Source organism: Syntrophales bacterium, from assembly GCA_023229765.1.
In the GTDB taxonomy this organism is placed as follows: Bacteria; Desulfobacterota; Syntrophia; order Syntrophales; family UBA5619; genus DYTH01.
The window spans coordinates 1-52,529 of record JALNYO010000025.1 but is presented as its reverse complement, the minus strand read 5'-3'; the positions used below and the strand labels follow the sequence as shown (position 1 = coordinate 52,529).

Genomic DNA, 52,529 nt, shown 5'->3' with positions numbered 1-52,529 from the left:
CAAGTGAAGTGATTTATCTGCGAGTGGATAGTGACAAGCCTTTTGCGGGACTCACGAACTTCAAAGGCGCGCAACCGACCCAAGCGGAAGCAATGATCGCCAAAAACTATTTGGATTTGAAAGAACTCAAAGTGCTCAACAATCTCGTTTCGGCCTATTTTGATATCGCGGAAGTAAACGCCATCGAACACAAGCCCATGCGCATGGCGGATTATGTCCGTGAACTCGATGCCATTCTGTCATCAGCCGGACGTAAATTGCTCAACAATGCCGGAAGCGTGAGCCATGAGCAAGCCGAAAAGAAGGCAACGGTTGAATACAGGAAATTCAAAGCAAAGACGCTCAGTGAAGTGGAGAAGTCCTATTTGGAAAGTTTGAAGCAGATTGAGAAACAGATGAAGAAGAAACAGAAATAATATGCCCAAACATCAAAGCAAAATTGAAAAACTGATTGCCGAACTCTGTCCGGAGGGAGTGGAGTTTAAGGAGTTGGGGCAGTGTATAGCAAAAAATATTGGTGGAGGCACCCCATCAAAAGCCGTTCAAAGTTATTGGAATGGTGATATCCCATGGGCTTCTGTTGGAGATCTTTCTATCGAGGGCATTACAATTAATTCAACGCGGAACTTCATAACTGACGAAGACCACATCAAGAACCGCGAACTGCTCATTGACATTAATAAAGCAATTGATGCAAGCGTTGAACTGCGCAACAAAAAAGACCTCATCAACCAGTTTATCGCTTCGCTTGATATCCATTCGGTCGTGGATGAAGACTGGCAGAAGTATGTGGAAAAGAAAAAAATAGAGGAACTAGACGAGATTATTAAGCAAGAAAATCTTGATCACGACGAAACCTATAAATTTGTGCGCAACGCTTTTCGTAACGGCAGTATTGCAACCACGGGCACTGCTTTAGCCAAGGTTCTGCCGCCTGTATCACGCTTTTCTCCCGGAGGAGAGCGTTTTGGACAAATTGATACGCTTTTTTGAGCGATTTTTTGATATTTCCAGTGGGGTGTTGTAGTAAAAACAGATAACCAGGCGCTGCACCGGACGGCAATTCCGCTACGTTTCATTGCCGCCCCTGAGCTTGGACGTTAGCCAGTAAGGAATCAAACAATGTCACCATGGTTCAGCTTCTCAATTTCTTGTTTTGCATTGCTTGTCTCAGGCGTTACGGCATGGCTTACGTTTTTTCGTAAGGGCAAGCTTGTGATGACCCAGCCAACGGTAATATTTTTCGGGCCTGATGGCTCTAAATTCGAAGGCAGCAAAAACAAGCCTTTGCGGGTTGGTACTTCACAAGTCACCGTTTTCGCCTAATTCCTTGCGGCGTTCACACCCTGTTCGCTATGAGAAGAACCGTACAAACCGAACTGAACCGTGAAGTCGGTCGCTTCGACCACCGGTCGGATATTTCGGCGCACCTTTTCCATCCTCACAATGCCGTACCGGGCCATCGTCTTGAGAGTACGGGATAGGTTACTGCTGCTTCGTCCCGTCGCAGCTTCCAGTTCTTTGAGCGATTCGGGCTTACGATCCAGGATAGTCCTGAGCAGCAACTGGTTTTCGTTGCTGAGTATCTGCGCCATGGATCGCACCGATTCAAACCACACCTTGGGTTCGTCGGGCAGTGGACGGTATTCGCCACGGGCAATAGCCATGGTGCGCTTTTTGTAGTTCTGGTAGGACATGATGCCAATATGGAGTACTTTTCGATTCATGTTGCTCCTTTCATTTCTCCCCCATGATTTTCTCGACCCCAAGCCAGAAATCCTCTAGCAATTGGCCGGCCGATTCATATTCATAGGGTATACTTTCTCCCGGTTGTGACCATGATCCCAGGTGATTTTCCGGGCGGCGTAACCTTTCTTTGCCGGTCGGATGGCGTGGGCATTGTCAAATCCCAGTATCCTTCGGTTGTACCGGTCATGAAGACTCAGGGAATACCGGACGCCGTGTGGAATGTGCGTTTCTGGTTCCACCCGCCACGCCTCAAACTTGGTCCAATAGCCGTTTTCCATGGGAAAGACTTCACCGTTCAGATTCAGCAGAGTGGCAAGGGTCTCATCTTCCTTGGAGCGGTGTCTATCTTTCATGGTTTTTTAGATTATCATCAGATGATAGTTATTGCAAGGAGTTTTTTATCAAGACTGCGCCATGAATGACGGGGTTTTACGGCGCTTTGGATAAAAAAGGCGTTCAGCCGAAAATCACGGTGAAAATCAGGATGTTGTGGCCCCAGGGGATTTGAGAAATCAAAGCCGAGATATCTGACTTCACTCCCGCCAAAGGGTCGCTATCTAATTTGGCAACAGCCTGTTGCCAAATTGACTCGTCACAGTAAAACCGGAAGAAGGCCCGGCAAATAGCGCAAGTTTTTTGCTGAAAACCCCGCAATTCCCGGAAATTCCTTTTTTAGATCGCGGCTGAACGCATCAATGAAGCCGCTGCCCCAGCGGGCATTGTTTTCGCGTTCGACTATTTGCGCGCCAAGATCATAATAAAGCGAAATCAGCTCGCTGTTGGCCGCCAGCGCACCCGCCGCCTGCCGCATTCACGATCCAGACAGGAGGGTCCGGAAGCCTTCCAGCCGGTCGCCGTTTCTGACTCGGCAAACAAGTGGGCGGAAGGCCGCGCAACGGGTCGGTGAGGGTCACCAGCCTTTTGTGGATCAGACCCTGGTCGTCGGTCAATTGTTTCTTCTAATTTCTTGAATCTTAATGGCTCCCGCCGGTTTAAAACTTTGGTCAGGATTGATGCACTCGTCAAAAGTTGCTATCTGCCATTGCGCGGAAAGTAGCGATGCGGCAATCTTTTGGATAACCAACCACTTTCGAGATTGCCGCGCTTCGCTCGCAATGACAAAATGGCTGTTTTTCGATTTTTTACGAAGTTATCAGACTTGCGTATGATATATTTCTTAATGTTTTTGTTCAATCTGCAAGATTGAACCAGCCACAGAAATAACGCTTGCTAACTGGTGACGAATATGTCAACATACACACAATGAAAAACACTCGACCCGTTTCGTGGATTAAGGCAGCAAGGAAAGACTTCGATGAATTTCCTGAGAATGTACAACGTGACATGCTCGCTGCTCTCACTATTGCTGCCGAGGGGGAAAAATCCGACAACGTCAAACCTTTCAAGGGCGTTGCCGGCGGCGTGTTTCAAATCGCACTTCGGCATCGTGGGGATGCCTTTCGTGTCATTTACGCCGTGAAAATCGGCCATGATATTTGGGTGATTCACGCCTTTCAAAAGAAATCGAAGACAGGGATCAAGACACCTCAAATGGAGATCGACATCATCCGCCAACGCTTAAAGCAACTGCAGGAGGCCCTGAAATGAGCGACAAATTAGAACTACTTCGCGGCAGCGGCAATGTATTTTCCGACTTTGGCCGTACAGATGCAGGATTAGAGCAGGCTCGCGCCATTCTTGCGGCGGAGGTCATCCGCATGCTTGACACACGTGGCCTTTCAACACGCGATGCCGAAAAACTGACGGGCGTAGCCCATTCGGAGTTTTCGCGCATTCGCAATGCAAAACTTGACCGCTTTACCCTTGACAGGATGATAGCTATTCTCGGCAAGCTCGATGAGAATGTTGAGGTGAGTATAACTTTCCATCCTCGTCGTTGCGAAACCTGCGATAGGCCGAACATTTGAAAACATTTTATTACTTCCGATTAATCAAGACCTAACTGGTCAATTTTGGGTTATCACTACCCCCTTTTTCTGGTCAGTTTTCGGTTATCATAACCAAGGGATGGCCTGATAATGAGAAGGAAGGTTTTTTATGCTCTGATTTCGTTTGTTATGATTCCTTTCTCCACAGGTTTTGCGAAAGAGAAGCTTGACAATCAATATCCATACATTCAGTTCCTCGGCGCCGCTCAATCCATTGGTGGCTCTGCGATCCTCATAGATACAGGAAAAACCATATTTCTGATCGACTATGGCCTCTACTACGACAAAGAAGATCAGCAAAATAACCAGGCGGTTTTGGATAATCCTGAAAAACTCAACTTTGTACTGCTAACTCACGCCCATATCGATCACTCAGGTAGGCTACCATTGCTGTATAAAAATGGTTTCAAAGGCCCGGTCGTCGGTATCGACGCCACTAAAGATATTGCCGGCCGTATGTTGGATATGAGCCTTGGCATCGCTGAAAGTCAAAACACCAAACTATTCGACCGCATCAACCTGAACCAGATGATGGATCGTTTTGAGACGGCTGACTACGGTCAGATTGTGTCGCTCTCGTCAGATGTTGAAGTTCGTTTTAACGACGCTGGCCACATCCTCGGATCTGCGATCATTGAGATCTGGATCAAGAGAGGCAATCAGAAGCTAAAAATAGTGGCGGGTGGGGACATAGGCGGGCGTAATGTCCCGATCCTTCGGGATCACGCACAGATCAACGATGCAAACTATGTCATTGTTGAATCAACTTACGGCGACAGTGCGAAGGGCCAAATTAACTACAGGCCCTTCGAGAACGACGTTAAGAAGGCCTTGGTTCACGGCGGCTCTGTTCTTATTCCCGCATTTGTTTTGGAAAAGACACAGAAGGTCGTTGCAATACTTTGCAACATGAAGATAAGGGGTGTCATCCCGTCTGGGACCCCTATCTATTCAGACAGTAGAACGGCCAACGACATCACGAGTATCTACAAGAGATATTCTAAATACTACGACAGCGACGCCAGAAACCTCGTTGCGAAGGGACAGCATCCGCTCAGTTGCGAGGGCCTGCTGGAAGTGTCCGGTAAAGATGCCTTAGCCGCTCATGGTTATCATAAGCCATCGATATACTTAAGCTCAAGCGGCATGCTCGGACACGCCAACAGCCCCAAACACTTGAAGGCAATGATTTCCGACCCATCGAACCTCTTGGCTATTATTGGCTGGCAGGCTCCAGGAACCCCTGGAAGGAAGCTCCAAGAGGGAGCCAAGGCAATCGAAATCACCATCGAAGACTGGATTAATGGAAATTTTGTTACTGAAACATTTACCATGCCAGTACTTATGAAGATCAAGAAATATGACGTCTTCTCTTCTCACGCTGACGGTTGCGAGATTATGAAATGGCTGGCAGGCTTTAAAACCGTTGGCAAGGTTTTTGTAATCCATGGAGAGCGAGACACCACCTTGAGTCTGGCTGATAGAATAACGAAATATCTGAGAGTTCCGGCAATGGCGCCGGCAAAAGATTATATGGAGACATTGAGTTTCGATGCAGGCAAGGTTACAACCAAGAAACAAAAAGATATGTGCAAGGGAATGGGGCGAGATGGATTACAGGCAGGATACCTTGATTAATAGAAGAGGGGCTATGCGAAAGACTTTACTGATTATTTTTTTGATTTTCATGACGAGCGGTTACGCGTTCGCCGAAAACACCGTCAACTGGAAGGATGCGGCTAATCACTACGGCAAATACAAGACTGTTACGGGTGTGATCGTTGCCGGTAAGTGCCTCCCAAAGGTTTGTTTTCTTAATTTTGATAGGAATTACAAGACGACTTTCTCCTTGGTAATATTTCCGTCAGATTTACCGAGGTTTCCGCCCAACCCTGATCAATACTACCGCAACAAGAAGGTTCAGGTAACAGGGATAATCAAGGAATACAAAGGTAAACCAGAGATAATCCTCAAGGACCAGGAACAGATTAAAGTTATCGAATAATGTTTGTTACAACCTTTCATATCGACGAAAAAACGGATTCTACTTATTGAATAAAAACAAAGTTATAGGTGATTTATGTGAAGGCCCCTCTCCGTTATATTCCCCGTCGGTTTCTCACCGGCGGTTTTTTGGTAGGGGTGGTTCGCGAACCACCCCTATTGTTTTTGATTCTGATGTCCGACCGGTATGGTCTTTCTTACAAACCCCCATGCTTAGGGCAAGCACAACGAAGCATGAAAATTCTTGACAATCGAAAATCTGTACCGCATAATCGAACCGCTCGTTAGGGGTGTCCTTTAGGGGACTGAGATGCCGAATTTTTAGCGACCCTTTACCGACCTGATCAGGGTAATGCCTGCGTAGGGAAATGAGCCGATTGTGCAACATGCATGAAGGCCGCTTCCCCCCGCGAGGCGGCCTTTTTGCGTTTTGAACGGAGGGAAATGAAATGACACAGCTCGATGCGGCCAAAGAGGGTAAAATCACAGAGGAAATGGAACAGGCGGCTAAACACGATTGTGTGGCGCCGGAGGAGCTCTGCGGGAGGGTGGCGGCGGGCTCCGTCGTGATCCCGAAAAACCGTTTGCGTGCCTTCGAGGCGAGGGCGATCGGCCGGGGGCTCTCGACCAAAATCAACGCCAACATCGGAACCTCGGCAAGCCATGCCAATCTCCCGGAGGAGATCGAAAAATTGCGCACGGCCATTGAGGCCGGGGCGGACGCCGTGATGGATCTCTCGACCGGAGGCGATATCGATGCGATCCTTGCCGGGATGATCGAACACTCCTCCGTAATGATCGGAACGGTGCCCATCTATCGCTCCATCAGCCGCCTGTTCGCCGGCGGTCTAACCTGCGGGGATCTCACCGAGGATGCCCTTTTTGCGGATATCGAACACGAGGCGCAAATGGGCGTAGATTTTATGACCCTCCACTGCGGCATCACAACCCGTACCCTGGACGTCCTGAAAAAGGAAGACCGGATCATGGGGATGGTTTCGCGCGGCGGGAGTTTGATGGCGGAATGGATGGGCCTGCACGGGCAGGAAAATCCGCTCTACGAACATTTCGACCGCCTGCTCACGATCGCCCGTCAGTACGATGTGACCCTGTCGCTGGGCGACGGATTGCGGCCGGGAACCATCTGCGACGCAGAAGACCGCGCGCAGCTTGCCGAGTTGATCGTGCTGGGAGAACTCGTGGACCGATCTCGGAAAGCTGGGGTTCAGGTCATGGTGGAGGGACCGGGTCATGTCCCGCTGAATCGGATCGCTGCGGATATGAAACTCCAGAAGCGCCTCTGCAACGACGCCCCCTATTACGTTCTGGGACCTCTGCCGACGGACATCGCCCCTGGCTACGACCACATCGTCGGCGCGATTGGCGGGGCGATCGCAGCCGGCGCCGGCGCCGATTTCCTCTGCTATGTCACCCCGGCCGAGCATCTGGGACTGCCCACCGTCGAGGACGTGCGCGAAGGGGTGATCGCGTCGCGCATCGCAGCGCACATCGGGGATTTGGAGAAGGGGGTTGCCGGGGCATGGCAGAGAAACGAAAGCATGTCCCGGGCCAGGAGAGGCTTCGACTGGGAAACGATGTTCCAGCTTTCCATCGATCCGGTGAAGGCAAGACGGGTCCGCTGCATGACCGAAGACAAGGACCGGGATGTCTGCACCATGTGCGGCGAGCTGTGTGCAATTAAAACGTACAGCCGCTTCATAGACGGCAACGCCGCATGAATATCCATTCGCGGAGGAATCGGAGGCGATTGAATGAGTGAGGAGGTCAAAAATTTCAATTCTTTGAATGGAACAGACACCCGTAAAGCGGCCTATGCTGTGGTGTTGGTGGCCCTGGGGGTAGCACTGGCGCCCTATACGTCATTTCCTGTAGGCATCGCCAAGGTCAATCCGACCCAGCACTTTGTCAATGTGGTTGCAGCGTTGTTGCTGGGACCTTGGTGGGCAGTGGCGATCGCGACCATCATCGCCGCGCTGCGCAACGCGACGGGGCTGGGAACCTTGCTGGCCTTTCCCGGTGGCATGATCGGCGCCCTTCTGGCGGGTCTCTTCTATCGTTATACCCGCAACATTTACGCAGGCGCCGCCGGCGAAATCGTCGGCACCGGTTTAATCGCGCCTCTGGTCAGCGCGCTGCTTGTGGCCCCCGTGTTGATGGGGAAAGTCATTCCCCTGTTGGCCTTGATCCCCTCATTTTTGGCAAGCACGCTTGCGGGCGCCGTTTTGGGGGTGCTGGCCATAAAGCTGCTGGAACGGGCCGACATCGTCCATCTCAAGATTTAACCGATGACGTCGTCTTTATGGGTGGTGGAAACCGACCAACTTGGGTACGCCTATCGGCAAGAGGATGCGAACCTTGCCCTGGACGGCGTGGACTTGCGCATTGCGCAGGGGGAGTATCTGCTCGTTTGCGGCGCCAGCGGCTCCGGAAAATCGACGCTTTGCCGCACCTTTAACGGCCTGATCCCCCACTTTTACGGCGGACGTCTGTATGGGGAGGTCCGCATCGCCGGCAAACCCACCTCCGGGCAATCCGTCACGGACCTTTTCGAGCGGGTAGGAATGGTATTTCAGAACCCTGAAATCCAGTTGTTCAATTCCAGCGTCGCTCGGGAAATCGCCTTTGGCCTGGAAAGCCTGGGACTTCCCCGAGCCGACATTCGGGAGCGGATTTTTGCAACCGCGCAAATGCTTGATATTTCGGACCTGCTGGAGCGCAACCCCCAGGAATTGTCGGGCGGAGAGCAACAATTGTCGGCCATTGCCGCCGTGTTGGCGATCGCTCCCCAACTGCTGGTACTGGATGAACCCTATGCCAATCTTGATTCTGTAAGCGTTCGGCGGGTACGGGCGGCGCTGCAGGCGATTCAACAAAAGGGCGTGGGGGTGGTGATCAGCGAGCATCGGCTGCCCTATACCGTGCCGGACGTTCGGCGAATGGTGGCGCTTCACCGGGGACGTATCGTGCTGGACGGAGCGCCTGAGCGGCAGCTTGCCCAAAACCTGGAGCCTTTCGGACTGGAATCGCCGCTGCCGGTCCGCGTCGGCCGGCGATTGGGACTGCCCCGATTGCCTCTCAGTGTTGAGGCGCTCCAATCGCTGGAGTTGGCTTCCCCGCTGCCTGCCGACTTGAAGATCGTTTCGCCGGCCCTCCCGTCGCCTGCGGCGGAACTTGTACTGGAAGTCGAGCGCGTTTCCTTTGACTTAAACGGCGCATCCATTCTGCGCGACGTCAGTTTCACGCTGCGCAGAGGCGAATCTCTGGCGATTGTGGGGGCCAACGGCGCCGGAAAAACCGTATTGCTCAAACATCTCAATGGCCTGTATCGTCCAACCCGGGGGCGGGTCCGCTTGCTGGGGAAAGAGACCGGCCAGGTCAAAGTCTCCCAACTGGCCCGACAGGTGGGCATCGCTTTTCAAAATCCGAACAGCCAGTTTTTCAAGCTGACGGTATGGGATGAACTTCTCGTGGGCCCCAAGGCTTTGGGGCTCTATGATGAGGCTTGGCTCCGGGAGCTTGTAAGGCTGTTCCGCCTTGAGCCGTTGCTGAAGCGCGCCCCGTATCGGTTAAGCGACGGCGAAAAAAAACGGGTGGCGTTTGCCGCGGCATTGGCCCACCGCCCGGCGATCCTGGCGCTGGACGAACCGACCGCCGGCCAGGACTGGTATTTTCGGAGTATCCTGGGGACCCTGTTGGCCGAATTGCGTGCGCAGGGACAGGCCATCCTGCTGGTCACGCATGACCTCGCCTTTGCCGAACAGCACGCCCACCGCTGGATCCTGCTGGCCCATGGGCAGGTAGTTGCCGACGGCGCCCCCTGGAAGGTGATGTCAGACAAGGCCGTCATGGAGCGCGCCCATCTCGAACCGACCGACTCTTTCCGACTGTTTTCGACAGATAACCGCAACCTTGCGGGAACAGTGCAGTCAGGAGGAGAAAATCATGCTTGATCCGCGCACCAAGCTGTTATTGGCCATGGGGTATGCCGCCCTCACCGTGGCGTCAACCAGTCTGATCTGGTCGCTCGCCGCAGGGGGAATTCTGTTGCTCTTCATCATTGTCATCGGTAAAACAAGATTCTATCTGCATTGGCTGCGGATGGCGCTGCCCATGTCGCTGTTCTTTGGCGCGGTCGTCTGGTGGACGGCGGATGCGCGGATTGCTGCGCAGGCGGCGCTAAAACTGCTGACGCTCGCTACGGTTTTTTTTGTCTTCTTCAGCATCACGCTTCCCGACGATTTGGGAAACTCGCTGGTTAAAGCCGGAATGCCGTATGTCGTCGCCTTTGTTCTGAGCACCTCCTTGCAGTTCGTGCCGATCATGAGCAGAAGGATAAGAAACGTCATAGACGCCCAGCGGGCCAGGGGAATCCCGCTGGAACCGGGATGGTCGGCCCTGCGGCATTACCCGGCGTTTTTAGGACCGATCCTGATTCAAGCGTTTCAGATGGCCGAGGCATTGGCCGAAGCGATGGAGGCGAGAGGATTTGGCCGCTCGGGGCGGACCTTCCTCAAAGAGTACCGGATGGGTATTCGGGATGGGCTGGCATTGGCCGGCGGCCTGTTTGTTTTGATCGCCTGCCTTCTGGGGCGGTATGGATGGAGATAGAGGATATTCAGTCCCGATTTCTGCGTAAGCGCCGAAACATCATCTGTTTTTTGATACCTTTCAAGGCTGGAGGCGACATACATGAGAGAGATGCAGGAAATTCACATTGCAGACTATCTCTGCCGAAAAACCCTGATCCTGGGGGACGTCAATACCGGCAAGACCACGCTGTCGCAGGAGGTATTGGAAGGATTGTGCCGCCGGAATCTCGGAGCGCGGATCGCGATCGTGGATATGGCGCCGGAGGTCCCGGAAAAACTGGCAACAGAGAAGGGGCTGGTTGGCGTCGGGGGAAAATTGACGCCGCCGGAGGGGTGCGACATTCTCTATCTGGGCGGCCGATTTGAGCCGCCTCGCCTGAGTTCGAAAACGGAAGCGGAGGCCAGCGAAAAGGCCCGGGAAAATCAGCGACTCGTCGAAGGGCTCTTCCGTAAAAGCAATTTGCATTCGCGGGACATCCTGTTTGTCAATGATTTCAGCATCTACCTACAGGCCGGAACGACGGAAAAACTGACTCATTGGCTGGAGCGAAGCGCAACGGTCATTGCAAACGGCTACTGGGGCAAAAGGCTGGGCGGGGGAACGCTGACCGAACGGGAAAGAGCCGAAACGGAAAAGCTCAAGGGCTATTTTGAACATAACGGGCGAGTGCTGATTTTAGAGGCCCCTCAACGTTGACGGAAGCGGGCGTCAAAATGGCAGACTTCGACCGGTCACGATCTTCTGTCCGCACGCCTGGGCGGCTCCCGATCTTCATCTCAATGTGGTGGAGAGATGGCTCTGCCATCAGCTTCCCGATGACACGTATTGATTAATAATATCAAGGAAAACGGCGCCGTACTGCTCCTGTTTCGCCGTGCCCACCCCGGAAACGTTGGAGAACTGCGCCAGGGTTTTGGGTTTTCGCTGCGCCATCTCTTTGAGGCTCTTGTCGCTGAAAATCATATAAGCGGGAATCCCCTTGCCCCGCGCCAGTTCCGCGCGACGGGTGCGCAACAACTCGAATAGCTCTTCATCAACATTTTCCCATTGTTCGGCGCGCCTTGATTTTCGCTTCGCCTCAATCTCCTTCTTTTTCTCGGCGACCAGCGGTTTCGCCAGTAGCGGCATGGCCTTCCCCCTCAGCAGTTCCCAGCCCGCTTCGGTGATCGCAATCGTCATGAACTCGCCTTCGCGCCGCAGAAACCCCTGACCAATCAATTGCTCCAGCATGTAACGGATATAATTCTTTGTTTCACCCTGCATCAGGGCGAAGGTGGAAAGCTTGTCGTGCTCCCATTTTTCGATGGCGGCAGTTACGTTTCCTTTAAGAATTTCGACGATATGGGCCGCGCCAAACCTTTCTTTGACCCGCGCTACGCAGGAAAGGATTTTCTGCCCGACGATCAGCGGCTCTTCGACCGTCTCCACCTCGCTTAGACAATAATCGCAGGCGCCGCAGTTTGGCTGCCCATATTCCTGGGCAAAATAATTGGACAGGTAGCGATGCCGGCATTCGGGACGTACGCAAAATCCATACATTGCACTTAATTTCGCAAGCATGACCTCCTTGTCCGGCGAGTCGCGGAGCATGTACTCCCAGATGCGGTAATCGCTTCCCGCATAGAACAGGGTGCAGTCGGCGGGCAGGCCATCGCGGCCCGCGCGGCCGGTCTCCTGCTGATAATGTTCGATGGATTTGGGCATCGCGGCATGGATTACATAGCGGATATTGGAGCGATCAACCCCCATCCCGAACGCGATCGTCGCCACGATGAGATTGATCCGCTCCGACGAGAATTCTTCCTGATTATTTCTACGCTCTTTGTCCGACAAACCTGCGTGATAGGGACAGTTTCTATATCCATGTTCATTGAGCTTTTTAGAAATTTCATCCACATCCGTTCGCTTCAGGCAGTAGATGATTCCCGGTTCTCCCGGATGCTTCCGGATCGCCTCGGCGATTTGCCCGAACAGGTTTCCGGAACGGGGGAAAACGCGATAGGTCAAATTGGGGCGATCGACGCTTCCCATATAGATTTCAGGGGTATGCAATTGCAATTGCGCGACGATATCCCTTTTGACCTCGGCTGTTGCCGTCGCGGTGAAGGCATGAACCCCCACCTGGGGGAATTGCTTCTTTATGATCTTCAGGTGACGGTAGTCTTCGCGAAAATCGTGTCCCCAGTGGCTGATGCAGTGCGCCTCGTCAACGACAAAAAATGAGATTTTCACCCCCTTGAGGAGAGCGATGGTATGTTCCATCAGCAGTCGTTCCGGGGAAAGGTAGAGGAGCCGCACGCGGCCGGCGCTAATTTTCCCGAGCACCGCAGCCTGCTGCGCCCCGGTCAGGGAGGAGTTCAGGCATTCCGCGGGGATTCTAAGTTCCTTCAGATAATCGACCTGATCCTTCATCAGCGAAATGAGCGGGGAGATAACAACGGCCATTCCTTCGGCAATCAGCGCGGGCAATTGAAAGCAGACCGATTTCCCGCCGCCGGTTGGCAGAATCGTCACGGTATCCCGGTTTTCCAGGATTGAGAGAATCACCTCTTCCTGAAAGAGACGAAAACTTTGATACCCCCAATATTTGTTCAGGGTTTGAAGGATCCTGTTTTTCATGTTTCCCGTAATATCTTGTGGTCAATATCGCCTGCAATATCTCGTTGACAGGCAAGTCCGTCCTGCCTATACTCCCTCGCCTGAAACGCTGTGTCTTGTCAAATAAAATAGCAGACACTCTGGCGTTTGGCGCATTTTTTCAGGGGGAGCCCGACAAGGTTGCAATGGAGCGGGATATTATAAATCGGGGAGACCGAAGCCCATGAGGGTTTTTGACAGCCACCTTCACCTTTTCAACACAAAAATAATTGACAATGTCTCGCGCCGCAAGGAGTTGGTCGGCCTGTTGAATCTGCAGACCGCAGGCGCGTATGCCCGCCTGGATATCGCGTCGCTGGCCGCTTCCATGAAGGACGCCGGCGTTGCCGCCGGGCTGATTCTGCCCACGGCTGCGGCCGCGGATGTGGAACGGATCAACACGATTTTCATCGAAAAGGCAAGGACGACGGATTTTTTGCACACAGCCGGCACCCTGCACCCCGCTTATCCCAATAATCAGAAGGAAATTGACAGGCTCTGCCAGAAGGGAATCCGGGGAATCAAACTGTGCTCTTTTTCCCAGGGTTTTGTGCTCGACGGCCCGCCGGCTTTGGCCCTGTTCGACCTGATCGACCTCCATAACCGCAGCGACGCAAAGCCCCTGTTCGTCGTGCTGGACACATTTTATCACGCCCATAGCTACTTTGGCACGGATCAGACCTGCACGACAAGGCCTGTCCAGATCGCGGCGCTGGCCCGGCGTTACCCGCACACGGTCTTCATCGGCGCCCACATGGGTGGCTTGAGCGCCCCCTTCGCGCAGTTATGGGCAGAGCTGCTCCCCAGTAACAATCTGCTGCTCGATACGTCCAATGCGGCCCATACCCTGACACAGGAGCAGTTTGTCGCCCTGCTCAAGCGCTTCGGCCCCGGACGCATCGTTTTTGGCACGGACTGGCCCTGGTTTGTGCACGAGGCCGAAATCGCCCGGATAAATGAATTGACAGGGGCGGCCGGGTTTAGCGCCAAGCAGAAAGCCGCTGTCTTTTACGACAACATGGCCGAACTGCTTTCGATATAGATCGGCCAGAGGCGGCCATTACCCGTCTAAGGGCAGAGAGACCCGGACCAGGTCGTCGGCAGAACGGCTGCGGGTCATTCCGAGCTTTTCGCACAGATAAGTCATCCGGCCATTCGTCGGCTCCAGAAATCCATAGAATTCCTTCAGCCCCTTCTCCTCGGCGATGCCGATGAGCACATCGAGGAGCTTGGATGCAAGGCCCCGTTTCTGAAAATCGTCGTGCACAATAATCGCAAATTCTCCCGCATTGCCGCCATTTACGTCAACGGTCAGGCTGCCGATGCCGACAAGCCGCCTTTTTTTGTCGGCGCGCAGCTCAGCGACGATCGTCATGTCCCGACCGTAGTCTATATGACAGGAGCGGACCAGCATCGCATGGCTGATGTTTTTGATGTTCTGATAATAGCGGGAGCGAATGGTTTCCTGCGAACAGGTAGAAAGCATCTCGAATTCAAGAGGCTCATCCTCAGGGCGGATGGGGCGGAGGATCAGCTCCGTGCCGTCCTTCAGCCGCCAAGGGGTTACATGTCTTGTCGGATAAGGGGCAATGACCAGGTGGCTATAGGGCGGAGATTTTGCCGCCAACGCCTCCCGATCCACCAGGATCCGGGCGTCCAGCACGACGGCCTTTCCCTGACAGACGGCCAGCGGGTTTATATCCATTTCCAGTATTTCGGGAAAATCGACGATCATTCTGGAAAAACCGACCAGTATCTGCTCGATCTGGCGTAAATCGGCCGGCTGCTTTCCCCGGAAGCCCTGAAGCATACGGTAAACGCCAGTCTCCTCCATCAGCAGCCGGGCGAGCGTCTGGTTCAAGGGCGGCAGGCCGACGGAAAAATCCCGCAGCATCTCCACCCCGATGCCGCCGTGTCCGAAGAGGATGACGGCGCCAAAATGACCGTCCTTTCTTGCCCCGATAATCAGTTCGTAATCTATATGTTCCAGCATTTTCTGAACGACCACCCCGCGCACCAGCGCCTCGGGGGCAAAATGGCTTACCCCGTCCATGATTCGCTGAAAGGCGCTGCGGAGTGTTGTTTCGCTGTCGATCGCCGTTGCCACCCCCCCGACGTCCTGTCTGAAGACAATATCGGGCGAGGCAACCTTTAGCACCACCGGGTATCCTATTTCACGGGCAGCGTCGATGGCCGCATCGATGGTTCCCGCTGTTCGCGTGGCAATCACAGGGATGCCGTAGTTGCGGAGAAACTTTTGTGATTCATCCTCCGTAAGAATCAACGAATCTCCCCGCCCGGAGCGCCTGATAATCGCCTTGAGATGATTTTTCGGCGGTGTCTCATCGAGAGGGAGCTCCGCCGGCGTTTCATGAAGAATCTGCAGATTGCGCTCGTACTGATTCATGTAGATATAAGCGCGAACGGCGGCCTCCGCCGACTCGTATGAGGGAATCCCCTTTTCTCGCATCAGCTCGCGCCCGCGCTGGACATCGTTTCCACCCATCCAGGCCGCAAGCAGCGGCTTGTCCGTTTTTGCGCAAAGGGAGACCAGCGCCTCCGCCAGCTCTTCCGAGTTGGTAAAATCCTGAGGCGTATATACCGTCAAGATGCCGTCCACGCCCGCATCCTTGAGGACAATCTCAACCGCCGACGCGTAGCGGGATACATCTGCATCGCGGAGCAGATGAACGGGATTTTCCCGGTTCCACCAGGAAGGAAGAACGCCGTCCAGAGCATTGATGGTTTTTGCTGACAGTTCGGCCAGTTTTCCGCCGGAGCGGAGCAATTGTTTAGCAGCGATGATCCCGATCCCCATGGCGTTCGTCAGGATTGCCAGACGCGGCCCCCGGGGGCGATTCCCGGAAGAGAGAATGCTGGCCGCGTTAAAGAGATCCTCCGCCTCGCGCACCCTGACCACGCCAATGCGGCGGAAAAGGGCATCCAGAACCTCTTCCGGACAGGCCATCATCCCGGAATGGGTGGACCCATGACAGTTTCCCTCCTTCAGACCCGGGGGTTTGAGCAGGATAATCGGCTTGACGCGGGCAAAGCAGCGGGCGGCGCTGACGAAACGCTTAACATCCCCCCGCACCTCTTCCATGTAGAGAATGATGCTCTTCGTGTTCGGGTCTTCAAAGAGAAAATCGATCACGTCCCAGAATGTCACATCTATCGCTGAACCAAGGGAAACGACCATGCTGAAGCCAATATGGGAGCTGATCCCCCAGTCGAGGAGGGTCCTGCCGAAACTCCCCGCGTCCGAGATAAACGCGATGTCGCCGCCTTCCGTTTCCCCCTTGAGGAAGGTCGCCCTGAGATTTACCGCCGGCCGGATGATCCCCAGACAATTGGGGCCGACGATCCTCATTTTGTACGCCTGGTTAATGCGGATAATCTCCTCTTCGAGACGGGCCCCCGCCTCTCCCGTTTCGCGAAAACCGGCCGAAATGATGATGATCCCTCCCACGCCGGCCCGGCCGCAGGCTTCCACCACGCCGGGAACGGTGGCGGCAGGGGTTGCGACTATCGCCAGATCAACCTCTTCCGGCACAGAGCCTATATCCGGCCAGCAGGCTTTATCAAGAACCGTTGAGCGATGCGGGTTAATCGGATAAACTGTGCGGTTAGAGGAAGCAAGAGCGTTTTCCAGAATTGCCCGCCCAAACGAACCTTCCTTGTCGGTAGCGCCGATTACGGCAATTGTCCGAGGATTGAAGATTTTCTGCAGATCTCCCATACCTTTTCTCCTTTGATTGCACTGCGGCAGGGGCGGATAAGCGACCTCGCTTTTCTGCGCTGCCCTTTTTCGGAAGAAACCGTCTGCTGATCATTAACAAATCATAAAGATTAAGATTGGCGGATAATAACGATGTTCCCTCGGAAATGCAATATATTTCCGATGAATAGACTATGTGCCTGTCCACAAATAACCTGAACATCTTGCATCTCATCTTTGGGCCATCTTTGGCTGTGGCTCAATCACAAAATCCTCAACGTAGCGCTGCTACGTCTGCGGTTTTGTTCAATCGCCGCAACCAAATCTAACCCAAATCTGAGCGCAATCTTGTCCAAGTTATTTGTGGACAGGCCCTATGGCGGCCAAACCACCTTTAACTGTCTTCGCCATTTTAAGAGATCAAGGATGAACAGGGTTAACGGACAATGCTGTAAGAAATAAAAAGCGAAAGAGGGCAACCCTCTTTCGCTTTATTATTAACTCTTCCCAATGCTTACCTGATCCGTTAATGCCCGTACAGCAAAGACGGCAGCCACAGCCCGATCGCAGGAAACATGTACAGCAAAAAGATCGCGAATACCTGAATCGCCATGAACGGCAGCATCCCGAGGAATATCTGGTTGAGCGTCACATGGGGCGGCGAAACGCCCTTCAGGTAGAATGCGGCCATCGCCACCGGCGGCGAAAGAAACGCCGTCTGGAGGTTCATTGCAACCAGCAGACCAAAGAAAAGCGGATCAACGTTAAAATGTGTCAGCAACGGGAGGAAAATCGGCAGGAAAATAATGATTATCTCGGTCCATTCCAGCGGCCAGCCCAGCAGAAAAATAACGGCCTGCGCCAACAGCATGAATTGCACGGGCGACATGTTAAGCGACTGCACCCAGGTATTGATGATTTCCTGCCCGCCAAGCAGCGCGAACGCCCCGGCAAAGATCCCCGAACCGACAAACAGCCAGCAGACCATCGCCGAGGTCTTTGCCGTGAGGAAGACCGCCTCCTTGAACATCGTAATATTGAACCGCCCGTAGGCAATCGCCATAATCAGGGCGCCGGAGGAGCCCATCGCCGCCGCCTCGGTCGGGGTCGCAAGACCGGCAATGATGGAGCCGAGAACCCCGATGATCAGAATGGACAAGGGGAAAAACGAGGTGAGCATCATCTTGAATATCTCGAGACGAACAAACGTGAAGATTGCATAGAAAACTGCAAGCGATGCCACGCAGAGTCCCAGTGTCAGCCAGTAGCCCAGCGGGGCGGGCAGACGCTCGGCGGCGGATGCAGCCGCGGGAACCGAGGCCGCATCAGGGGCAGGTGCAGCCGGCGCGGCGGCAGTCTGGGGGCTCTCCGGCGCCGCTTCCTGCGCAGCCGGTTCCGCCAGTCCTGATTCGGCGGGAGGTTCCTGCAAACCAGATTCGGCAGGGGGTTCCTGAAGGCCGCCGGCATCTTCCGGTTCCTGTAAACCGCCCTCTTCCGGTGAGGCGATATCCGTAGTAGCCACAGAGCCCATTTCCTGCAAACCGGATGTGTCCACCACTTCCGGTTTTGTAACCATAAGATAGACAGACCCCATGATCAACACTGACGCCAGCACCGGCAGAAACGCGATCAGGAGGTGGTTAAGCAGCGTTTTCAGGGGAACATCGGCGCTGCGCTTGCCCATGATCGCGCCGATTAATCCCGTCACAACGTTATTGCTCCCACCCTTGACGATCTTCTCGGCAAACAGGGGAAGGGGTACATATCTTTCCTCTTCGGAGAGCGGCGGCGCAACTTTGGGGTTAATCATCGAGTAGATGATGATGTAGGCGATATAAAGCCCGGCCAGCATCAGACCGGGGAAGAAGGCCCCGGCATAGAGCTGCATCACCGAGACGCCGGCGGTGGCGCCGTAGAGGATCAGCAGTACCGACGGCGGGATCAGAATGCCGAGTGTGCCGCCGGCAGTAACTGCGCCTGCCGCAAGTCGGGTATTGTATCCCGCTTTGAGCATCGCCGGAAAGGCGAGCAGTCCCATCAGCGTCACCACCGCGCCGATGATCCCCGAGGCGGTGGCGAAAATCGCGCAGGTAACAACAGTGGCAACGGCAAGCGATCCGGGAATGCGCGTGGTCGCCAGATGCAGGCTCTTGAAGAGATCCTGGATCAGGCTGGCCCGCTCGACCAGATAGCCCATAAAGACGAAAAGGGGTACCGAGATCAGAACGTCGTTGCTCATCACCCAGTAGGCCCGCTGCACCATCAAATCAAGAGTTTGCTGTACCGCCAAATTTTGATCTACGCTGCGGTAGGCAAACCAGGCAAACATCGTCCCGAGCCCCATCAACGTGAACGCCGTCGGAAACCCGAGCATGATCGCCACAACGATCAAGGCCAGCATCAAAAGCCCCAGATGACCGTTCGTTATCTGTCTGAAAGGCGGCATCAGAACAAAAAGGGCGATCAAAACGAGGGCAATCATCGAGATTCCAAACCATGCTCCTTTTTTCATTTGCCGCTCCCTTTCTTGCCCGTCACGAACTCATCCAACTTGGCAATATCCTCATCCTTGACGTTCATCTGCTCCTTCAGCTTTTCAACATCGACCTCCTCAACATCCTCCTGCCGCGACGGCCAGACGCCGGTCTTCAGGCAGAGGACACAGCGGACCATTTCCACAATGCCCTGCAAAAGCAGAAAGGCGCCGGCAACCGGGATGACCGTCTTGAATTGGTAAATGGGCGGGCCATCGGCGGTCATCCCCGAGTGTTCAAGGATTCGCCAGGATTCTCCGGCATAGTTGTAGCCGGCCCAACAGAGGGCGACTACCCCGGGCAGGAAAAAGACAAAGTAAAGTGTGAGGTCAAGACTGGCCTGCACGCGCGGCGGAAAGAACCCGTAGAGAACATCGCCCCGGACGTGGCCGTTCTTCGAGAGGGTGTAGGCGCCCGCCATCATGAAAAGCATCCCGTACATCTGGATCATCCCGTCAAAGGCCCAATCGTGCGGGTTGTCAAGGGCGTAGCGCGAGAACACCTCCCAGGTGATAAGCAGCGTAAGCGACACAATGAGCCAGGCGAAGATTTTCCCGACAAAGGTGCTGATCTTGTCAACGGTAAGCAAAATTTTCTGCATAGTCACACCTTTACTAAAAGCCGGCTATCCGGAGCAACCCCGGATAGCCGGCCGATGATAGTAACGCAATTCCTTACTTCTTTGCTGCGGCCTTTTTGGCCCCGAAATAGTGGTTATAAGCCATCCTCCGGTTGACGTTGGTGTCCATATCCCACTTGACCACGCGCGCGGCGAACTTCTTCTGCGACGCCTCTATATCTTTGAACATCTGATTTCCGGCTGCCTTCTTCGCCGCCGCCGCATCATAGGCCGTAAGTTCGGTATTCAGGATGGAGTCGGGGGTTTTGTAGAACTTTACCTTGTCCTTGGTCTGCAACTCAAGGTAATCCTGTGAGTAACGATCGCATGACTTCCACCACATATCTGCCGAAGCCGCCTCGACGGCGTTTTCGATGATCGCCTTCATCTTGCCGGGTAGGGCATCGAACTTGGTCTTGTTGAAGAGAATCTCGAAACTCTCCGCGTTCTGGTGGTAGCTCTGGAGCATGCAGACCTTGGAAACATCGGGGAACCCGAGAAGACGGTCGGAAGAGGCATTGTTGAACTCCGCCCCATCCAGCAGGCCGCGATCCAGGGCCGGAACAATCTCGCCGCCGGGGAGCGCATTCACCGCAGCGCCCAGACCGGTGAAAACGTCAATGGAAATGCCGACGGTGCGGAACTTCATTCCCTTGAAGTCGGAAAGCTTGGTGATCGGTTTCTTGAACCAGCCGAGCGGCTGGGTCGCCATCGGACCGTAGGGGAAGGAGACGACATTCGCGCCCAGTGAGGCGTAGAGCTTGGCCGCCAGTTCCTTGCCGCCGCCGTACTTGTTCCAGGCAAGGAGCATGTTCGCATCCATGCCGAAAGCGGGGCCTGATCCCCAGAGCGCCAGGGCGTTCTGTTTTCCGTAATGATAAACCATCACGCCATGACCGCCGTCGAGCGTCCCCTTGGAGACCGCATCCAGCAGGTTAAAGGCAGGAACAACGGAACCAGCCGGCAGCACCTCGATCTTCAGATCCCCGCCGGTCATGTCGTTCACCTTTTTGGCATAATCAAGGGCGTATTCGTGAAAGATGTCCTTGGTGGGCCATGTGCTCTGCCAACGCATGTTGATCGGCCCCTGCGCCTTGAGTATCGACGGGAAACCCAGGGTTGCCGCGCCGGCCGTAACCGCGGCCGCGGCAGTCAGGAAATTGCGGCGTGATACGCCAGTAGCCTTTGTTTCTTTGTCCAGTTCTCTCTTCTTCATAATAAACCCCTCCTTGTGTTATGGAAAAAAACCGTCCGCTTGAAGAACAATTCAAACCACACGCAACACCACCGGAAACCGTACTTACCCCGGGCACTTGATGAATTTTCCTGTCCTGAAATTATGAAATCGTTTTATACTGAACGAGAGAAAAAAGGCAACCAAACCAGCAATCGCCTGTCTTACGCCCCCAACCAACCCTTTAGAGGCAAAACTGTGTGCTTCTTTTATAAACCTTGCCAATTCTCTGTCAAGAAATATTTATGCCTGAATGATACGCAAATTTAACTGATTTTACCCGTATCAACAATGGGAAATAATCCGCAACAAATAACTTGTCAGGCGGCCAAATGCAGCTTTTAAAGGTCGAAACCCGACAGTGAGCGGTAAACCGCTAAAAGAGCAGCTTCTCCCGAAGGAGTTTCAGGTATCTCCGGCTCACCGGGACAAACCGACCGGATTTTGTCTTGATTTCCGCCGCGCCGTTTTCGCGGAGGGTGATTTCGTCCACCTGATCGATGTTGATCAGGAACTGCTTGTGGCACCGGACAAGTTCCGTTTTATCCTCAAGAACCTGGAGGGTAAGATCCGTATAGAACTCTCCCTGCGCGCAGATCACATAAACCCCTGTCTCGCCGGATCTGACCTGCTCGACATCCGCCAGTTTGATCAACTTGATCCGGGAGGAATGGAGGCAGGGAATTTTCTCGATATTCGGCAGCGCAAATACTGGTTTGATCCCGGCGCCGAAGCGTTTTTTGAGTTTTTCGACGGTTTTTGCAAGTCTCCCCTTTTCGATCGGTTTGAGCAGGTAATCGAGGGCGTTTTCTTCAAAGGCCTTAAGGGCATACGCATCATAGGCGGTTACGAAGACAACTGCCGGCATCATTGACTCATCAATCATGCCCAGCAGTTCAAACCCATCTATGACTGGCATCTGCACATCCAGGAACAAAACATCGGGTCTTTCCCGATTGATGGCCCTGATCGCTTCCGGCGCATTGGCGCACTTCCCGACATTGCTGAACTCCCCTGTTTCGCCCAGCAACGCCTCCAGCTCCTCACGGGAATAGATTTCGTCATCAACGATCAGGGCGCGCATCATGATGTTTTCGTCTCCAGCGGCAACGTAACCGTCGCCCGGGTGAATTTATCAGGTTCGCATGATATGCTAACCCCCGCATCGTCGCCAAACTGACACTTAAGCCGTTTGTCAACAATCTTTATCCCGTAGCCGTCGCCCGTTTTCTGTTCGGGAAAGATGCCGGCATTATCCTCTATTTCTATGATCGCCCGGCCGTTCCTGCGAAAGGCCCTGATTCTGGCTATTCCCTGTCCGATTGTGTTGGAAATGCCGTGTTTGAAAGCGTTTTCGACAAGGGGCTGGAGGGTGAAAGTGGGAAGAATTACCTGCAGCAGCGCAGGGTCAATGTCGATCTCCAGGGTCAGCCGGTCGTCAAAACGGGCTTTTTCGATCTGCAGATAGGAATTTACCTGGTCGAGCTCCTCCTCAAGGGTTGACAGATCGCTCCCGCGCTTCAGATTTTTCCGGAAGAAATTGGAGAGATGGATCAGCAGCTCCTTGCAGCGCGACGAATCGATCCGGAGGATGGCGATGATGGTGTTGAGCGCATTGAACAGAAAATGCGGGTTTACCTGCGCCTGCAGGAGCTTCAGTTCCGACTGCACCAGCAGGTTTTTCTGCAGCTCATAACGGGCCAGCAAAAGCTGATTCGACAGGAGGCGGGTAATCCCCTCGCCGAGCGTCTTGTTCATATTGAGAAATTTTTTGTCTTTGGGCTCAAAGAGCTGGATCGTACCGATGACGTCATTATCGATATGGAGGGGAACGACCAGGACGGAGTGCAGGGGACACTCCCCGGAAAGCGAACAGCGATACCTCTCCGTTACACCGTCTGCAAAAACGACCTTGTTTTCGTCAATCGCCGTTTTGGTAAAATGCGTGGCGATGGGGTCGCCGGGCCGGTGGTGATCGGAACCATGGCCGGTAAAGGCAATGACCTTCTCCCGGTCGGTTATGGCAACCGACCCGACGCCCGTCTCTTCGTGGATGATCCTCGCCAGCTCTACGGCCGAATCGTCGTTTATACCCCCCGCAAGAATATTCAACGTCCGTTCCGCAATTTTAAAGGCCTTTTCGTAAGAGGAGGCGACAATTCGGTCAAGCATGTTCTTCTGGTCGCGGATGATGTTTACAAACAGGGCGGCGCCGATTGCATTCGATAAGATCATCGGAAGCGCAATCACCTGCACCAGGGCGACTGCATTGGCGTAGGGACGGGAAACGAGCAGAATGATGATCATCTGCGTTATCTCCGCGCCGAACGCCGTCATAAAGGCTATCTTCGGATTCAATGTCTGGTCGGAACGGTTCTTCCGGTAGAGGTAGAGATGAACGAGCCCCCCGATTCCTCCCTCGATTGTTGTGGAAAGGCCGCAGGAGAGCGCGGTAAATCCCCCCAGAAAAAACCGGTGGAGTCCGCCCGTGAACCCGACGGCCAGTCCCAGAACGGGCCCCCCGAGAAGGCCCGCCAATACCGGACCGATCGCCCGCGTATTGGCGATGGCGTCCTGGACGGGGACCCCCAGATAGGTGCCCATAACCGACAGGGAGGAAAAAACAAAATAGAGGTAGATTCTATCGCGTCCGCGGATAGACGCGGTCGTCAGCGATTTGAAAAGCGGAGATTTGGAGTAGATGTAGGCAATAACTACAAAGACAGCCATCTCCTGCGTCAAACTGAGGAGAATTTCCATCAGTCGTGACCCGGCCATGCTGCTGTGCGGCAGCCAGGCTGATCGTAAACAAAAAACAGTCGCATCATTTCAACAACCCACATTAATTAAACTTTTTCCCGATGTGCGGGGGTAGCATTCGTTGCCGGCATTTGTCAACGGGAAAGAAAAACAGCGGACAATTATTTTTTCCGGCAGGCAATGTCTCAGTTACGGCTCCGGTAGCGGCTTGGCCTTTTCGATCAGCATGATCGGGATATCGTCTTTTATCTCATAGAGCAGCCGGCATTTTTCGCAGATGAGGCCGTCTTCCCCCGTCGCCAGCTTCAGCGGCCCCTTGCACTGGGGGCATGCCAGAATGTCCAGCAATTCCTTCCTTATTCCCATTTTTCCCTCCCAAAATTATTTGTATTAATCACTCAATAAATCCTGCCTGAACCACCCTTGCAGCATGGGAATTGCTTGTAGATGCGGAAGCTCTCTACCTCATAATTACGAATTTCTAATTACTCGATGCCGGCGCTTTTCGCCGTTGTCTGCAACGTTCCTGTTTCCCCCAGTTTCTTGCGCACAGCGTTAAAAACCTCTTCGACTGAAATCTCCGTCATGCAGCGGGGCTGCGGGCATTTCTTCCTGAAGCAGGGGCTGCAGTTGATCCCGGTACGGATAACGCGATGACCAGGGCCATAGGGACCCGTGCGGACGGGATCGGTCGGACCGAAGAGGGCAACCGTCGGCGTTCCAACCGCGGCGGCCAGGTGCATCGGCCCGGAGTCGGTTGTCACCACGATTTTTGCCCTTTTGTAGAGCGCCGCGAGCTCCCGGAGGGAGGTTTTGCCGCCGAGGTTCAGCGCCTTTGTTTTCATAAGTTTCATAATTTTTTCCAGTGGTTCCGCGTCTCCCCCGGTCAGAACGACCGTAATTCCCAGCTCCTGCCAGATCAGGTCGCCCAGGCGGGCGAACTTTTCGTCTTCCCAGAGCTTTGTTTCCCAGAAGGCAACCGGATTGACGGCGATAAAAGGCGGATGCGCCTGTTGCAAAGTAGCGCTTTTATCACGGGTTCCAACTGTTTGTGGCTTGGTGGGCATTCTGTTGACGGAGTTCCCCGGCCGGAGTGGGGAAAGTCCGAAAATTTTTTTAGAGAGCAACTCACTTACTTTCCTTTTTTCGTTTTCACCTATGGTAATCCTGAATTCCGGCGTCCCGGAAAGACAGGTTTTCTCATCCCCGCAGGCAAGGTAGCGGACAAAATCGAGATAGCGCTCGACGGCGTGTTTTTCCAGCGCTTCCGTTATCTTTTCGTTGTAGAAAAGTCTGCTTCCCTCCTGGAGGCTGTCATATCCCAGCTTTCGTTTGCCGCCGCTCAAAAAAACGATCACGGCGCTTTTGAACAGGCCGTGAAAATCTATCACCAGATCGTATTTTCGCGAGCGCAGTTCTGCAAGAAATGCACGCATTTCCCTGAACGGCTTGGCGATCATTCCCTGGCGCAATTCCTTTAGCCAGCGCTTCCGGCCCGAGACGATCACCCGGTTCAGAGCGGGGTGATCCTGGAGCAGATCGGCTGCCGCCTCCTCGACCACCCAGGTGATGTCGGCCTCCGGCCATAAGCGGCGCAACGCGGCAAGCGAGGGCAGCGTGTGGATGACGTCGCCGATCGCGCTCAACTTGACAATCAGGATGTTCACCGTTTCTCCCTGCCCTGGTCGGCGATTATCCACCTGACCGCCTCCTCAAGGGTTGTCGCTACATACACCGGATGGTACACCCCGGCTTTTTCCCGGTCGAAACCGGCGAGCGCCGCGGCGGATTCCGCGCCGTATCCTGTCTGCACCAGCACCCCCGGAACGCCGGCTCGCCCGCCCGCCTCGATATCCTTCAGCGTGTCGCCGATGATATAGGAATCATTAAGTGAAAGGGCCAGCTCCTCTGCCGCCCGCAGCAGCATCCCCGGCGCCGGCTTCCGGCAGGAGCACTCCTGCAGATAGCTTCCCATTCCGTCAGTCGGGTGGTGCGGGCAGTAGTAGAAGCGGTCGATCCAGGCCCCTTTTGCTTCCAAAAATTTCTGCATTTTCTCGTGGATCGCCGCGACCATCGCCTCATCAAAAAAACCGCGGGCAACCCCAGACTGGTTTGTGACAACAATGGCCTTCAGGCCGCTTTTGTTGATCAGGCGGATTGCCCGGGCCGCGCCAGGAATCATGCGGAGCTTCTCCGGCTGGTCCAGATAGCCGACCTCTTCGTTAATTGTCCCATCACGGTCCAGAAAAATTGCGGCCTGTTTTTTCCCGTCGTTTTGCATTATCCTGATTCCTTTGTATGAAAATCCCCCCATCCCCCCTTTGCCAAAGGGGGGCAAGGGGGGATTTTCATGTTTCGTTGTGCCCCACGGGCATGGGGGTTTAGCGGCGATTGCAGGCATTGTTGGCCAATCGCATGCTTATGCCCCACGGGCATGGGGGTTTAGCGCAAAGCGCAGCTTAATGTTCAAAAATCGCCCATACCCTGATAGGTACTCTCCTGATTCGGCACGCCGATCCCGACGCGGGGATTTTCCTGAAGGAGCTTTCGCGCCGTTTCGCAGACCTCTGCAACCGTTATCAGCTTCATGCACCTAAAATCGGTTGGGCAGACCGGCTTCAGGCAGGGGCTGCAAGGAACATCGTGGTGAATGACAACGCTCTTTTCGCCGGCCGGCGACGTCGTCGCGGGATTGGTCGAGCCGAAGATCGCCACCGTCGGGATTCCAAGCGCCCCGGCAACGTGCATCAATCCGGAATCATTTGAGATAAAGATGTCACAGCGGGCAATGAGGGCGATCGCCTCTTTGAGATTTGTCTTCCCTGAGATGTCAATCAGTTTATGGCTGGTGTGTTCCTGCACTGCCGCGGCGCTCGCCCGATCCCCCTCGCTTCCAAAGACGATGACCTGCCCCTTGTATTCTTCGATCAGGAAATTGGCGACGGAGGCGAAGCGGTCGGGAAGCCATCTTTTGGCGGGGCCATACGCGGCGCCCGGGGAAATGCCAATCAGTATGCCCCTTTCGGCGATGCCGAAGCGGGAAAAGAGTGATTCCGCAAGGGCGGCGTAATCATGCCCAGCATGGAGTCGTGGTTTCCTTGCAACCGGCGGACAGCCGAGCGCCCGCACCATCTCGAGGTAGTAGTCGCTCTGCGGCGCCCGGCGGATTGCCGCAGTCCGACGGACGGAGTGGGTAAGCAGCATCCCCCGTCCGTCGGAGTTATAACCGGCGCGTCGGGGAATGGCCGCCAGCTTCGCGATAATCGCTGCCTCGATCGCGTTTTGCAGGAGGATGGCGCAGTCGAAACCTTTTTCCTGCAATTCTTTGGCCAGACGCAACTTCCCGACTATCCCCGCATGTCGCCCCGGTTGTTCAAAGATGATAACCTCGTCGATCTGGCTTGCCAGCCGGTAAACCTCGGCCACCCAGGGCTTTGCGAGAACGGATATCCTTGCGTCCGGCCACCGGGCGCGGATGGCGGCGACGGCGGGGAGGGTCATCACCACATCCCCGATCCAGTTCGTCCCCCGGATCAGCAGTCGGTCGATCCCGCCATCCGGCAGTTTTTTATGGCCCCGGACACTCAGGGGTATATTTTTTTCAGGGGCTTCCATCTATAATTTCCGTGTTAGATAGCGGCTACGGACGCGACGGAGCGCGTCCCTCCATTTTCTTAACATCAAGCTTCGCCTGCATCCTTGCCTTTGAGACGGTGTGCCGTCATGAGCGTTTCACCTGCTTTTCAGCGGAATCTGGCAGAACTGAGTCTTCCAGCGCTGGTGAATCCAGAGCCACTGCTCGGGATATTTCCGCACCGTATCTTCAATAACCTTCGTAAAGCGCTGCGTGTTGGCGATTACATCCGCATCGCGGTCTCCTGTGTCGATAATCTCCAGTGCCGGCTCGATGACGAGACGATAACGCCCCTCCGCCAGCCTGATCAGATAAGCGGGCAGCACCGGGGCGCCACTGTGGAGAGCAAGATGCGCAAGACCGCTCGTTGTGCAGGCAGGTCTGCCGAAGTAATTGACAAACACCCCTTCGTACCAGTCTGTGTTCTGATCGAGCAGGATCCCGATCATCCCGTTTTTATGAAGCGTGCGGATCATCGACCGCATCGCATTTTCCTTGGGAAGCGGTTTGTTGCCAGAGGCGGAACGCACGCGGGAGACAAGTCTGTCGAGAAGCGGGCTGTCGAGGGGGCGGTAGATGACGACTGCCGGTTTGACAAGCAGGGCAATCGACGCGGCCTCCAGCTCCCAGTTACCGAAATGGGCGCTGAACAGAAGGACGCCCCGCCCCTTGGCGAGCGCCCGTGCGCAGTTCTCAAGCCCCTCGGTCTCGACAATTTCCCGAACATTTTCACTGGTAAGTTTCGGGATATCGAAGAACTCCGCCGCCACAATTCCCAGCGTTCGATAGACGCCGCGGGCGATTTTCAGTATCTCTCCATCTGTTTTCTCCGGAAAGGCGCAGCGGAGGCTGTGCAGGGCAATCATCCGCTGGCGGGGAACAAGGTAATAGAAAACACGGGCAAGGCCGATGAACAGCCTCCTGCGCAAAGATACTGGAATTGCCTGAAAGATAGCCAGCAGGATGCCGGCAAGTCGTTCCTTGCTCACTATGTATGCCCTATCGTATAAAAAAATCGGGGCGTATATCCCTTGAAATCACCCACCCCACTTCTTTGCCACGTCAACGTCGCTATCATTGACACAAGTCCCGGCTGAAGGCAAGGGCGGAATCGTGACGGCATGCTGGGGACTTCGCGCCACGCGGCAGGCTCTGCGGCGACCGTTCGCAAAGGTATCGACTATCCGCTTAAGGAATGCTGCCCAGCCCGGGATTACCCTTGCGTCAGCCCTTTTTTTGAGGCAAACAAGAGCAGATGGTAAATTGCAAGCCCCTCGTTTGCGATGCAACACGATGCAAAATATCCCTTGACACGCAAAAATGGCCCCCCTATACTCCCACCGCGAAAAAGGAAGTTCTTATCAATAATTATTTATCAATTAATTCAATTGGATAACCTGCGCGGCGCTGTGGACGCCGCTTGAGGGTGACAATGATGAACGCAGTGTTACTACATCTTAGCGACATTCATATCAGAAACTCTAGTGACCCCATCCTGCAAAAGGGGGAGGCGATTGCTGCCTCTGTCTATTCATTTCTACCATCCGCTTCCCACGTATTCATCGTTGTTTCGGGTGATATTGCATTTTCCGGAGAAGATCCTCAGTATGCTTTGGCCATAGACTTTTTCAAAGAAATTAAATCCAAGATTCAGACGGAGTCACCAATACCAGTGTCTTTTATTATCGTTCCCGGCAATCATGATTGTAATTTTCAACTGAATTCGGGAGTGAGGCAAATAATAGTAAAAAGTATTGAGGACGCCAGCACCCCAACGGTTGACTCTTCGATTATAGATACTTGCACATCTGTTCAGAAATCTTTTTTCGAATTTAGGAATGCTCTCGAAGAAAACGACATTACCCATGATGATCCTCTTTGGAGGTCATGCCATTTTGACATTAATGGTAAATTCATTGGTTTCGAATCATTAAATATATCATGGATGTCCAATTTATCTGAGAGTCCCGGACGCCTTTACTTCCCTATAGACTCATACTCGGAAATAGATACGACTGGTGTCGACATCCGTTTAGTAGTGTTGCATCACCCGCTGAACTGGTTTGGTCAGAGTATTTATCGCCCCTTTCGTTTTTTTATTCGAAATCGTGCTGATATTGTTATCTCCGGGCACGAACATCAGGGAAACGTCGGAATTAATAACGACACGGAAAGCGATAGAAGCGCTTTTATCGAAGGATGTGTCTTGCAAGATGAAGAAAACCCGTCGGAGTCATCTTTCAACACCGTGGTCATTGAACTTGACCGCAAGCAGTTTTCATCAACCAGATATAGATGGGATGGAACCCGATATACCCCAACGGAGGAAGGATCGTGGACCGATTATCGGGACCTTCCAACAAAGAAGATCAATCCGTTCACTATTGAAGCGTCCTTTCAAGAGGCATTGGACGATCCCGGCGCTTTTTTTCAGCACCCCGGAGGTCAAAAAATAACCCTTTCAGATATTTTTGTTTATCCTGATCTGAGAAAAATTAATAACGGGGGAATCAAGGAGAGAACATTCATAAGCTCAGAAAACCTTCTGTCTCCAGATTTTACCGTTAACGGCGTTCTAATAGAGGGGGATGAAAAGGTTGGCTGCACAAGCCTCCTATACCAACTCTATCGTCAATATCACGACCGCGGTTTTGTCCCCCTTCTGATAAACGGGAAACACCTCAAAAAGACACAAGAAACTGAAATAGACGCACTTATCAGGCGTGAAGTAGGCGTTCAATATGGTACCTGCAACATTACTGCTTTTGACCAACTTTCAAAAGATCATAAAATCCTACTTCTGGATGACTTCGATGACGGGCCATTAAAGGCTGCAGATGCACGCAGGGGGGTCCTCTGTGCGCTACGAAAACGATTTGGGCATTTTGTTGTCACAGTCAATGAAATGTTCGAGATCAGAGAAATGCTTTCCGGCGATGCTCCGCGGGAACTTATTTCACTGGAACATTATCATATGCAAGCCTTTGGTTATGCACGCAGATCGCAACTGATACAACGATGGTTCAATCTTGCGAAAGATGGCACTGTTGACGATGCGGAATTTATTTCGAGATGTGACCAAGCCGAACGACTAATGAACGCAGTAATGACAAAGACGGTGATACCGTCCATTCCACTTTATTTGCTTACTCTTTTGCAGAGCATCGAGGCGGGACGGAGTGGAGACTTCAAGGAAAGCGCGCTTGGCCACTATTACCACTACCTGCTGACCGAGGCATTTAGAAATTCCGGCGTTAAGACCGACAAATTAACGGAAGTTTTCCAATATGCTGTCCAACTCGCCGCAGAATTTCACTATCGAAAGAAAGATGAGCTTTCAGAATCCGAACTGGTCGATTTCAATAACAGATTTTCGGCCAAGTGGCATACTGTTGATTTCAGAGAGCGCATCGATATGCTCGTTCGGGCCCGAGTGCTGCGTAAGATTGGAGATTATTATGCGTTTAGATACCCTTACATTTACTACTATTTGAAGGGACTGTACCTGAGTGAAAGCTTAGCTGACGAGGAAATTCGCAAATATATCAGGCATTGCTGTGAACATCTCTATGTGCGTGATCACGCCAATACTATCCTTTTTCTTGCGCACCACACGAACGATGAATTTGTTATCAACACGCTTTCAGAAGCGATTCATAATCTTTTTAAAAATCGCGCACCGGTTACATTCAATGGTGATACAAATGGCATCACAAATTTGATTGAGGATGCTCCAAAACTTATTTATTCTGGGGTGAAACCACTACAGCATCGCAAGGAATCCGACGAATTACGGGATGAACTTGATGACGGCAACGACGGATTGGCCGAATCCGAGGAAGAGGCTGATGAGCTTAGTCTGATAGCTCAGATCATTGCTCTCTTCAAGACCACAGAGATTCTTGGACAGGTTTTAAAGAATCAATACTCAAAGATCTCGCGAACAAGAAAAGGTAGTCTCCTGGAAGAATTATTCAAGGGTCCTTTGCGAGCACTCGGAGACTTTTATGCTTTTTGCGAGAAGAATCCCGATGCAATTGTTGCCGAAATCGAGGCAGCGATCCAACGCAGAGGTAAAGAAGACAATGAGGAGGCAAGGAAGAAGATTGCTCGGAGGGTCGTCGCAGGAATCGTTCAAATCGTGTCCTTTGGGTTCGTGATGAAGGCAGCGCGGGGCGCAAATTCAGACAGCCTGTTCGAGGACATCAACGATGTCGTTAAACGAAATGACACTTTAGCGTTCAAGTTGATCGATCTCTGTATCCACCTGGATTCACCAAAGCCAATACCAAAACAAAAACTCTCCCAACTCTGCAAGGAAGCAGAGAAAGATTTGGTCGCCTCCAGGATCATAAGGCTCATGGTCCTGAACCGACTATACATGTTTAAAACCACAGAGCAGGAAATGCAATGGGTGCATGAGAAGCTAGATATCGATATAAAAAAACAACATGTAATCACATATCAAGAAAACAAACAGCGGTTGATCAAATGATCGCTTGATCATGATGCGACGACAGCAAAACAATCATGCATAGGAGAAATTAAACCCCATGGCATTGTCCCTCAACAAGCCAAAACTCGATAACCTCGCTGGCGAAATCTGGAAATCAGCCGTGCGTCTGCGCGGGAAGTTCAAGGCTTACGAATACCAGAATGTCATCCTGCCGATCATCGTCATCCGTCGTCTCGAATGTGTACTGATTGCCTGGCGTGAAAAAAGACGGGCAGAAGTTCTGGCAAAGCGCCCTAAACTGGGGGAGAAAGAACTCGCCAAGCTTGTCAAGGATCTCGAGTTGAATCCAAAGCAGTCGCCGTTTTCCAACAAGACCGACTGGACGCTCCGCAAAATCGTCGAAGAGGATCCCACACTGCTCACAGATAACTTCCGCGACTATATCAACGGATTCTCCAAGAACGTCGACGACATCATCGAGAATTTCAATTACCGCGCGACCATCAGCCAGATGGTGAAAAACAACCGCCTGGCCCCAATCCTCAACCAGTACAAGGAACTGGAACTCGGCCCCGACAATCTTTCGCCGCTGGAGATGGGCTACATTTACGAGGAATTACTCCGGCGCTTCTCTGAACAGAGCGGTGAGGAGGCCGGGGATCACTTCACCCCCCGCGAGGTGATCCGGCTGATGGTTGAGCTGCTGGACATCCCCATTCCCGACCGGCACATCTCCATCTATGATCCTGCCTGCGGGACAGGAGGCATGCTTTCCGTCGCGAAGGAACACCTGCTCGACCGCGCAGACACGCCAGAAGAAAAGGCCGCCGTCGAAAAATACGTCACTGTTCATGGGCATGAGCTCTCCCCGACGAACTACGCCATCTGCCAGGCCGACCTGCCCATCAAAAACGATCGTCAGGCCAAGATTCATCTTGGCAACTCGCTCATCCCCCACGATCCTCATAGCAAGGAACCGGGCGACCAGCTTCCCGAAAGCAAATTCCGTTTTGACTTCATGCTGTCCAATCCACCCTTCGGGGTTACCTGGGGCGGCAAGGATGGCTACGAAACGGAAGTACGGAAGCTCAGGACGAATCGCTACCGGGCAGGTTTGCCGAGGACCGACAACGGACCTTTTCTCTTCCTGCAGACCATGCTTGCCAAGATGAAGCCTGCCGGACAAGGAGAAAGCCGCATCGCCATCGTCTTCAACGGCTCGCCCCTTTCAAATGGCGACTGTGGCTCGGGAGAGAGCGAAATCCGCCGCTGGATTCTCGAAAACGACTGGCTTGACGCCATCGTCATGCTGCCCGACCAGCTTTTCTACAACACCGGCATCTTCACCTACATCTGGTTGCTGCGCAGCGAAAAGCCCGCCTCGCACCTGGGTCGTGTGATGCTCATCGACGCCCGCCGGCAATACGAAAAGGAGCCGAGGTCCTTCGGCAGCAAACGCAATCGCATCACCGATGCGAATCGCGCCTGGATCGAGGAACGTTATTGCAACGGTTGGGCCGAAGGTTACGCCGATGAGCAGGTGAAGCTGTTTCGGCGCGATGACTTCGCTTATCACAAGGTCGGCGTCGTCTTCTGGCAGTTCGACGAGCAGGACCAGCCGGCCACGATCACCGAGCCCTATGAGAAAGCCTTTACCGCAGCGAACCTCAAAAAAGAGCAGGAGTTCTACGACAGTGATCTATCCTTCTGCATCCGCCTAAAAAATGGCAAAGGGGAAGAGATCAAGAAGATAGTTATTACCCCCAGGGATAACGCCGCTAAAAAGTTCAAGGCGCTGATGGAGGACAGACCGGAGGTCCTCTCCGTCGAATGGACGCACCGCGACTATGTCAAGGACGACGAGTACATCCCCCACGGCGAGGAGATCGAGGCCTTTCTGAAACGGGAAATCGCCAAGCCGATCATCCGTTGGCAGGACAGCCCGCAGATGGGCTACGAAATCCTGCCCAACAAATACTTCTACCGTTACCAGCCCCCCACGCCCGCGAGGGAGCTGCTGGCGGAGTTCTGGCGGTTGGAGAAGGAGGCGGAGAAGATGCTGGAGGGACTTGGAAAATGAAGAAGAATAAATCGTCCCTGCACATGCCTAACCCTATCGCCGCCGACCAAGTAAGCGACCCTGTAACCGACCAAGTCAAATCCTTCCTGGGCGTCCCGTCGGCAGGTGACACAACCCTGTCCGAGGCCATGAAGAATCTGAAAATGGGACTGGTCGAGATGAAACAGCCGGAGGCGCCGCGCAGCCCCACCCAGCGCTATCGCTTGACGCTGAAAGGCCGCAACTTCTTGGAGGGGCCGGGAAATCCATGAAATGCAACCCTTCAGACTGGACAATTGACCGACTCAAGGACGTGGCCGTTATCAATGCTTTGTCTTTGCCTGCTGACACTGACCCGGATTACGAGTTCAATTACCTCGAAATCTCGAACGTGGACTATTACGGGATCGTTGACCCGAATGCCATTGAGCGCTTATGTTTTGAAAACGCCCCATCGCGAGCAAGGCGATGTATTGAGAAGAATAACACCGTGATTTCATCAGTCAGGCCTAACTTACAGGCCGTGGCATTCTGCCCCAATGGCCAGAGTAATTTCGTTTGTTCGACTGGTTTCAATGTTGTGAAATCTGACGAAAGAAAACTTATACCTAAATTTGTATATTACGCATTGATCTCGGAGTATGGTCGGCAATACTTTGAGGCAACAGCAAAGGGTGTTGGTTATCCGGCAATTGATGATAAGGACTTCAGTTCGTTCTCCATGCCACTGCCTCCCTTGTCGGAACAGAAAGGGATTGCGGTGTATCTGGATAGGAGTTGCACGGCAATCGACGCGGCCATGGCTGCCAAACGCCGCCAGATCGAAATACTGGATTCAATGGTTATTTCAACCATCCAGCATGCCGTGACACAGGGCTTGAATCCCGACGTCCAGATGATGCCGTCTGGTCTCGATTGGCTCCCGAGAATTCCCGGCCATTGGAAGGTGCAGCAGATCAAGCGACGTTGTGAACTCCTTCGCGGCAAATTTAGTCATCGTCCCAGGAACGATCCAGCGTTCTACGATGGAGACTATCCGTTCGTTCAGACGGGAGACATTACTGCTGCTGAGAAATACATCCGCAGTTACTCTCAAACCCTGAACGATCTTGGTTTTAGTATCAGCAAGATGTTTCCCCGGGGAACCCTCGTTATGTCGATTGCGGCAAATGTTGGAGACGTAGCAATCTTGGATTTTGAGGCTTGTTTTCCTGACAGCATGGTTGGTCTCGTACCCAACCACCATACCCATTTGGATTTCCTCTATTATCTGATGCGCGCTATGAAAGGCATCCTCCTTCGCTCGGCTGTCCTCACAACACAGTTGAACCTGAACTATGTTCGCATTGGTACTAACTTTGCCCCTTTCCCGCTAAAGGAAGAGCAGGTACAAATTGCCGAATATCTGGATGAAAAGATGGGCGAAATAAGGACAACGAAAGCTATTCTCAACAACTCGATCGAAACCCTCCTCGCCTACCGCAAGTCGCTAATCCACGAATGCGTCACGGGTCAACGGCGGATTACAGAGGCGGATCTGAACCAGGTGAAAGCCTATGGCTAAACAGAGGAAAGCCCCGGAACTGAAATTTCAAGAGCATATTGCGGATTTCCTTATCCGCGAGCACGGCTACTGCGTCCTCGAACAGACCGACATCACGGACGCCGAGCACTACATCGCCGAAGATCAGCTCTGGGCCTTTCTCAAGGCCACCCAAGCCGATATGATCAAGAAGCTGGCGGATGACTATGGCACGGATGCACGGGACGAGGTGTTTCGGGCGCTCCGCAGGGAACTGGAACATACGCCGCTTTGGATGATCTTTCGTCAGGGCTTAAAGGTGCGAGGGCTTGAGTTTCACCTCTACTATGCCAAACCACGCTCATTGGAAAGCGCCGCCGCGACAAAGCACGGCGAAAACCGCATCACCTTCCGCCCCCATTTCTACTTCGGGGAAACAAACCAAGAAATCGACTTTGTCCTGTTCCTCAATGGCCTGCCTATCGTGGCCATGGAGGTCAAACACGAGAAAAACCAAAATGTCCATGACGCAGTGGCGCAGTTCGCGGGCCGGGATCACGCCCGTAAGATCTTCCGTCATCCCTTTCTTTACCTCGTTGCCGACACCAGCGATGTTATGGCGGCCAGTGATCCAAGTCGCGTCGAAAACTTCCGGTGGCACAACACGGGTCTGACCAACGCGCCGCAAACGGCGGGCGAATACCCGGTGGAGTTCCTCTACCGGGAAGTCCTGTCGAAAAACCAGATCCTGGAGATGCTGTCTTTCTTCCTCATTCGCGCTCCCGAACGCGAGGCGGAGGAAGATAAACCGGCATCGTCTGCCTTCACGATCCTGCCGCGCTACCACCAGAGCCGCATGGTGCGCAAAGTGGCCGACGATGCGGCGGCTCACTTCGCTGCAACGGGCGATATCGGGCGGAAATACCTCATTGACCACTCAGCGGGCAGCGGCAAGACCCTCTCCATCTGCTGGCTTGCCGACCGCCTCCACAGCCTCTTCAAGCCCGGCACGAACGAAAAACTGGTGGACGCCGTCTTCATCCTGACCGACCGCAAGTCCCTTGATACGAACATCCGGGAAGATATCGAGAAATTTACGCACCTCAAGGCTGTGGTGGGGCTGGCCCGAAAATCGGAAGACCTGCCCCGTTTCTTGAAGGAGCGCAAACCGATCGTTGTTACGACCCAGCAAAAATTTGCCTGGGTTCTAGAGGAGATCGAGAAAAACCCCGATTTGAAGGAACTGCGCGTGGCGTTTCTGATCGATGAAGCGCACCGGTCGCAGGAAGGCAGGATGGGCGTGGCCATCCGCGTGCCTTTTCGCAAGACGGACGATCCGGATGTGGACGATGCGACCGAGGATGATCAGGATGAAGAAGAGAAAATTGCCAGGATCATCCGCGAGCATGACCGCAACCAGCTTTTCGTAGCTTTCACCGCGACGCCCGCCCCATCCACCCTTACCCTGTTCGGGTCGCCGTTCGATACATACAGCGAAGCCGAGGCCATTGCCGAGGGCTATATCGTAGACGTGGCGACAAGCATAATTTCCTACAAGACGCTCTACCATCTGCATTGCGCTATCGTGCCGCCACCGGATGAGGAAAGGCTCTACCCGATAGGCGTCGTTGCCAAGGCTCTCCAAAACGTCGCCTACCAGGATGACGGCTTGATCCAATACAAGGCCGAGATCATGCTCCGCATCTTCGAGAAGGACGTAAAGCCGCTTATCAGCGGCCGCGCCAAAGCGATGATCGTAGCGACATCGAGGATCGCGGGGCTCCGCTACTTTGATATCATCAAGGAAAAGCTCAAAGAACGAGGAGCGGACTACAAGGCGCTCTATGCCTTCTCGGATTTTGTCCATCCCGAAACCAACGCAGCCGTCAGCGAACATGCGGTCAACGGTCTGCGGGATGGCGAATTGATCGAAGATCGTTTCGAGGGAGACGATTACCGGCTGATGATCGTGGCCAACAAGTTCCAGACCGGATTCGACCAGCCCCTGCTTGCCGGCATGTTCCTCGACAAGCCTGTCGTGGACAGAAACGCCGTGCAAACGGTGTCGCGTCTGAACCGCTGCCACGAGGGGAAAAAGGATGTCGTCGTAGTGGACTTTACAAACAACGCCGCGGCGATCCTGAGGGCGTTCGCCAAGTACCGGAAAGGGACCCCCTTCGAGCCGGATGAGCCGGACCCGGCACTGTGCACAAGGCTGCACTCAGAGATTTTGGCGGCGGGAGTCTTCACCCAGCAGGATGCCACTGATTTCGTAAAACTGCTGGCTGCGGGAACGGACGCGCAGGTGCAGTATGCCGTGCATGGCTTCCGCATTCGTTTCCAAGCGAGACTCGGCTCGCTGGAGGTGCGAAAGGTCTTTGTCTATCTCCTGGCCAGGTTGGTAAAGAGCTTTCACTTTCTCACCTGTTTTTTTACCTATCCGGACGAAATCAGACAGTTCGCCGCGTTTGCGGAATATGTCGGGCCACAACTCATCAAACAGGGCAGCATCTCTGAACTGATGAAGCAGATCCGTCAGACCGAGGTCATCAAGTCTGCCGTAACATACGAGGGTGAAGTCCGAAGCGGAGGCAAGGTGAAGCTCAAACCGGGCAGGGGCGGGAAAGGTCCAGGTCCGCCGCCGAAAAAAGTTTCGGTTCAGGATATAATCGCTGACATTCGGGCCAGGTTCGACATCAGCGACGAGGAGGCCCTCTATATCAGACAGGTGACCGAAGCAAAAGTGGCAGATCCGGTCATCCGCAGTACCGTTCATGCCCATCGCGAAGATAGTGTTTATCTCGAAGGCGCATATCGTGGACAGGTCAATGGCGAGATACAGGAAACGTATGATGAACTCGGCCGCTATGAAGAGTTGAGCGACCCGAAATACACAGACCCCAGCGGCATTTTCGATATCATGGCGTTTACGGTGATTCAAAACCATCTATTCGTCGCGGCATAACGAGATGAGCAAGCGCATTAAAGATATCCCGAAACAGGACCGACCGCGCGAGAAGCTGCTTCGTAAAGGATCGGCCGCCTTGAACGATCAAGAGTTGCTGGCTGTGTTGCTCGGCAAGGGTGCGCCGGGAATGGATGTAATGGCCTTAGCCGAAAAGCTGTCCCGCGTCATCGATGAAAGAGGGTTAGGAATAAGTGCCGAGGAGCTCACCGGCTTTGAAGGCGTGGGCCCTGCCAAAGCCACGCTAATTCTTGCCGCAATCGAATTTGCCAGACGTCGCATCAAGCCGGAGGGGGTGAAGATTGAGACGCCGGCCGATCTGCTTCCTCACGTGAGGCATTACGCGGATCGCAAGCAGGAACACTTTCTCTGTGCCAGTATCAATGGGGCAAATGAAATTCTGAATATCCGGGTCGTGTCCATCGGATTGATCGACCGGGCGCCCGTCCATCCACGGGAGGTCTTTGCCGATGCCCTTGCGGATCGCGCCGCAGCTGTCATCGTTGCGCACAATCACCCAAGCGGCGGCATCGAGCCTTCACCCCACGATGTCGAAGCGACTGCCCAACTCAAGACCGCTGGTTCCGTTCTGGGCATCACGCTTTTGGATCATATCATTTTCAACAGGACCGAATATTACAGCTTTCTGGAAGCGGGAAAGCTGTAAACGGCTGATGCCTACCCGTATGCGCGCTGGGAAAAAGCGACAGCTTATCAAATTAATCCAGCCATTATGAGAGGAGACGGCAAGCATGGAAGTCAATCCAGAAAAACAAAATATTAACACACTATTTTCTACAACAAACTACCATATCGATTTCTATCAACGAGAATACAAGTGGAAAGAGGATGAGGTAGGACGACTGATTGACGACATTTTTTACCACTTTGAACAATCCTATGCTTTGCACGCTGATCTGGATCCCTCGGAAGCCAATGTGGCGAAATACTACTCTTGGTACTACTTGAACACATACATCACGAATAAAACAAACGGTCACATTTTCGTGGTCGATGGTCAGCAACGACTCACCACATTGACATTAATGTTGATCGCGCTCTATCAGATGTGCGGTCCGGCTTGTTTTAACTCGACGGACCTGCGTGACTGGTTGAAGACAAAGGTTGTCGGGGTTGGGGTTGGTGGCAAGAAGCAGTTCTGGATGGCGCACAGTAAGCGAGAGCCCATAATGCATGCCCTGTTTATGGATCTGCCTCTCACTAAGGATATGATCGAAGACGGGGTTACAGCTGAAAATATCATCAAGAACTATGACCGCATCCGGAAAGAGTTTTCAGCCCGGCTATCAACCCGACACAAGCTGGACACGTTCATCTTCTACTTCCTCTGTACTGTCGTCATTATCAATCTTGAGGTTGCACGGACCGATGTTCCTATGGTGTTCGAGGTCATAAATGACAGAGGGGTAAGGCTTCAGCCTTACGAGATCATGAAAGGAAAACTCCTCGGCGAGATTGATACGGCGGAGGTTGATCATTACACGGATATCTGGCAAGAATCATTGTCTAAGCTTGAAGCGAGGGCCGAAGACGAAGCAGACTATTTCTTCCGGACCTACTTGAGAGCGCACTTTTCCGAAGTTCGCAAACAGGGACAAAGCTTTGACGGACCATATCACAGAGCCATCTTCGAACCGATCTGTGACGATGTGCTACATTTGAAGCGCAATGCACAGGGGATCAAGGTTTTCCTCGACGGGCCATTCCGCTACTATGCATGGCTTTTCTTGAAGCTCCGTGAACTTGGTGAAAATGAACGATCGCCAATACCGGAGTGTTACTACAACTCGCAGCTTAACCGTATGGATGGCCATATCATGTTGACCATTGCGGCCTGTAACGTAAACGATCCAGACGAAGATACGAAGATAGCAGCCGTCGCAAGAGGCTTCGATCGGGCGTATGTATTGCTGCAATTGAATCGGGCATACGACAGTAACCAATTCCAGGAGTTTCTTTATACACTGAATCCCTTGCTCCATGGATGTCCGAAAGAAAAAATCGAGGAGACTATCAACGAGAAGGTTCTTGCAGAAATCAATAGTCGTCGCAACACTAATTCGAAGGATCTACTCACCTATGTTCAGTTCAAGCAGGTTGGGTATGGCGATTATAATCCCCGGTTTCTTCGATACTTCCTTGCGCGAATAGAGTTATTGATCGTTCAGGGACTTGGATGTAATCTTCAGGATACGTTGTACAATTACGTATCTGGAACCGGAAAAAGCAATGCATACCATATCGAACACATCCTTGCGCGGAACGACGAAAGCCGAGGTCTTTTTAAAAACGCTAAAGGCGATGTAGATGAAGCGCTGTTCGAAAACGAGCGAAACCGCTTTGGCGGTCTCCTGCTCCTCAAAGGACAAGATAACCAGTCTTCAGGAAAGGAATCATACGCAAATAAGTTAAAGACCTATACGGGCAGTGCCCCTTACCTGGCACAGACCTTGGTGCCGGACTTCTATAAGTCGAATTCCGCAATGCAGAATTTTATCCAGCAATCCAGTCTGGAATTTACGCCAGTTCCACAATTTACACTCGATGCATTAGAAAAACGTTCAGAACTTCTCTATGGATTGACTAAGAGAATCTGGCAGGTCTGAATTTTACCTGAGGGAGAGATAAATGGATTTTAAAAAAGGGGATCGTGTCAGATATGAAAAAGTCACAGCGTGGGGCTTGGGAGAAATAATTGAATTAACGGGCGGACCTTACTGTAAAATATTCTTTGTTAATCATGGCGAAAGGACCATCGGCAAGGATTTCATGGCGTTCCTTACCAAAATCGAAGGCAAAGATGCAGCCCACCCCCTTCTGGATAATCTTCGACTGCCCGGCCAGAGCAAAGATGTAAAATTCAGATCCATTGGGAATTTGGTGTCCTTGTTTTCGCGAATATTCCCGAAGGGTTTTTATGACAATGAATATCTGAAACACGAAAGAGCGTACAAAGTTGAAGCACACAACCTGATGACCAACTTACTGAACCAATCTGCATTCGCGGATTTAATGGAGCTTGGGGAATATGAAGAGATCTGTCTGCACGCCCTCAAGGTCGTCAATAAAACCAATTTGATATTTAAAAATGAAAAAATGACGTTGACGGATGGATTGAAGTCCGCCGAAAATAGGCAGCTTTTTTCAATCGCCTTGTTTGGGCTTCTCTATGGTTCCGAGCAATTATCAAAGAGGTTTGAATGTTTTGCGACCGCTTTGGAAAATATCAATGCTGCGAAATGGACGACTCAGACATACTTCCTGTTTCTTGCCTTCCCTGAAAAGTACATGTTCATGAAACCGTCAGTGACCCAGTATGCAGCGGACGCCTTTGCCTTTGAACTCCATTATCGTTCGGAAATCAATTGGAACAGCTACGAAAGGTTGCTTCTCTTTTCTCAATACGTGTCTGACGAATTATCAAAAATAAGCGATTATCTGAAGCCAAGGGATATGATTGATACGCAAAGCTTCATCTGGTCTTCGGTACCGGGGAAATATACCGCATAAATCTGATGACGCACAGCGAACCTTATAAAGAGGAGAGGAATCATATGTACCGAGAATCTGAAACCCTGGAGAAGAAATCCTCCTTTGCTGCCTGGAAAGAGATCATCATTTCCCTGTCCGCTTTCGCAAATAAAAAAGGCGGAAAGGTCGTCGTCGGCCTGGATGATCAGGGAAATCCGACGGGTTTGAGCATAGGCAAGGACACCTTGGAGGAAATGGCCAACAAGATCAAGATGCACACGGACCCGATCCTCTATCCCTCGATCAACGTCAAGACCTTCGGCCCCGGCGAAATCGTGGAGCTGGAGATCCCCGAGTCGGACAACAAGCCGGTTTTTGCCTTTGAGAAAGCCTATGTCCGGGTTGGAAAGGCCAACCAGAAACTGTCGGCCACAGAGATTCGCGACCTAATCAAACGTTATACGCTCCCCGATTTTGATCAACGGACGCTCTCGCAGGATTTCAAGACTCTGGATCTGGATGTGGCCGCCATCCGCCGCCTGAACGAAATGGTCTTTCATTTCGGTAAAATCCCGGAAAGACGCATCATCGAGAAGCTGATGGTTTTGAGAAAAGGAAAGCTTACCAACGCCGGCTACCTCTGTTTCACAAAGGAAAACGACCTGATTCCCAGCGCTGTGATCAAAGGCGCCCGCTTCAAGGGAAAGACGATGGTCCATTTCCTGGACATGAAGGATTTCAAGGGGAACCTGATTGCAGCGGTCGGCGAGGTCCTCGAATTTATCCAGAGGCATATCAGCATGGGCGTAGGTATCGGCGCCAAAGCCGCTCGTGACGAGAAATGGGATTATCCGCTGGAGGCGTTGCGAGAGGCCGTCGTGAATGCCATTGTCCACCGGGATTATACGGACCCCGGCAACATCCAGATCCGTATTTTCGACGACCGCCTGGAGATCTGGAGTCCGGGACTTCTGCCCAAGGAACTGAATATCAAGAACCTGCTGTCCGAAAACCGTTCCATCCCACGCAACAGGGGACTGGCGAACATATTCCATGACATCGGTTTTATCGAAGGATGGGGAACGGGATTTCAACGGATGGTGGAGGGGTGCGTCATAAACGGCAATCCCAAGCCTGAGTTGAAGGAAATAACCGGCGCTTTTGTCGTGAAGTTTACCCGGCGTCCCGCCATTGAGAGGAAAGGTGGCGGAATAAATGGCGGGATAAGTGGCGGAACAGATGGCGGGATAACGGAGGGAATAGACCGGCTTGCCGATTACATCAGGAATACTCCCGGCAAAAATGTCACAGAGATCACTGCCGCCCTGGATATCCCTCAAAGAACCATCGAACGCTTGGTAAAGAAGTTGAAAGAGCAGGGGATGATCGTTTTCATCGGACCCAGGAAGACTGGTGGATATTTTGTAAGCGGATTATTCATAAAATGATTCTCTCTGCGAATCATAGTGCCAATGAAGATCTGCCAAAACTGTTTTCAGAAATTTGACCAAGATGCGGTTCCTGAAAACGATCCCACCACGAAAAAGGAAGTTTTTATCAATTCAATCAATGGCCTTCCAATTGCTTTTCATAAAATTGATAGCCATCAACTAAATCCTGGCTTGCAGATGAAAGGATTCTGATTTTCATGATATTGATTTTTCTATTTTTTCCTTGGCATTATTCCAATCAATAAAAACATCCTCTCCACTAATAATTCCTTTTTCCCCATAATTTAAAACTTCCTTGTGCCAAGGCGCGGACAATCGACTTTCTGCTTTCTCAGATAAATCATCCCAAATAGCTTCCATAGCTTGGTTTTTCTCTTCAATCGACATTTTCTCTACAGATAAAGCAACTCCCATTTCCTTTTCTCCTTTCCACCTACAACAATAAAGAGCCCATTGCAAAACTCCCAACGCTGTCATTCCCGCGACGCTTCTGGGCGGGAAAACGAAGTTTAATGTTCATAATCCAGTTTTTAACTATTTGAAATCATGGATGCCCGACAAAAGCATTCGGGCATGACACGGAGTTTTGCAATTACCTCTAAAGTGAAGCTTTTGTCCTGGGCAGCTTGCCTGGTCGGGATGATCAGTTATTTCCCATATATCATCCCGCAAAAGATGAATTATTGCTTGTTCGAAAAATACATTCCTTCACTGACCTTTAACCATTCTTTTTTTCAGGATTCCACACGTATTTTATGGTTTTATCGTACATTATTTGTGTGTGTGTTTCAAATGATATTATGCCCTTTTTATTTTCAGGAATTATCGATAGTGGAGCCGGGAGAAAAGCAGCTCGGAAAATGGCAGGAACGGGGTAATTTCCATCGAGATCCTCAGAAGCGATACCTCTGCCAGAAAATCCGGAAAATCGGCAAGCCTGACCCCGTCCTTTTCGGTGGTGACAAGCAGGGATGCCCCACTTTGGGTGGCGAGACGCCGCAGCGCGACAATATCGGCGTCACTGTACGGGTGATGATCGGGGAAATCGCGGTACGAAACCACAGCCGCGCCCAGAGCGGCGAGCCCCTTGCGGAAGGATTCCGGAGAGCCGAGCCCCGAGAAGGCCATGATTTTTTCTCCCCGCAACGCCTCGGGAGGATCGCTGTGTCCCGTTTTGCCCGAAACGATCCCCGTCGGCCTGTGCACCCCCCGGAACGACGGCAGCTCAATATTGCAAACATTAAACTTCGTTTTTACAGGCAGAGGTTCGCCCTTTTCGGCAAGCCCGGTTCTCAGCAGCATATCCGCACGGGCGAGGGCGGAGGGACTTTCGCGCAGAGGCCCCCGGGGCAGGAGAAAACCGTTTCCAAAGGGACGGGCGCTATCAAGAAGGACAAGGTCGAGATCACGGAAGAGCTGCCGGTGCTGAAAGGCGTCGTCGAGAATCAGGATATCGGCGCCGAATTTCTCTAAGGCCGCACTGCCCGTGAGAAACCTGTTTGCTCCGGTAAGAACCGGAATCCCCGGCAGAGAGTTTGCCATCAGCACTGGCTCATCCCCGGCCTCTTTCCACCCCATCAGAACTGTTTTTCCGTCGGAGACAACATTGACCGGGCTTCCGGATTTGCCCCCATAGCCGCGGCTTAGTACGGCGGGGCGATAGCGGTGTTGTTGCAAGAGCTTGGCGATCATGATCACCGTCGGCGTCTTGCCCGTTCCGCCGACGGTAATATTGCCGACGCTAAGTACCGGGCAGGGAAGTCGTTCTTGTCGGATAATGCGCCGATCGCAGAGGATGTTTCTGAAAAGGACGGCGCCGCTGTAGGGAAGCGATAGTATCCGCAAAAGCATCCGCGGGAGAACATCTCCGGTTTTGGCTTCATCATCGTTCCATTGGCGCTGAAAACGGAGTTTAATGTTCATAATCATTTCGCTTACACTTTCTAATTGGTCTAATTGGGGTCAGAGTCACATTATATAAAAACCATTCCTACTGAGGCAATTGCAAAACTTCCTATTCTGTCATTCCCGCGACGCTTTTGGGCGGGTGTTTTGCAATTTCCTCCATTTTTATCTTGCAACAAACAGTGCCTGCAGGCGGTTGAAAATTTCGTTTAAGCGGGCCTCCAATTCCATGCTGAATTGAGCGATTTCACCGATGAGGCAGGTTTTCTCGTCCGCATCCAGGACGACGAGTTCAATGTTTGAGAATAATGAGCCTCCCGCGCTTGCAACTTTCTATCCGAAATACTCAGATGGAATCAAGTAATAAATTAAACTTTTCGGCCATTTGTAACTACAAGTACACGACACGCGGTATTGAATTGGGGGTGAAGATTGCCGTTTGAACTGTGCTCGAAACTATGCCTCAAAACAAATCCGGTCTTTTCCGTTCTTTTTCCCTGGTATATGAGCTGGTCAACCCGGTGAACGAATGCCTTTATCTCTTCCTACGGCTTATATTGCGCAAGACAGGTGCTCACCGTCATATGAACATCCTGACCCGTCGCCGTAAAGAAAGTCTCTTTCTTGAATTCCGTCCTACCTCTTTCTGCTGTATCATCAGCGCCGTCCTAACTTGTTGTCATGGGCAGGAGGATGGTGTAATTCTTCGTCACCATAACCCTGTCTTGCATTTATCCACGCACAACCAGCCCGCGCATCTGTGCAAACAGACTGGATTCCTGATCTTTATACGTTTCCATAATCGAGAGGATCTCTTTTTCAACGGCGAAAAAGGCATCCACGACCTCCGGGTCGAAATGGCTGCCCCTGCCTTCCCGGATGATCGCGAAGGATTTTTCCAGTGGAAAGGGTTCTTTGTACGGTCGCCTTGAGATCAAGGCATCAAACACGTCGGCAATGGCCGCGATACGTCCCGCCAAAGGAATGGCCGGCCCCCGGAGACCAAGGGGATAGCCGCTGCCATCCCATTTTTCATGGTGGGCAAGAGCGATAACTTCCGCCAATTTGATAAATTCCGAATCAGAGCCGCTCAGAATTTTTCCTCCAATGACAGCGTGTTGCTTCATGATTTCCCATTCTTCCGGATCGAGTTTCCCGGGTTTCAAGAGAATCTTGTCGGGAATGCCGATTTTCCCCGTATCATGCATGGGGGATGCATAGAGTATGGTATCCACGTCATCCTTGCTTAGTCCCATTTGACGGGCAACGACGGCTGCATAGTTGCTCATCCTCTTGATATGGGCGCCCGTATCCTCATCTTTATACTCGGAGGCGCGGGACAAACGATAGATGGTATCCAGAGACGCTGCCTTGATGGTTTCGAAGGCTTTCCGTAATTCTTCCGTCCTTTTCGCAACTTCCGCTTCCAGTTCTTTCTGATAATCCCGCATGTGGTCGTTATACGCCTTCACCTGCACCAGGGAATTGACCCTTGCCTGCAATTCGGTCCTGTCCACGGGTTTGCTCAAAAAATCGTCGGCCCCGGCCTCAATGGCTTTGATCCGGTTTTCAACATCTTGCAGCATGGTAACCATAACAATCGGGATGATTTTGGTTTCCTCATTTTCTTTCAGTTGTTTGGCAACGTCAAAGCCGCTTATGCCCGGCATCATCACATCAAGGAGGATGACATCGGGGGGCGTTTCCTGAACTTTCCGAAGCGCATCTTCTCCATCGGCGGCAAGAATGACCTCATAACCTAAGGGAATCAGCAATGCTTCCATCAACCGGCGATTCCGGTCTTCGTCGTCAACGACAAGGATTAATGCTTTCTTTTCCATGAATTTATCCCTCACTCAGTATATTCTTCACTTTTTCCAACAGTTCCTTGATGTTATATGGCTTCGACATGTAGTCGTCACAGCCGGCCTGAATGAATCTTTCCCGGTCGCCGCCCATGGCAAAGGAAGTCAGCGCAATAATCGGTATGTTCTGTGTTGCAGGATTTGCCTTGATGAGTTTCGTGGCTTCCATACCATCCAGGATCGGCAACTGAATGTCCATCAGAATCAGATCCAGTCTTTCCTGCCTTGCCAGCTCGACGGCCTTCCTCCCGTCGCCGGCCTCGATGGTGGTGTACCCGGATATGTTGAGGATATCACGCAACAACTTCATATTTTTCCCGTCGTCTTCCACGATGAGAATATGCTTTCCCCCATCAGCTTTCCCAGCGGGGATCCAACCGTACAACTCTTCTTCCGTTTCCCGGGCGTCAATGCCGCAGGGAAGACTTTTTAGAAAATCTATGCACCCCGGGATCATTTCCTTCGGTATAATGGAACCATGTTGAGGAAGGATCAGTTCCAGATCCAGTTTGGCAATAATTCCCATAACTTTAGACAAATGGCGGGTGCTGGCCATGTAGCCGACGTGAAAAACCCTCATCTGCTCCTCATATCCCTCTGCGGCAAAAAGAGACAATCCTGGACTGATGGCGCCAAAGAGATCCGACGAAAACAGGACCTTCTCCCGTTCATCATAGGTCACAATGGCCGCAGGAAAGTGGCAGAAGGGGGTCGTCAGAAACCGGAGTATCCGGCCGCTTTTCAACGTGAGGCTGTAGTGGTTTTTGTCCACGAGGTAGAATTCACTCTTGATGCCGTAATAATGGATGATGGTACTGGCACGAGAGTGGGTAACAATCTTCATTTGTCCATGATCGATGGCCTCCTCCAGAAGGGGCATGGCGGCGCACAGATCGGGATCCTGATGATGGAGAACCACGTAGCGAATCTGGGCGGGTTCGACGATGGAAAAGACTTTACGGGCCACCTCTGGATAATCGGCGACGCCTCCCGGGTCGAAGAGGACCGCCTCCTCCCCATCGACCAGAAGGTAGGGATTGCAATGAAATAACTCCTTTGGATCGTGAGAACCGACCCAATAAATTCCTTTGGCCACTTCCACCGCTTCGGCATCATTGTAAGAATGATTCTTGTCCATTAAATCCTCCTCTAAAAAGTACGCCATCCCCGCCCCTTCTCTTGTCATTCCCCGGCTTGACCGGGGAATCCAGAAGACCCTGAAAAGCCCTGGATTCGCGCCTACGCGGGAATGACATGGGAGACCGGCAGGAGTACGCAAAACCGGCTTCCTTTCCCCAGACCTTCGCTTTCAACCCAGATGCGCCCCCCATGCAGCTCTACAAAATCTTTTGTCAGCGGTAGGCCGAGTCCCGTCCCCGGCGTCTTGTCCGTTAGTCCCCCCAGTATCTGTATAAAGGGTTCGAATATCCGCCCCTGGTCTTCTGACTTAATCCCGATACCCGTATCGCTCACACAGATCTCCATTAAGGGCCCTTCATCCGTTCCGTCTTTACCAGCAGTTCCCTCTGCCTCCACAAGACGCGCACTCACCCCGATCTTCCCGCCGTCCGGTGTAAACTTCGCCGCGTTGGAGAGGAAGTTGAACATGATCTGCTTGAGTTTTCTCTCATCTCCATCCATCTCCAACCCTTCCAGCGAGGCAGGGATGTTTAGCTCCACAGCGATTCCATGGCTCAGAGTCTTCTCCTGGATCATGAGCAGCGAGTTTTTCAGTAACGCCGTGATATCCACCCGGGAAAGCTCCAACTGCATTTTTCCCGCCTCGACCTTGGACAGGTCGAGAATATCATTGATAAGAGACAGCAGATGTTTGCCGCTGTCGAGGATATCCGTCACATACTCAACCTGTTTTTCGTTGAGCTCCCCGTAATACTTGGCCTGCAGGACCTGGGAAAAACCGATGATGGCGTTCATCGGCGTCCGCAACTCGTGGGACATGCTTGCCAGGAAATCGCTCTTGGCGCGGTTTGCCGTCTCGGCTTCGAGTTTTGCCGCTTCAAGCGATTTGGAATTATTCCTCAAACTCTCCTCCGCCCGCTTACGTTCGGTAATATCCACGAACGTCACCACGGCGCCCACGATCTGACCATTCCTGTGCTGCGGGTAGGCCCTGTATTCAGCAGGGAAAGAGGCGCCGTCTGCCCGCCAGAGCACTTCATCGTCCACGTGCGCACCTTCGCCTTGTTGGACAGCCCGGAAGATCAGGCACTCCTCAATGGGAAAGGCTGTCCCATCGGGTCGCGTGTGATGAGTCAGCCGGTGCATATTCTTTCCGATCAACTCGTCGGCTTGTGTGTATCCGAGTAAGCTGAGGCATGCCGGATTGCAGAACGTACAGTTGTCGTCCGGATCGATGCCGTAGATCCCTTCAGCCGTTGAGTTCAGCAGCAGGCGGAGTTGTTCCTCACTCCGGCGCTGCGCCTCCTCCACCTTCTTACGGTCCGTGATATCCCTGAGAAAGGAGAAGAATCGTCCGCCATCAACGGGCAGAAAGTTGGAACTGATTTCAATGTCAATTGGTCTGCCTTCCTTGGATTTATGGCGTGTTTCAAAACATTCGTAACCGGATTCCATAAGTTTCCGGATATGCCGGGCGGTATCCTCCGGTGTTTCATTAGCTTCAACATCGGTTACGCTCATGTTCCTAAGTTCGTCCCGGGTATAGCCAATTAAACGGCAGTAGGCATCATTCACGTCGAGAAAATGTCCCTGTGCATCGGTTATCCAGAAACCATCCAGCGAGATTTGAATGATTGTTTTATATTGTTCCTCAGTCCGCTTTTTTTCCGTCACATCCCTCGCCATGCTGACTACCAGCCGCCTGCCGTCAGCCAATTTCCCCAGGGGTGCGGAGGCGAAATCCCATATTCGTTTGCTTCCGTTCTTGGCCGTAACGATATATTCGCCTTGATCTTTTCTCGTACCCAGGTTGAATAATGTATCAATGTAATCCTTGGTGATCGCGATGTGTTGACCGTATGCCTTCGTCATCCAATCGGAAACGGTAGGAATATCCGCATGGGCATAACCCGTTATTTCCTCCCATGCCTTGTTGATCAACACCACCTCTCCATCTTCCGCCTGAATCATCATGGGGAAAGCCGCATCCATCACGGCACGGCGAAAACGTTCTTCACTGCCTGCGAGCGCCTCTTCTTTCTCGCGTATTTCCCGCGCGGCATGCCGCACAAAGAAATAAAGAATCGCCGAGAAAAAGAAGATGAAAGACAGGATAATAGTGATCGTTCTGAGCATTGGCGCCAGGATCACCGTGGGGGAAACCTCTGAAACGATAACGAGGTGTTTTTCCTTTGTATGAGGAAATTCGACCCGGCTGAATAAAACAAACCGGCAAGAATCGAAAGAAAATGCCATCCCATTTTCGTTATTCATTATTTTCCTGAATAAATCAGGCTGGTATGCCTTCAGATTCTTTCCCGTGTTTAAATCGGCAGGAGAGCCCCACTCCCTGTCGGGGTCGCTCTTTTGGTGCACAAAATAACCGTCCTGGTCAACAATGTAAATCTCTTCGCCTTTTTGAGATTTTAGTAACCCGGGGGAATGGAGCAGAAATTGGACCTCCACATTGGCTACAATAATGCCGCGAGGGCGGCCGTTGTTATCAGATACCGGCGTGGCAATGCGCAGTGTTGGCCGGTAAGGAACTTCTATTTCCCCCCGTTCCTGATTCAGGTCAATATTGGAGAAATAGACACGGCCTACGGAGAGTTTCATTGTTTCGGTAAAGTAATAGCGATCGGCCTTGTTTTGCAGTTCAGTATCCGGGATGATCCTGGCTTTACCATCCTTAAAATCCACTCTGGCAAGTTCGCTGCCCCTTTCATCAATGTAACGTAACTGCATGTATTCGGTTTTTCTCGTCCCTAAACTTTCATATATTTGCCGAAGCCTTTTTACCCAGTTCTTCCGACTGATTTCTTCTTCCCGGTCATAGCCTACCCCTTCAATTGCCCTTATCATCCCCTGTATGGGAAGAACCTCCGTCAGAAACAATATATCATCGGCATATCTTTGAAGATATGTCTCGATTTCTTCGTCTTGGTGACGAAGATAGGGTAACTGGAGCGATTTGGCAGCAGAAATGGAAGATCGGTAACTCAGATAGGTTGAGAAGAGAAGGGCACAGAACATGAAGACGACAGTGAAGGCAATGATTGTCTTAAAATAACCTTGGTATCCTTTTGCTTGCATTTCCATATCCTCCTGCTTCCTGCCTCAAGGCTATACTTATTCCAGAAAAAGGGAGAGATCTTTTTTTCTTTCTCCCACGAGACGGATTTCATCCTCCGTCAGGCTGTAGAGGTCGCCGTTAATTGAATTGGGGTCAGAGTAACATTATACAAAAACCATTCCTACTGAGGCAATTGCAAAACTTACTATTCTGTCATTCCCGCGACGCTTTTGGGCGGGAAAGCGAAGCTTAATGTTCTAATCCAGTTTGTAACTGCATAAAATCATGGATGCCCGACAAGAGCATTATGAACATTAAGCTTTGCTTTCGGGCATGACAAAACGTTTTGCAATTTCTTCCAATGATATTGAATATCTTTGATTGTAAAATGTGACCCGTCTCCTATTGTTCCCCGCTGTCCAAAAATCTCTGCCGGAGCTCCGGCAGAGATTAATTGCATGAAGTAATTAATGAATTAACGACAGTGTTCCCCGTTTTCATCATCCCTTATGCCCCGCCATCAGGCCAAGGGGGGTGGCTGCAGGCGGTTGATAATTTCGTTCAAGCGGGCCTCCAATTCCATGCTGAATTGAGCGATTTCACCGATGAGGCGGGTTTTCTCGTCCGCGTCCAGGACGGCGAGTTCAATGTTTGAAAATAATGAGCCTCCCGAGCTTGCAACCTTCTATCCGAAATACTCAGATGGAATCAAGTAATAAATTAAACTTTTCGGCCATTTGTAACACCTTGTGTTCTTATAAACCAAATGTTGTAAACTACCCTGGGGCACCGGGGTAAAATGGGAGGAGTGAATCTGTATAACACCTGATGCCAGAGAGCATGATTTGTAGAGTAGATCCTCTTCCCACTGCTTTGTTCAATAACTCGTACGGTATCATAAACCTTCTCTGATGGGAATGAGTTTGCACTTGCAAGGTTGATTAGAGCGAAGCTTTTTTATCGAGGGTGATATTTTTTGAGGGAGGTATTTCTATGTCAGTAGCGGTTCTTGGGATAGATATTGCGAAACAGAAGTTCGATGCCGCACTTCTTTTAGAGGGGAAGACAAAACATAAAACCTGCAAGAATTCGGCGGAAGGTTTTGAGATGTTGAGGCTCTGGCTTGAGAAACAGGGCGTTCAAGGGCTCCAT

The 52,529-nt window shown here is 52.3% G+C and carries 43 protein-coding genes and 1 riboswitch; of the genes, 22 read left to right on the top strand and 21 right to left on the bottom strand.

The genetic code is table 11. The annotated features are described in order from the left end of the window. Together M0P74_12625 and M0P74_12620 are read left to right on the top strand one after the other, a co-directional pair. The coding region (locus M0P74_12625) for a virulence RhuM family protein (GenBank protein MCK9364428.1) at positions 1–416 on the top strand (416 nt) is incomplete at its 5' end. A 1-nt stretch (position 417) separates the two neighbouring features. Beyond that, complete coding sequence (locus M0P74_12620) at positions 418–993, top strand: hypothetical protein (GenBank protein MCK9364427.1); 576 nt, start codon at positions 418–420, stop codon at positions 991–993. Between the two features lie 122 nt (positions 994–1,115). Here the strand turns inward: M0P74_12620 and M0P74_12615 are convergent, their stop codons facing one another. From M0P74_12615 to M0P74_12600, 4 genes are all read right to left on the bottom strand, one after another. After that, positions 1,116–1,313, bottom strand: a complete 198-nt coding sequence (locus M0P74_12615) for a hypothetical protein (protein MCK9364426.1) — start codon at positions 1,311–1,313, stop codon at positions 1,116–1,118. Positions 1,314–1,322: 9 nt separating this feature from the next. Next, complete coding sequence (locus tag M0P74_12610; protein MCK9364425.1) at positions 1,323–1,727, bottom strand: transcriptional regulator; 405 nt, start codon at positions 1,725–1,727, stop codon at positions 1,323–1,325. Positions 1,728–1,781: 54 nt separating this feature from the next. Further along, positions 1,782–2,102, bottom strand: coding sequence for a hypothetical protein (locus tag M0P74_12605; protein MCK9364424.1), 321 nt, complete (start codon positions 2,100–2,102; stop codon positions 1,782–1,784). A 239-nt stretch (positions 2,103–2,341) separates the two neighbouring features. Further along, positions 2,342–2,560 carry a DUF1016 N-terminal domain-containing protein gene (locus M0P74_12600; protein ID MCK9364423.1) on the bottom strand — a complete coding sequence of 73 codons (219 nt, stop codon included), beginning with the start codon at positions 2,558–2,560 and terminating at the stop codon, positions 2,342–2,344. A 452-nt stretch (positions 2,561–3,012) separates the two neighbouring features. Between M0P74_12600 and M0P74_12595 the strand changes: the two genes are divergently transcribed. The 9 genes from M0P74_12595 (at position 3,013) to M0P74_12555 (ending at position 11,009) form a co-directional block, all read left to right on the top strand. Further along, positions 3,013–3,357: a type II toxin-antitoxin system RelE/ParE family toxin gene (locus tag M0P74_12595; protein ID MCK9364422.1), complete on the top strand. Its 345-nt coding sequence runs from the start codon at positions 3,013–3,015 to the stop codon at positions 3,355–3,357. Beyond that, positions 3,354–3,677 carry a helix-turn-helix domain-containing protein gene (locus M0P74_12590; protein ID MCK9364421.1) on the top strand — a complete coding sequence of 108 codons (324 nt, stop codon included), beginning with the start codon at positions 3,354–3,356 and terminating at the stop codon, positions 3,675–3,677. Before M0P74_12595 ends, M0P74_12590 begins: the two co-directional genes overlap by 4 nt. Positions 3,678–3,788: 111 nt before the next feature. Beyond that, a complete protein-coding gene (locus tag M0P74_12585; GenBank protein MCK9364420.1) occupies positions 3,789–5,336 on the top strand; it encodes an MBL fold metallo-hydrolase in 1,548 nt (515 codons plus the stop codon). Between the two features lie 13 nt (positions 5,337–5,349). Further along, positions 5,350–5,703, top strand: coding sequence for a hypothetical protein (locus tag M0P74_12580; GenBank protein ID MCK9364419.1), 354 nt, complete (start codon positions 5,350–5,352; stop codon positions 5,701–5,703). Between the two features lie 275 nt (positions 5,704–5,978). After that, a riboswitch (TPP riboswitch) is annotated at positions 5,979–6,086 on the top strand. A 65-nt stretch (positions 6,087–6,151) separates the two neighbouring features. Further along, complete coding sequence (gene thiC, locus M0P74_12575) at positions 6,152–7,441, top strand: phosphomethylpyrimidine synthase ThiC (GenBank protein ID MCK9364418.1); 1,290 nt, start codon at positions 6,152–6,154, stop codon at positions 7,439–7,441. A gap of 33 nt (positions 7,442–7,474) precedes the next feature. Then, positions 7,475–8,005, top strand: coding sequence for an energy coupling factor transporter S component ThiW (gene thiW / locus M0P74_12570; protein MCK9364417.1), 531 nt, complete (start codon positions 7,475–7,477; stop codon positions 8,003–8,005). Between the two features lie 3 nt (positions 8,006–8,008). Next, positions 8,009–9,673, top strand: a complete 1,665-nt coding sequence (locus tag M0P74_12565; protein MCK9364416.1) for an energy-coupling factor ABC transporter ATP-binding protein — start codon at positions 8,009–8,011, stop codon at positions 9,671–9,673. Then, positions 9,666–10,331, top strand: a complete 666-nt coding sequence (locus tag M0P74_12560) for an energy-coupling factor transporter transmembrane protein EcfT (GenBank protein ID MCK9364415.1) — start codon at positions 9,666–9,668, stop codon at positions 10,329–10,331. Before M0P74_12565 ends, M0P74_12560 begins: the two co-directional genes overlap by 8 nt. An 81-nt stretch (positions 10,332–10,412) precedes the next feature. Beyond that, complete coding sequence (locus M0P74_12555; GenBank protein ID MCK9364414.1) at positions 10,413–11,009, top strand: hypothetical protein; 597 nt, start codon at positions 10,413–10,415, stop codon at positions 11,007–11,009. Positions 11,010–11,117: 108 nt separating this feature from the next. On the opposite strand, the gene recQ is transcribed toward M0P74_12555, so the two are convergent. Beyond that, positions 11,118–12,932 carry a DNA helicase RecQ gene (recQ, locus tag M0P74_12550; protein MCK9364413.1) on the bottom strand — a complete coding sequence of 605 codons (1,815 nt, stop codon included), beginning with the start codon at positions 12,930–12,932 and terminating at the stop codon, positions 11,118–11,120. Positions 12,933–13,134: 202 nt separating this feature from the next. Here recQ and M0P74_12545 point away from each other — a divergent pair, with 202 nt between their 5' ends. Next, complete coding sequence (locus tag M0P74_12545) at positions 13,135–13,992, top strand: amidohydrolase family protein (GenBank protein MCK9364412.1); 858 nt, start codon at positions 13,135–13,137, stop codon at positions 13,990–13,992. Between the two features lie 18 nt (positions 13,993–14,010). Here the strand turns inward: M0P74_12545 and M0P74_12540 are convergent, their stop codons facing one another. The 11 genes from M0P74_12540 to M0P74_12490 form a co-directional block, all read right to left on the bottom strand. Beyond that, the gene (locus M0P74_12540) at positions 14,011–16,689 is read right to left on the bottom strand and encodes a GNAT family N-acetyltransferase (GenBank protein ID MCK9364411.1); all 2,679 of its coding nucleotides are present in this window, start codon (positions 16,687–16,689) and stop codon (positions 14,011–14,013) included. A gap of 505 nt (positions 16,690–17,194) precedes the next feature. Further along, positions 17,195–19,180, bottom strand: coding sequence for a TRAP transporter large permease subunit (locus M0P74_12535; protein ID MCK9364410.1), 1,986 nt, complete (start codon positions 19,178–19,180; stop codon positions 17,195–17,197). Beyond that, positions 19,177–19,803: a TRAP transporter small permease subunit gene (locus M0P74_12530; GenBank protein MCK9364409.1), complete on the bottom strand. Its 627-nt coding sequence runs from the start codon at positions 19,801–19,803 to the stop codon at positions 19,177–19,179. The genes M0P74_12535 and M0P74_12530 overlap by 4 nt, the downstream gene beginning before the upstream one ends. A 73-nt stretch (positions 19,804–19,876) precedes the next feature. Then, the gene (locus M0P74_12525) at positions 19,877–21,037 is read right to left on the bottom strand and encodes a twin-arginine translocation signal domain-containing protein (GenBank protein ID MCK9364408.1); all 1,161 of its coding nucleotides are present in this window, start codon (positions 21,035–21,037) and stop codon (positions 19,877–19,879) included. A gap of 394 nt (positions 21,038–21,431) precedes the next feature. Then, positions 21,432–22,142 carry a two-component system response regulator BtsR gene (btsR, locus tag M0P74_12520; protein ID MCK9364407.1) on the bottom strand — a complete coding sequence of 237 codons (711 nt, stop codon included), beginning with the start codon at positions 22,140–22,142 and terminating at the stop codon, positions 21,432–21,434. Further along, positions 22,139–23,815 carry a sensor histidine kinase gene (locus M0P74_12515; GenBank protein ID MCK9364406.1) on the bottom strand — a complete coding sequence of 559 codons (1,677 nt, stop codon included), beginning with the start codon at positions 23,813–23,815 and terminating at the stop codon, positions 22,139–22,141. The genes btsR and M0P74_12515 overlap by 4 nt, the downstream gene beginning before the upstream one ends. A 189-nt stretch (positions 23,816–24,004) precedes the next feature. After that, positions 24,005–24,181: a Trm112 family protein gene (locus M0P74_12510; GenBank protein MCK9364405.1), complete on the bottom strand. Its 177-nt coding sequence runs from the start codon at positions 24,179–24,181 to the stop codon at positions 24,005–24,007. A 119-nt stretch (positions 24,182–24,300) separates the two neighbouring features. Further along, complete coding sequence (waaC, locus tag M0P74_12505; protein ID MCK9364404.1) at positions 24,301–25,515, bottom strand: lipopolysaccharide heptosyltransferase I; 1,215 nt, start codon at positions 25,513–25,515, stop codon at positions 24,301–24,303. Continuing rightward, the gene (locus tag M0P74_12500; protein MCK9364403.1) at positions 25,479–26,096 is read right to left on the bottom strand and encodes an HAD family hydrolase; all 618 of its coding nucleotides are present in this window, start codon (positions 26,094–26,096) and stop codon (positions 25,479–25,481) included. The genes waaC and M0P74_12500 overlap by 37 nt, the downstream gene beginning before the upstream one ends. A gap of 185 nt (positions 26,097–26,281) precedes the next feature. Further along, positions 26,282–27,430, bottom strand: a complete 1,149-nt coding sequence (gene waaF / locus M0P74_12495; protein ID MCK9364402.1) for a lipopolysaccharide heptosyltransferase II — start codon at positions 27,428–27,430, stop codon at positions 26,282–26,284. A 117-nt stretch (positions 27,431–27,547) separates the two neighbouring features. Further along, the gene (locus tag M0P74_12490; GenBank protein ID MCK9364401.1) at positions 27,548–28,438 is read right to left on the bottom strand and encodes a lysophospholipid acyltransferase family protein; all 891 of its coding nucleotides are present in this window, start codon (positions 28,436–28,438) and stop codon (positions 27,548–27,550) included. A gap of 443 nt (positions 28,439–28,881) precedes the next feature. On the opposite strand from M0P74_12490, the gene M0P74_12485 reads away from it, so the two are divergent. The 9 genes from M0P74_12485 (at position 28,882) to M0P74_12445 (ending at position 43,391) form a co-directional block, all read left to right on the top strand. Beyond that, the gene (locus M0P74_12485; protein ID MCK9364400.1) at positions 28,882–31,944 is read left to right on the top strand and encodes a metallophosphoesterase; all 3,063 of its coding nucleotides are present in this window, start codon (positions 28,882–28,884) and stop codon (positions 31,942–31,944) included. 58 nt (positions 31,945–32,002) lie between these two features. Continuing rightward, the gene (locus M0P74_12480; GenBank protein ID MCK9364399.1) at positions 32,003–33,985 is read left to right on the top strand and encodes a type I restriction-modification system subunit M; all 1,983 of its coding nucleotides are present in this window, start codon (positions 32,003–32,005) and stop codon (positions 33,983–33,985) included. Next, positions 33,982–34,236, top strand: coding sequence for a hypothetical protein (locus M0P74_12475; GenBank protein MCK9364398.1), 255 nt, complete (start codon positions 33,982–33,984; stop codon positions 34,234–34,236). The genes M0P74_12480 and M0P74_12475 overlap by 4 nt, the downstream gene beginning before the upstream one ends. Continuing rightward, on the top strand, positions 34,233–35,528 hold the full coding sequence (locus tag M0P74_12470) for a restriction endonuclease subunit S (protein ID MCK9364397.1): 1,296 nt from the start codon (positions 34,233–34,235) through the stop codon (positions 35,526–35,528). Before M0P74_12475 ends, M0P74_12470 begins: the two co-directional genes overlap by 4 nt. Then, positions 35,521–38,451 carry a DEAD/DEAH box helicase family protein gene (locus M0P74_12465; GenBank protein ID MCK9364396.1) on the top strand — a complete coding sequence of 977 codons (2,931 nt, stop codon included), beginning with the start codon at positions 35,521–35,523 and terminating at the stop codon, positions 38,449–38,451. The genes M0P74_12470 and M0P74_12465 overlap by 8 nt, the downstream gene beginning before the upstream one ends. Before the next feature lie 4 nt (positions 38,452–38,455). Beyond that, positions 38,456–39,118, top strand: a complete 663-nt coding sequence (gene radC / locus M0P74_12460; protein ID MCK9364395.1) for a DNA repair protein RadC — start codon at positions 38,456–38,458, stop codon at positions 39,116–39,118. 85 nt (positions 39,119–39,203) lie between these two features. Next, on the top strand, positions 39,204–41,078 hold the full coding sequence (locus tag M0P74_12455) for a DUF262 domain-containing HNH endonuclease family protein (protein MCK9364394.1): 1,875 nt from the start codon (positions 39,204–39,206) through the stop codon (positions 41,076–41,078). 22 nt (positions 41,079–41,100) lie between these two features. Beyond that, positions 41,101–41,982 (top strand): hypothetical protein, encoded by an 882-nt coding sequence (locus M0P74_12450; GenBank protein MCK9364393.1) that lies wholly within the window; start codon positions 41,101–41,103, stop codon positions 41,980–41,982. A gap of 44 nt (positions 41,983–42,026) precedes the next feature. Beyond that, positions 42,027–43,391 carry a putative DNA binding domain-containing protein gene (locus tag M0P74_12445; protein ID MCK9364392.1) on the top strand — a complete coding sequence of 455 codons (1,365 nt, stop codon included), beginning with the start codon at positions 42,027–42,029 and terminating at the stop codon, positions 43,389–43,391. A 198-nt stretch (positions 43,392–43,589) separates the two neighbouring features. Here the strand turns inward: M0P74_12445 and M0P74_12440 are convergent, their stop codons facing one another. From M0P74_12440 to M0P74_12420, 5 genes are all read right to left on the bottom strand, one after another. Then, on the bottom strand, positions 43,590–43,808 hold the full coding sequence (locus M0P74_12440) for an addiction module protein (GenBank protein MCK9364391.1): 219 nt from the start codon (positions 43,806–43,808) through the stop codon (positions 43,590–43,592). A 408-nt stretch (positions 43,809–44,216) separates the two neighbouring features. Further along, complete coding sequence (gene lpxK / locus M0P74_12435; protein ID MCK9364390.1) at positions 44,217–45,317, bottom strand: tetraacyldisaccharide 4'-kinase; 1,101 nt, start codon at positions 45,315–45,317, stop codon at positions 44,217–44,219. A 713-nt stretch (positions 45,318–46,030) separates the two neighbouring features. Next, a complete protein-coding gene (locus M0P74_12430) occupies positions 46,031–47,140 on the bottom strand; it encodes a two-component system response regulator (protein MCK9364389.1) in 1,110 nt (369 codons plus the stop codon). Between the two features lie 4 nt (positions 47,141–47,144). Continuing rightward, on the bottom strand, positions 47,145–48,302 hold the full coding sequence (locus M0P74_12425) for a response regulator (GenBank protein MCK9364388.1): 1,158 nt from the start codon (positions 48,300–48,302) through the stop codon (positions 47,145–47,147). A 101-nt stretch (positions 48,303–48,403) separates the two neighbouring features. Further along, entirely contained in the window at positions 48,404–51,397 is a 2,994-nt protein-coding gene (locus M0P74_12420) for a PAS domain S-box protein (protein ID MCK9364387.1), read from the bottom strand. Positions 51,398–51,831: 434 nt separating this feature from the next. Between M0P74_12420 and M0P74_12415 the strand changes: the two genes are divergently transcribed. Next, on the top strand, positions 51,832–52,032 hold the full coding sequence (locus tag M0P74_12415) for a hypothetical protein (GenBank protein ID MCK9364386.1): 201 nt from the start codon (positions 51,832–51,834) through the stop codon (positions 52,030–52,032). Positions 52,033–52,529 lie beyond the last annotated feature (497 nt).

Excerpts from the sequence above, each read along its gene's own strand:
- btsR (MCK9364407.1), bottom strand. The coding sequence starts at position 22,142 with ATGATGCGCGCCCTGATCGTTGATGACGAAATCTATTCCCGTGAGGAG.
- M0P74_12555 (MCK9364414.1), top strand. The coding sequence starts at position 10,413 with ATGAGAGAGATGCAGGAAATTCACATTGCAGACTATCTCTGCCGAAAA.
- M0P74_12455 (MCK9364394.1), top strand. The coding sequence starts at position 39,204 with ATGGAAGTCAATCCAGAAAAACAAAATATTAACACACTATTTTCTACA.
- radC (MCK9364395.1), top strand. The coding sequence starts at position 38,456 with ATGAGCAAGCGCATTAAAGATATCCCGAAACAGGACCGACCGCGCGAG.
- M0P74_12585 (MCK9364420.1), top strand. The coding sequence starts at position 3,789 with ATGAGAAGGAAGGTTTTTTATGCTCTGATTTCGTTTGTTATGATTCCT.
- M0P74_12440 (MCK9364391.1), bottom strand. The coding sequence starts at position 43,808 with ATGGGAGTTGCTTTATCTGTAGAGAAAATGTCGATTGAAGAGAAAAAC.
- M0P74_12445 (MCK9364392.1), top strand. The coding sequence starts at position 42,027 with ATGTACCGAGAATCTGAAACCCTGGAGAAGAAATCCTCCTTTGCTGCC.
- lpxK (MCK9364390.1), bottom strand. The coding sequence starts at position 45,317 with ATGAACATTAAACTCCGTTTTCAGCGCCAATGGAACGATGATGAAGCC.
- M0P74_12540 (MCK9364411.1), bottom strand. The coding sequence starts at position 16,689 with ATGGGAGATCTGCAGAAAATCTTCAATCCTCGGACAATTGCCGTAATC.
- M0P74_12420 (MCK9364387.1), bottom strand. The coding sequence starts at position 51,397 with ATGCAAGCAAAAGGATACCAAGGTTATTTTAAGACAATCATTGCCTTC.
- M0P74_12500 (MCK9364403.1), bottom strand. The coding sequence starts at position 26,096 with ATGCAAAACGACGGGAAAAAACAGGCCGCAATTTTTCTGGACCGTGAT.
- M0P74_12480 (MCK9364399.1), top strand. The coding sequence starts at position 32,003 with ATGGCATTGTCCCTCAACAAGCCAAAACTCGATAACCTCGCTGGCGAA.
- M0P74_12620 (MCK9364427.1), top strand. The coding sequence starts at position 418 with ATGCCCAAACATCAAAGCAAAATTGAAAAACTGATTGCCGAACTCTGT.
- M0P74_12430 (MCK9364389.1), bottom strand. The coding sequence starts at position 47,140 with ATGGAAAAGAAAGCATTAATCCTTGTCGTTGACGACGAAGACCGGAAT.
- M0P74_12610 (MCK9364425.1), bottom strand. The coding sequence starts at position 1,727 with ATGAATCGAAAAGTACTCCATATTGGCATCATGTCCTACCAGAACTAC.
- M0P74_12485 (MCK9364400.1), top strand. The coding sequence starts at position 28,882 with ATGATGAACGCAGTGTTACTACATCTTAGCGACATTCATATCAGAAAC.
- M0P74_12580 (MCK9364419.1), top strand. The coding sequence starts at position 5,350 with ATGCGAAAGACTTTACTGATTATTTTTTTGATTTTCATGACGAGCGGT.
- waaF (MCK9364402.1), bottom strand. The coding sequence starts at position 27,430 with ATGGAAGCCCCTGAAAAAAATATACCCCTGAGTGTCCGGGGCCATAAA.
- thiW (MCK9364417.1), top strand. The coding sequence starts at position 7,475 with ATGAGTGAGGAGGTCAAAAATTTCAATTCTTTGAATGGAACAGACACC.
- M0P74_12565 (MCK9364416.1), top strand. The coding sequence starts at position 8,009 with ATGACGTCGTCTTTATGGGTGGTGGAAACCGACCAACTTGGGTACGCC.
- M0P74_12475 (MCK9364398.1), top strand. The coding sequence starts at position 33,982 with ATGAAGAAGAATAAATCGTCCCTGCACATGCCTAACCCTATCGCCGCC.
- M0P74_12595 (MCK9364422.1), top strand. The coding sequence starts at position 3,013 with ATGAAAAACACTCGACCCGTTTCGTGGATTAAGGCAGCAAGGAAAGAC.
- recQ (MCK9364413.1), bottom strand. The coding sequence starts at position 12,932 with ATGAAAAACAGGATCCTTCAAACCCTGAACAAATATTGGGGGTATCAA.
- M0P74_12530 (MCK9364409.1), bottom strand. The coding sequence starts at position 19,803 with ATGCAGAAAATTTTGCTTACCGTTGACAAGATCAGCACCTTTGTCGGG.
- M0P74_12545 (MCK9364412.1), top strand. The coding sequence starts at position 13,135 with ATGAGGGTTTTTGACAGCCACCTTCACCTTTTCAACACAAAAATAATT.
- M0P74_12470 (MCK9364397.1), top strand. The coding sequence starts at position 34,233 with ATGAAATGCAACCCTTCAGACTGGACAATTGACCGACTCAAGGACGTG.
- M0P74_12600 (MCK9364423.1), bottom strand. The coding sequence starts at position 2,560 with ATGCGGCAGGCGGCGGGTGCGCTGGCGGCCAACAGCGAGCTGATTTCG.
- M0P74_12515 (MCK9364406.1), bottom strand. The coding sequence starts at position 23,815 with ATGGAAATTCTCCTCAGTTTGACGCAGGAGATGGCTGTCTTTGTAGTT.
- M0P74_12535 (MCK9364410.1), bottom strand. The coding sequence starts at position 19,180 with ATGAAAAAAGGAGCATGGTTTGGAATCTCGATGATTGCCCTCGTTTTG.
- M0P74_12560 (MCK9364415.1), top strand. The coding sequence starts at position 9,666 with ATGCTTGATCCGCGCACCAAGCTGTTATTGGCCATGGGGTATGCCGCC.
- M0P74_12450 (MCK9364393.1), top strand. The coding sequence starts at position 41,101 with ATGGATTTTAAAAAAGGGGATCGTGTCAGATATGAAAAAGTCACAGCG.
- M0P74_12465 (MCK9364396.1), top strand. The coding sequence starts at position 35,521 with ATGGCTAAACAGAGGAAAGCCCCGGAACTGAAATTTCAAGAGCATATT.
- thiC (MCK9364418.1), top strand. The coding sequence starts at position 6,152 with ATGACACAGCTCGATGCGGCCAAAGAGGGTAAAATCACAGAGGAAATG.
- M0P74_12425 (MCK9364388.1), bottom strand. The coding sequence starts at position 48,302 with ATGGACAAGAATCATTCTTACAATGATGCCGAAGCGGTGGAAGTGGCC.
- M0P74_12605 (MCK9364424.1), bottom strand. The coding sequence starts at position 2,102 with ATGAAAGATAGACACCGCTCCAAGGAAGATGAGACCCTTGCCACTCTG.
- M0P74_12525 (MCK9364408.1), bottom strand. The coding sequence starts at position 21,037 with ATGAAGAAGAGAGAACTGGACAAAGAAACAAAGGCTACTGGCGTATCA.
- M0P74_12510 (MCK9364405.1), bottom strand. The coding sequence starts at position 24,181 with ATGGGAATAAGGAAGGAATTGCTGGACATTCTGGCATGCCCCCAGTGC.
- M0P74_12590 (MCK9364421.1), top strand. The coding sequence starts at position 3,354 with ATGAGCGACAAATTAGAACTACTTCGCGGCAGCGGCAATGTATTTTCC.